The organism is Geobacillus lituanicus, assembly GCF_050994965.1.
Classification (GTDB): domain Bacteria; phylum Bacillota; class Bacilli; order Bacillales; family Anoxybacillaceae; genus Geobacillus; species Geobacillus stearothermophilus.
Map to the genome: position 1 here is coordinate 662,501 of NZ_CP194773.1, position 57,671 is coordinate 720,171.

At 53.3% G+C, this 57,671-nt stretch carries 48 protein-coding genes, 2 rRNA genes, 1 pseudogene, 2 CRISPR repeat arrays and 1 riboswitch (2 of these 54 running past the window's edge); of the genes and pseudogenes, 40 read left to right on the plus strand and 11 right to left on the minus strand.

Annotated elements, in window-relative coordinates; genetic code table 11:
- Together ACR1UW_RS03340 and rrf are read left to right on the plus strand one after the other, a co-directional pair.
- Window positions 1-2,244: ribosomal RNA gene (locus tag ACR1UW_RS03340) — 23S ribosomal RNA — on the plus strand; it begins 693 nt to the left of the window's first position.
- 105 nt (window positions 2,245-2,349) lie between these two features.
- Window positions 2,350-2,466: ribosomal RNA gene (gene rrf, locus ACR1UW_RS03345) — 5S ribosomal RNA — on the plus strand.
- 240 nt (window positions 2,467-2,706) lie between these two features.
- On the opposite strand, the gene ACR1UW_RS03350 is transcribed toward rrf, so the two are convergent.
- On the minus strand, window positions 2,707-3,150 hold the full coding sequence (locus ACR1UW_RS03350; RefSeq protein WP_050368117.1) for an Hsp20/alpha crystallin family protein: 444 nt from the start codon (window positions 3,148-3,150) through the stop codon (window positions 2,707-2,709).
- 147 nt (window positions 3,151-3,297) lie between these two features.
- Window positions 3,298-3,399: riboswitch (purine riboswitch) on the plus strand.
- 110 nt (window positions 3,400-3,509) lie between these two features.
- Between ACR1UW_RS03350 and purE the strand changes: the two genes are divergently transcribed.
- The 12 genes from purE to purD all read left to right on the plus strand — a co-directional run bounded on the left by purE (window position 3,510) and on the right by purD (window position 16,315).
- The gene (gene purE / locus ACR1UW_RS03355; protein ID WP_033009939.1) at window positions 3,510-3,998 is read left to right on the plus strand and encodes a 5-(carboxyamino)imidazole ribonucleotide mutase; all 489 of its coding nucleotides are present in this window, start codon (window positions 3,510-3,512) and stop codon (window positions 3,996-3,998) included.
- Window positions 3,982-5,139 (plus strand): 5-(carboxyamino)imidazole ribonucleotide synthase, encoded by a 1,158-nt coding sequence (gene purK / locus ACR1UW_RS03360; protein ID WP_050368118.1) that lies wholly within the window; start codon window positions 3,982-3,984, stop codon window positions 5,137-5,139. Before purE ends, purK begins: the two co-directional genes overlap by 17 nt.
- Window positions 5,136-6,431 carry an adenylosuccinate lyase gene (gene purB / locus ACR1UW_RS03365; RefSeq protein ID WP_033009942.1) on the plus strand — a complete coding sequence of 432 codons (1,296 nt, stop codon included), beginning with the start codon at window positions 5,136-5,138 and terminating at the stop codon, window positions 6,429-6,431. Before purK ends, purB begins: the two co-directional genes overlap by 4 nt.
- 75 nt (window positions 6,432-6,506) lie before the next feature.
- The gene (purC, locus tag ACR1UW_RS03370) at window positions 6,507-7,235 is read left to right on the plus strand and encodes a phosphoribosylaminoimidazolesuccinocarboxamide synthase (RefSeq protein WP_429877985.1); all 729 of its coding nucleotides are present in this window, start codon (window positions 6,507-6,509) and stop codon (window positions 7,233-7,235) included.
- Entirely contained in the window at window positions 7,223-7,477 is a 255-nt protein-coding gene (gene purS, locus ACR1UW_RS03375; protein ID WP_049624734.1) for a phosphoribosylformylglycinamidine synthase subunit PurS, read from the plus strand. Before purC ends, purS begins: the two co-directional genes overlap by 13 nt.
- Window positions 7,474-8,160 carry a phosphoribosylformylglycinamidine synthase subunit PurQ gene (gene purQ / locus ACR1UW_RS03380; RefSeq protein WP_160268566.1) on the plus strand — a complete coding sequence of 229 codons (687 nt, stop codon included), beginning with the start codon at window positions 7,474-7,476 and terminating at the stop codon, window positions 8,158-8,160. The genes purS and purQ overlap by 4 nt, the downstream gene beginning before the upstream one ends.
- Window positions 8,144-10,372, plus strand: coding sequence for a phosphoribosylformylglycinamidine synthase subunit PurL (purL, locus tag ACR1UW_RS03385; protein ID WP_050368120.1), 2,229 nt, complete (start codon window positions 8,144-8,146; stop codon window positions 10,370-10,372). Before purQ ends, purL begins: the two co-directional genes overlap by 17 nt.
- Window positions 10,348-11,760 (plus strand): amidophosphoribosyltransferase, encoded by a 1,413-nt coding sequence (purF, locus tag ACR1UW_RS03390; RefSeq protein WP_033009946.1) that lies wholly within the window; start codon window positions 10,348-10,350, stop codon window positions 11,758-11,760. Before purL ends, purF begins: the two co-directional genes overlap by 25 nt.
- Window positions 11,761-11,825: 65 nt before the next feature.
- A complete protein-coding gene (purM, locus tag ACR1UW_RS03395) occupies window positions 11,826-12,866 on the plus strand; it encodes a phosphoribosylformylglycinamidine cyclo-ligase (protein WP_050368121.1) in 1,041 nt (346 codons plus the stop codon).
- Window positions 12,863-13,495, plus strand: a complete 633-nt coding sequence (gene purN, locus ACR1UW_RS03400; RefSeq protein WP_049624731.1) for a phosphoribosylglycinamide formyltransferase — start codon at window positions 12,863-12,865, stop codon at window positions 13,493-13,495. Before purM ends, purN begins: the two co-directional genes overlap by 4 nt.
- A complete protein-coding gene (purH, locus tag ACR1UW_RS03405; protein WP_044744031.1) occupies window positions 13,458-14,996 on the plus strand; it encodes a bifunctional phosphoribosylaminoimidazolecarboxamide formyltransferase/IMP cyclohydrolase in 1,539 nt (512 codons plus the stop codon). The genes purN and purH overlap by 38 nt, the downstream gene beginning before the upstream one ends.
- Before the next feature lie 26 nt (window positions 14,997-15,022).
- Complete coding sequence (purD, locus tag ACR1UW_RS03410) at window positions 15,023-16,315, plus strand: phosphoribosylamine--glycine ligase (protein ID WP_050368122.1); 1,293 nt, start codon at window positions 15,023-15,025, stop codon at window positions 16,313-16,315.
- Here the strand turns inward: purD and ACR1UW_RS03415 are convergent.
- Together ACR1UW_RS03415 and ACR1UW_RS03420 are read right to left on the minus strand one after the other, a co-directional pair.
- Window positions 16,269-16,373, minus strand: a complete 105-nt coding sequence (locus ACR1UW_RS03415; RefSeq protein ID WP_325048220.1) for an EYxxD motif small membrane protein — start codon at window positions 16,371-16,373, stop codon at window positions 16,269-16,271. The two genes, purD and ACR1UW_RS03415, sit on opposite strands and share 47 nt — an antisense overlap.
- A gap of 294 nt (window positions 16,374-16,667) precedes the next feature.
- Window positions 16,668-16,913 (minus strand): YgaP family membrane protein, encoded by a 246-nt coding sequence (locus ACR1UW_RS03420; protein WP_033009953.1) that lies wholly within the window; start codon window positions 16,911-16,913, stop codon window positions 16,668-16,670.
- A gap of 94 nt (window positions 16,914-17,007) precedes the next feature.
- Between ACR1UW_RS03420 and ACR1UW_RS03425 the strand changes: the two genes are divergently transcribed.
- The 8 genes from ACR1UW_RS03425 to ACR1UW_RS03460 all read left to right on the plus strand — a co-directional run bounded on the left by ACR1UW_RS03425 (window position 17,008) and on the right by ACR1UW_RS03460 (window position 26,991).
- Window positions 17,008-18,753 carry an adenine deaminase C-terminal domain-containing protein gene (locus ACR1UW_RS03425; RefSeq protein WP_498934533.1) on the plus strand — a complete coding sequence of 582 codons (1,746 nt, stop codon included), beginning with the start codon at window positions 17,008-17,010 and terminating at the stop codon, window positions 18,751-18,753.
- Between the two features lie 27 nt (window positions 18,754-18,780).
- The gene (locus ACR1UW_RS03430) at window positions 18,781-19,797 is read left to right on the plus strand and encodes a DUF3048 domain-containing protein (protein WP_498934535.1); all 1,017 of its coding nucleotides are present in this window, start codon (window positions 18,781-18,783) and stop codon (window positions 19,795-19,797) included.
- A 102-nt stretch (window positions 19,798-19,899) separates the two neighbouring features.
- Window positions 19,900-20,226 (plus strand): YerC/YecD family TrpR-related protein, encoded by a 327-nt coding sequence (locus ACR1UW_RS03435; RefSeq protein WP_033009956.1) that lies wholly within the window; start codon window positions 19,900-19,902, stop codon window positions 20,224-20,226.
- Between the two features lie 99 nt (window positions 20,227-20,325).
- Window positions 20,326-21,027: a heptaprenylglyceryl phosphate synthase gene (pcrB, locus tag ACR1UW_RS03440; protein ID WP_033009957.1), complete on the plus strand. Its 702-nt coding sequence runs from the start codon at window positions 20,326-20,328 to the stop codon at window positions 21,025-21,027.
- Window positions 21,028-21,055: 28 nt separating this feature from the next.
- The gene (gene pcrA / locus ACR1UW_RS03445; protein WP_498934537.1) at window positions 21,056-23,230 is read left to right on the plus strand and encodes a DNA helicase PcrA; all 2,175 of its coding nucleotides are present in this window, start codon (window positions 21,056-21,058) and stop codon (window positions 23,228-23,230) included.
- Between the two features lie 21 nt (window positions 23,231-23,251).
- Entirely contained in the window at window positions 23,252-25,264 is a 2,013-nt protein-coding gene (gene ligA, locus ACR1UW_RS03450) for an NAD-dependent DNA ligase LigA (protein ID WP_033016671.1), read from the plus strand.
- Window positions 25,261-26,484: a CamS family sex pheromone protein gene (locus tag ACR1UW_RS03455; protein WP_487164411.1), complete on the plus strand. Its 1,224-nt coding sequence runs from the start codon at window positions 25,261-25,263 to the stop codon at window positions 26,482-26,484. Before ligA ends, ACR1UW_RS03455 begins: the two co-directional genes overlap by 4 nt.
- Window positions 26,485-26,724: 240 nt before the next feature.
- The gene (locus tag ACR1UW_RS03460) at window positions 26,725-26,991 is read left to right on the plus strand and encodes an LOG family protein (protein WP_445236771.1); all 267 of its coding nucleotides are present in this window, start codon (window positions 26,725-26,727) and stop codon (window positions 26,989-26,991) included.
- 119 nt (window positions 26,992-27,110) lie between these two features.
- Here ACR1UW_RS03460 and ACR1UW_RS03465 read toward each other — a convergent pair whose 3' ends face one another.
- Together ACR1UW_RS03465 and ACR1UW_RS03470 are read right to left on the minus strand one after the other, a co-directional pair.
- Window positions 27,111-27,887 (minus strand): VOC family protein, encoded by a 777-nt coding sequence (locus ACR1UW_RS03465; RefSeq protein ID WP_498934541.1) that lies wholly within the window; start codon window positions 27,885-27,887, stop codon window positions 27,111-27,113.
- A gap of 28 nt (window positions 27,888-27,915) precedes the next feature.
- Complete coding sequence (locus ACR1UW_RS03470) at window positions 27,916-28,506, minus strand: hypothetical protein (protein ID WP_498934543.1); 591 nt, start codon at window positions 28,504-28,506, stop codon at window positions 27,916-27,918.
- Between the two features lie 622 nt (window positions 28,507-29,128).
- On the opposite strand from ACR1UW_RS03470, the gene gatC reads away from it, so the two are divergent.
- From gatC to ACR1UW_RS03490, 4 genes are all read left to right on the plus strand, one after another.
- Entirely contained in the window at window positions 29,129-29,419 is a 291-nt protein-coding gene (gene gatC, locus ACR1UW_RS03475; RefSeq protein ID WP_014194780.1) for an Asp-tRNA(Asn)/Glu-tRNA(Gln) amidotransferase subunit GatC, read from the plus strand.
- 12 nt (window positions 29,420-29,431) lie between these two features.
- Window positions 29,432-30,889: an Asp-tRNA(Asn)/Glu-tRNA(Gln) amidotransferase subunit GatA gene (gatA, locus tag ACR1UW_RS03480; RefSeq protein WP_033016665.1), complete on the plus strand. Its 1,458-nt coding sequence runs from the start codon at window positions 29,432-29,434 to the stop codon at window positions 30,887-30,889.
- A gap of 13 nt (window positions 30,890-30,902) precedes the next feature.
- Window positions 30,903-32,333: an Asp-tRNA(Asn)/Glu-tRNA(Gln) amidotransferase subunit GatB gene (gene gatB / locus ACR1UW_RS03485; RefSeq protein WP_498934545.1), complete on the plus strand. Its 1,431-nt coding sequence runs from the start codon at window positions 30,903-30,905 to the stop codon at window positions 32,331-32,333.
- A 174-nt stretch (window positions 32,334-32,507) separates the two neighbouring features.
- Window positions 32,508-33,812 (plus strand): homocysteine synthase, encoded by a 1,305-nt coding sequence (locus tag ACR1UW_RS03490; RefSeq protein ID WP_498934547.1) that lies wholly within the window; start codon window positions 32,508-32,510, stop codon window positions 33,810-33,812.
- A 224-nt stretch (window positions 33,813-34,036) separates the two neighbouring features.
- On the opposite strand, the gene ACR1UW_RS03495 is transcribed toward ACR1UW_RS03490, so the two are convergent.
- The 4 genes and pseudogenes from ACR1UW_RS03495 to ACR1UW_RS03510 all read right to left on the minus strand — a co-directional run bounded on the left by ACR1UW_RS03495 (window position 34,037) and on the right by ACR1UW_RS03510 (window position 36,512).
- Window positions 34,037-34,666, minus strand: a complete 630-nt coding sequence (locus ACR1UW_RS03495) for an ABC transporter permease (protein ID WP_498934548.1) — start codon at window positions 34,664-34,666, stop codon at window positions 34,037-34,039.
- Between the two features lie 254 nt (window positions 34,667-34,920).
- Window positions 34,921-35,163: a CBS domain-containing protein gene (locus tag ACR1UW_RS03500; protein WP_338147131.1), complete on the minus strand. Its 243-nt coding sequence runs from the start codon at window positions 35,161-35,163 to the stop codon at window positions 34,921-34,923.
- A gap of 17 nt (window positions 35,164-35,180) precedes the next feature.
- Window positions 35,181-35,359, minus strand: a pseudogene (locus ACR1UW_RS03505) (glycine betaine ABC transporter substrate-binding protein); the annotation flags it as partial.
- Between the two features lie 463 nt (window positions 35,360-35,822).
- On the minus strand, window positions 35,823-36,512 hold the full coding sequence (locus ACR1UW_RS03510; RefSeq protein ID WP_498934550.1) for a hypothetical protein: 690 nt from the start codon (window positions 36,510-36,512) through the stop codon (window positions 35,823-35,825).
- A 144-nt stretch (window positions 36,513-36,656) separates the two neighbouring features.
- On the opposite strand from ACR1UW_RS03510, the gene ACR1UW_RS03515 reads away from it, so the two are divergent.
- The 5 genes from ACR1UW_RS03515 (at window position 36,657) to ACR1UW_RS03535 (ending at window position 45,725) form a co-directional block, all read left to right on the plus strand.
- The gene (locus ACR1UW_RS03515; protein WP_498934552.1) at window positions 36,657-38,147 is read left to right on the plus strand and encodes a TIGR02677 family protein; all 1,491 of its coding nucleotides are present in this window, start codon (window positions 36,657-36,659) and stop codon (window positions 38,145-38,147) included.
- 2 nt (window positions 38,148-38,149) lie between these two features.
- The gene (locus ACR1UW_RS03520; RefSeq protein ID WP_498934554.1) at window positions 38,150-39,346 is read left to right on the plus strand and encodes a TIGR02678 family protein; all 1,197 of its coding nucleotides are present in this window, start codon (window positions 38,150-38,152) and stop codon (window positions 39,344-39,346) included.
- On the plus strand, window positions 39,306-43,427 hold the full coding sequence (locus tag ACR1UW_RS03525; protein ID WP_498934556.1) for a TIGR02680 family protein: 4,122 nt from the start codon (window positions 39,306-39,308) through the stop codon (window positions 43,425-43,427). The genes ACR1UW_RS03520 and ACR1UW_RS03525 overlap by 41 nt, the downstream gene beginning before the upstream one ends.
- Window positions 43,424-44,644: a TIGR02679 family protein gene (locus ACR1UW_RS03530; RefSeq protein WP_498934558.1), complete on the plus strand. Its 1,221-nt coding sequence runs from the start codon at window positions 43,424-43,426 to the stop codon at window positions 44,642-44,644. The genes ACR1UW_RS03525 and ACR1UW_RS03530 overlap by 4 nt, the downstream gene beginning before the upstream one ends.
- A 142-nt stretch (window positions 44,645-44,786) precedes the next feature.
- The gene (locus ACR1UW_RS03535) at window positions 44,787-45,725 is read left to right on the plus strand and encodes an Rpn family recombination-promoting nuclease/putative transposase (protein ID WP_498934560.1); all 939 of its coding nucleotides are present in this window, start codon (window positions 44,787-44,789) and stop codon (window positions 45,723-45,725) included.
- A 202-nt stretch (window positions 45,726-45,927) separates the two neighbouring features.
- Window positions 45,928-47,225: a CRISPR direct-repeat array (repeat unit 30 nt; unit sequence GTTTTTATCGTACCTATGAGGGATTGAAAC).
- A 64-nt stretch (window positions 47,226-47,289) separates the two neighbouring features.
- On the opposite strand, the gene ACR1UW_RS03540 is transcribed toward ACR1UW_RS03535, so the two are convergent.
- The gene (locus ACR1UW_RS03540) at window positions 47,290-47,829 is read right to left on the minus strand and encodes an IS630 family transposase (RefSeq protein WP_289667792.1); all 540 of its coding nucleotides are present in this window, start codon (window positions 47,827-47,829) and stop codon (window positions 47,290-47,292) included.
- Complete coding sequence (locus tag ACR1UW_RS03545) at window positions 47,826-48,356, minus strand: IS630 family transposase (RefSeq protein ID WP_289667791.1); 531 nt, start codon at window positions 48,354-48,356, stop codon at window positions 47,826-47,828. Before ACR1UW_RS03545 ends, ACR1UW_RS03540 begins: the two co-directional genes overlap by 4 nt.
- 104 nt (window positions 48,357-48,460) lie before the next feature.
- Window positions 48,461-49,343: direct repeats of the CRISPR family, unit length 30 nt; unit sequence GTTTTTATCGTACCTATGAGGGATTGAAAC.
- 73 nt (window positions 49,344-49,416) lie between these two features.
- Here ACR1UW_RS03545 and ACR1UW_RS03550 point away from each other — a divergent pair.
- The 9 genes from ACR1UW_RS03550 to cas6 all read left to right on the plus strand — a co-directional run.
- Entirely contained in the window at window positions 49,417-49,626 is a 210-nt protein-coding gene (locus tag ACR1UW_RS03550) for a hypothetical protein (protein ID WP_025039279.1), read from the plus strand.
- 220 nt (window positions 49,627-49,846) lie between these two features.
- Window positions 49,847-51,562, plus strand: a complete 1,716-nt coding sequence (locus ACR1UW_RS03555) for a TIGR02556 family CRISPR-associated protein (protein WP_020279820.1) — start codon at window positions 49,847-49,849, stop codon at window positions 51,560-51,562.
- Between the two features lie 4 nt (window positions 51,563-51,566).
- Window positions 51,567-52,526 (plus strand): type I-B CRISPR-associated protein Cas7/Csh2, encoded by a 960-nt coding sequence (gene cas7b, locus ACR1UW_RS03560; RefSeq protein WP_020279821.1) that lies wholly within the window; start codon window positions 51,567-51,569, stop codon window positions 52,524-52,526.
- Window positions 52,527-52,538: 12 nt separating this feature from the next.
- The gene (gene cas5b / locus ACR1UW_RS03565) at window positions 52,539-53,282 is read left to right on the plus strand and encodes a type I-B CRISPR-associated protein Cas5b (protein ID WP_498934563.1); all 744 of its coding nucleotides are present in this window, start codon (window positions 52,539-52,541) and stop codon (window positions 53,280-53,282) included.
- A gap of 1 nt (window position 53,283) precedes the next feature.
- Window positions 53,284-55,614 (plus strand): CRISPR-associated helicase Cas3', encoded by a 2,331-nt coding sequence (gene cas3, locus ACR1UW_RS03570; RefSeq protein ID WP_498935245.1) that lies wholly within the window; start codon window positions 53,284-53,286, stop codon window positions 55,612-55,614.
- Window positions 55,615-55,623: 9 nt separating this feature from the next.
- Window positions 55,624-56,133 carry a CRISPR-associated protein Cas4 gene (gene cas4 / locus ACR1UW_RS03575; protein WP_328212149.1) on the plus strand — a complete coding sequence of 170 codons (510 nt, stop codon included), beginning with the start codon at window positions 55,624-55,626 and terminating at the stop codon, window positions 56,131-56,133.
- Between the two features lie 3 nt (window positions 56,134-56,136).
- On the plus strand, window positions 56,137-57,138 hold the full coding sequence (gene cas1b / locus ACR1UW_RS03580; protein WP_498934565.1) for a type I-B CRISPR-associated endonuclease Cas1b: 1,002 nt from the start codon (window positions 56,137-56,139) through the stop codon (window positions 57,136-57,138).
- A 10-nt stretch (window positions 57,139-57,148) separates the two neighbouring features.
- Window positions 57,149-57,412, plus strand: a complete 264-nt coding sequence (gene cas2, locus ACR1UW_RS03585; RefSeq protein ID WP_013522869.1) for a CRISPR-associated endonuclease Cas2 — start codon at window positions 57,149-57,151, stop codon at window positions 57,410-57,412.
- A 36-nt stretch (window positions 57,413-57,448) separates the two neighbouring features.
- Window positions 57,449-57,671: the 5' portion of a CRISPR-associated endoribonuclease Cas6 gene (gene cas6, locus ACR1UW_RS03590; RefSeq protein WP_498934566.1), read on the plus strand. The gene runs 524 nt beyond the window's last position; only the first 223 of its 747 coding nucleotides appear in the window; it begins with the start codon at window positions 57,449-57,451; the stop codon falls past the right edge of the window.

Genomic DNA, 57,671 nt, shown 5'->3' on the forward strand with positions numbered 1-57,671 from the left:
GGGCGAAAAGTACGTCGTCGTCGACCCGAAACCAGGTGATCTACCCATGTCCAGGGTGAAGGTAGGGTAACGCCTACTGGAGGCCCGAACCCACGCACGTTGAAAAGTGCGGGGATGAGGTGTGGGTAGGGGTGAAATGCCAATCGAACCTGGAGATAGCTGGTTCTCCCCGAAATAGCTTTAGGGCTAGCCTCAAGGGAAGAGTCTTGGAGGTAGAGCACTGATTGAGCTAGGGGCCCTCATCGGGTTACCGAACTCAGTCAAACTCCGAATGCCAATGACTTATCCTTGGGAGTCAGACTACGAGTGATAAGATCCGTAGTCGAGAGGGAAACAGCCCAGACCACCAGCTAAGGTCCCTAAGTGTACGTTCAGTGGAAAAGGATGTGGAGTTGCAAAGACAACCAGGATGTTGGCTTAGAAGCAGCCATCATTTAAAGAGTGCGTAATAGCTCACTGGTCGAGTGACTCTGCGCCGAAAATGTACCGGGGCTAAACGTACCACCGAAGCTGTGGGATGACCGCTGGTCATCGGTAGGGGAGCGTTCTAAGCGCGCCGAAGCGAGACCGGAAGGACTCGTGGAGCGCTTAGAAGTGAGAATGCCGGTGTGAGTAGCGAAAACAGAGGTGAGAATCCTCTGCACCGAAAGCCTAAGGGTTCCTGAGGAAGGTTCGTCCGCTCAGGGTTAGTCGGGACCTAAGCCGAGGCCGAAAGGCGTAGGTGATGGGCAACAGGTTGAGATTCCTGTACCACCTCCTCACCGTTTGAGCAATGGGGGGACGCAGGAAGGTAGGGCGAGCAGGCTGCTGGAATAGCCTGTCCAAGCGGTTAGGCTGCCAGATAGGCAAATCCGTCTGGCATAAAGGCTGAGCCGTGATGGCGAAGGGACCATCGGTCCCGAAGTCCCCGATCCTACACTGCCAAGAAAAGCCTCTAGCGAGGTGAAGAGGTGCCCGTACCGCAAACCGACACAGGTAGGCGAGGAGAGAATCCTAAGGTGCGCGGGAGAACTCTCGTTAAGGAACTCGGCAAAATGACCCCGTAACTTCGGGAGAAGGGGTGCTCTCTTGGGTGATGAGCCCGAGAGAGCCGCAGTGAAAAGGCCCAAGCGACTGTTTATCAAAAACACAGGTCTCTGCGAAGCCGAAAGGCGACGTATAGGGGCTGACACCTGCCCGGTGCTGGAAGGTTAAGGGGAGCGCTTAAGCCGCAAGGCTGAAGGTGCGAACCGAAGCCCCAGTAAACGGCGGCCGTAACTATAACGGTCCTAAGGTAGCGAAATTCCTTGTCGGGTAAGTTCCGACCCGCACGAAAGGTGTAACGACTTGGGCGCTGTCTCAACGAGAGACCCGGTGAAATCATACTACCTGTGAAGATGCAGGTTACCCGCGACAGGACGGAAAGACCCCGTGGAGCTTTACTGCAGCCTGATATGGAATTTTGGTATCGCTTGTACAGGATAGGTGGGAGCCTGGGAAGCCGGAGCGCCAGCTTCGGTGGAGGCGGCGGTGGGATACCACCCTGGCGGTATTGAAGTTCTAACCCGCACCCCTGATCGGGGTGGGAGACAGTGTCAGGCGGGCAGTTTGACTGGGGCGGTCGCCTCCCAAAAGGTAACGGAGGCGCCCAAAGGTTCCCTCAGAATGGTTGGAAATCATTCGGAGAGTGCAAAGGCACAAGGGAGCTTGACTGCGAGACGGACAGGTCGAGCAGGGACGAAAGTCGGGCTTAGTGATCCGGTGGTTCCGCATGGAAGGGCCATCGCTCAACGGATAAAAGCTACCCCGGGGATAACAGGCTGATCTCCCCCAAGAGTCCACATCGACGGGGAGGTTTGGCACCTCGATGTCGGCTCATCGCATCCTGGGGCTGTAGTCGGTCCCAAGGGTTGGGCTGTTCGCCCATTAAAGCGGTACGCGAGCTGGGTTCAGAACGTCGTGAGACAGTTCGGTCCCTATCCGTCGCGGGCGCAGGAAATTTGAGAGGAGCTGTCCTTAGTACGAGAGGACCGGGATGGACGCACCGCTGGTGTACCAGTTGTCCCGCCAGGGGCACCGCTGGGTAGCTATGTGCGGACGGGATAAGCGCTGAAAGCATCTAAGCGTGAAGCCCCCCTCAAGATGAGATTTCCCACCGCGTCAGGCGGGTAAGATCCCTCGAAGATGACGAGGTCGATAGGTCCGAGGTGGAAGCGTGGCGACACGTGGAGCTGACGGATACTAATCGATCGAGGGCTTGACCTATAAGCGGCTTCTTCCGACGGTTATCTAGTTTTGAAGGAATGACTTTCCTTCTTGACAACATTTATTTTTTAAGTATAATAAATGATGTCGAAACTGAATCGCTTGCCTAGTGGTGATAGCGGAGGGGAAACACCCGTTCCCATCCCGAACACGGAAGTTAAGCCCTCCAGCGCCGATGGTAGTTGGGGCCAGCGCCCCTGCAAGAGTAGGTCGCTGCTAGGCAGGCAAAAATGAGGGAGCTGTTTGGTTCTCTCATTTTTTTGCCTATTTCAAATGAGTCATTTTGAATGACGCCATTTTTAATCCTCTCCCCCAAAATGTAAAGCGTGATCATCGTTTCCTAGACCCCCTTTTTCATAAAAGCGATAGGAAACGGAAACTCCCGAAAGGGTGTCCTGCACGCCATGGGACACCCTCTTTTTTTATATGCGGCGGTTGACGGTCTGCTGCCTATTGGGACGATCATTCCCCTTTTTTAATCATAATTTTCTTTTTGGGTTCTTCGGGAATGAGGCGATGCAAGTGAATGAAGAGCAGGCCATGATGGTATGTCGCTTCAATGCGGTCCTCTTTGACCGGGAATGGCAGTGGAACGGTTTTTTCAAACCGGCCTTGGAAAATGCCTTCTTCTACTAATTCAAACCCTTTAAAGTTGAGATTGACTGTCGCCTTCACTTCCAGCGTTTTGTATGATACATACACTTCCGCGTCCTCGATTTTTTTCAGTCCGGGAAGGCTAATGACGATGAGCAGTTCGTTGTCTTTCTTGTATAGGTTCATGCCGGATGATGATTTGTTTGCCGACGGCAGCAACGGCTGAATGCTCCCCCAAAAATCGGTTTGGAAAAACTGCTGCCAATGCTTTGTCCAATCGGAAAACGGTGTGAACGGGTTTTGATCAGCCATGGCGTTTCCCTCCTCTGCTCCTTCATCATATGCCGCCCCGTCTGTTTGGTGATTGATAAAATACGAACATTTCCTTTTCAAAAATATTAAATGTTCGATTTTGCCTTGACACTTTGTTTCAAAACTTGTTAATATAAAAGTAGCTTCATAGTGTATCGCAATGTCCCTCATATAATTTTGGGAATATGGCCCAAAAGTCTCTACCCAATCACCGTAAATGATTGGACTATGAGGGAAAGGATCGGTTTTGGCTTTTTTTCGATCAGCAACTGTCAAAGCCCAGAACGATGCTTTCCCTCGCTTATAAGAGGGAATGTATGTTCTGGGCTTTATTGTTTTGCATTAAAGGGGTGGAACGTATGAGCCCGATCGTCGGGGTTGTGATGGGAAGCCATTCGGATTGGGAAACGATGCGGCATGCTTGCGCTGTTCTTGAGGAATTGGGGATTCCGTTTGAGAAAAAAGTCGTGTCGGCGCATCGGACGCCGGATGAGATGTTTCGGTATGCAGAAACGGCGGAGGAGAGGGGCATTAAAGTCATTATTGCTGGGGCCGGCGGTGCGGCTCATTTGCCGGGGATGATTGCGGCGAAAACGACGCTGCCGGTGATTGGGGTTCCTGTGCAGTCGAAGGCGTTGAACGGTTTGGATTCATTATTGTCGATCGTGCAAATGCCGGGTGGGGTGCCGGTGGCGACGGTGGCGATCGGCAAGGCGGGGGCGACGAACGCCGGGTTGCTCGCGGTGTCGATCGTTGGACTGTTTGAGCCGCGCTATATGGAGGCGCTCAAAGCGCGGCGGGAAGCGATTCGAAAACAAGTCGTGGAAAGCAGTGATCAGCTTGGCTAAGCGGTGGATTGTTCCCGGACAGACGATCGGCATTATCGGTGGGGGGCAGCTCGGGCGGATGATGGCTTTGGCGGCGCGTGAGATGGGGTTTCGCATCGCCGTGCTGGATCCGACGTCTGATTCCCCGTGCGGGCAAGTGGCCGATGTGGAAATCACCGCGCCGTACCATGATTTGGATGCGATAGCTGAACTGGCGCGCGTGAGCGATGTCATTACGTACGAATTTGAAAATATCGATGCGCAGGCGCTTGAGTGGCTGGAGGCAAACGCCTATGTCCCGCAAGGAAGCCGGCTGCTGGCGGTGACGCAAGACCGGGCGCTGGAGAAAGCGGCGATTGTCGAAGCCGGGTTGCCGGTGGCGCCGTATAGGGAAGTGGACGGATGGGATGAGTTGGAACAGGCCGTTGCCATGACCGGCTTTCCGTGCGTCTTGAAAACGCGGCGCGGCGGTTATGACGGCAAAGGGCAATATGTGCTGCGCGGCGAAGGCGATCTAGCCAAAGCGGCTGATTTGCTTGGACTTGGCCCATGCATTTTGGAAGGCTGGGTGCCGTTTGTGAAAGAAATGTCGGTCATTGTCGCCCGCAACCTCGATGGTGAGACGGCTGTTTTTCCAGTGGCGGAAAATATTCATGTCGAGAACATTTTGCATCAAACGATCGTTCCGGCCCGAATTCCGGAAAGCGTGCAAGAGCGGGCCATTCGCTACGCGGAAGTGTTGGCCGCATCGTTTTCGCTCGTTGGGACGCTGGCCGTTGAAATGTTTTTGACGGCGGACGGGGATATTTATATTAATGAGTTGGCCCCTAGACCGCACAACTCGGGTCATTATACAATCAATGCATGTGCGACGTCGCAGTTCGCCCAGCACATCCGCGCCGTCTGCAACTGGCCGCTCGGCTCGACGGAGTTGTTGAAGCCGGCGGTGATGGTCAATATTTTAGGCGAGCACGTCGAGCCGGTCATTCGGCATATCGGTGCGTTCGACGGGGGGACCTACGTCCATCTGTACGGCAAACACGAAGCGAAGCCGAAGCGGAAAATGGGGCATGTGACGGTGCTGGCAGACGATGTTGAGGAAGCGCTGAGGCGAATCGAGTCGTGGCAAATTTGGCAAGATCGGAGGCTGGAACGAAGATGATTGAACGCTACACGAGACCGGAAATGGGAGCCATTTGGACGGAGGAAAACCGCTTTAAGGCGTGGCTTGAGGTGGAGTTGCTTGCCTGCGAAGCGTGGGCCGAACTTGGCGTCATTCCGAAAGAGGACGTCCGCCGCTTGCGGGAAAACGCGTCGTTTGACATCCGCCGCATTAAGGAAATCGAAGAAGAAACGCGCCATGATGTCGTAGCGTTTACGCGGGCGGTTTCGGAGACCCTCGGCGAGGAACGGAAATGGGTGCATTATGGTCTCACGTCGACCGATGTCGTCGATACGGCGCTCGGCTACTTGTTAAAGCAGGCGAACGCGATTTTGCGGCGCGATTTGGAAAACTTCATTCAAGTATTGAAAGAGAAAGCGCGCGAACATAAATATACGGTCATGATGGGGCGCACGCACGGCGTCCATGCCGAACCGACGACGTTCGGGCTGAAGCTGGCGCTTTGGTATGCCGAAATGCTCCGGAATTTGGAGCGGTTTGAACAAGCAGCTAAGATGGTGGAAGTCGGGAAAATTTCCGGAGCGGTCGGCACGTATGCCAACATTGACCCGTTTGTCGAGCAATATGTGTGCGAGAAGCTCGGACTGACGCCAGCGCCGATTTCGACGCAGACGCTGCAGCGCGACCGCCACGCTTACTATATGGCGACGCTCGCGCTCATCGCGACATCGATTGAAAAGTTCGCCGTTGAGATTCGCGGCCTGCAAAAAAGCGAGGTTCGTGAAGTCGAGGAGTTTTTCGCGAAAGGGCAAAAAGGCTCATCAGCGATGCCGCATAAACGCAATCCGATCGGTTCGGAAAATATGACCGGCATGGCGCGCGTCATTCGCGGCTATATGGTGACAGCGTATGAAAATGTGCCGCTTTGGCATGAACGCGACATTTCCCATTCGTCGGCTGAGCGCATCATTTTGCCGGATGCGACGATCGCGTTGAACTATATGCTGAATCGGTTCGCGAACATTGTGAAAAACTTGTTGGTCTACCCGGAAAATATGAAGAAAAATATGGAGCGCACGTTCGGGCTCATTTACTCGCAACGCGTGTTGCTCGCTTTGATTGACAAAGGGATGACGCGCGAGGAAGCGTACGATTTGGTGCAGCCGAAAGCGATGGAAGCGTGGGAGCGACAAGTGCCGTTCCGCTCGCTGCTTGAGGCGGATGAGCGGATTACAAGCCGGCTTACCAAAGAGGAACTCGATGATTGCTTTGACTACCGCCATCATTTGAAACACGTCGATACGATTTTTGCCCGCTTAGGATTGGATTGAGCAGAAAACGGCTGGCTTTGGGCCGGCTGTCCGAGCGGAAAATTTTCAATCTTCTGGATAACGGAGGCGTTCATCATGCCGACAAAACAACAGCTGCTGTACGAAGGGAAAGCGAAAAAGATTTACGCGACCGATGCGCCGGGCGTGCTTTGGGTCGAGTACAAAGACAGCGCGACCGCATTTAACGGCGGGAAAAAGGCGACGATCGCCGGCAAGGGGCGGCTCAATAACGAGATTTCCAGCTTGTTGTTTTTGAAGCTGCGCGAAGCCGGCATCGCCAATCATTTTCTTGAAAAGCTGTCGCCGACCGAGCAGCTCGTCCAACAGGTGACGATCATTCCGCTTGAGGTGGTCGTGCGCAATGTTGTAGCGGGCAGCTTAGCGAAACGCATCGGCTTGGCGGAGGGAACGCCGCTTGAGACGCCGCTTGTCGAGTTTTACTACAAAAACGATGATCTTGGCGACCCGCTGCTCGTGGAAGACCATATTGCGATTTTAAAACTTGCCAGCCGCGAGGAGATTGACCAGTTGAAACGCGAAGCGCTCAAGGTGAACGACGTGCTGGGCGCCCATTTTGCGGAACGAAAGGTGAGATTAATTGATTTTAAGCTGGAGTTCGGCCGCACGGCGGACGGGTCGATTGTTTTAGCCGACGAGATTTCGCCCGATACGTGCCGGCTGTGGGACGCTGACACGAACGAGAAGCTCGATAAAGACGTGTTTCGCCGCGATCTCGGCAGCTTGACGGAGGCGTATGAAGTCATTTTACAACGATTAGGGGGAGAATCGGCATGTACAAGGTAAAAGTATATGTGACGCTGCGCGAAAGTGTGTTGGATCCGCAAGGGACCGCGGTGAAAGGGGCGCTGCACAGCTTGTCATATACGGAAGTGAAAGATGTACGAATCGGGAAGTTCATGGAGCTTGTGATGGAAGAGAGCGGCCGCGACATCAACGAGATCGTTCGCGAGATGTGCGAAAAGCTGCTCGCCAATCCGGTGATTGAAGATTACCGCTATGAAATTGAGGAGGCCGTCGCCCGATGAAGTTTGCCGTCGTTGTATTTCCGGGATCGAATTGCGACGTCGACATGTATCATGCGATCGCCGATGAGCTTGGCGAGGAAGTCGAGTACGTCTGGCATGATGAGGACAACTTGGACCGGTTTGACGCCGTTTTGCTTCCGGGCGGATTTTCGTACGGCGATTACTTGCGTTCCGGAGCGATCGCCCGCTTTTCGAAAGTAATGGCTGCCGTCAAACAGGCGGCTGATGCCGGAAAACCGGTGCTTGGCGTGTGCAACGGGTTTCAAATTTTGCTTGAAGCCGGCTTGCTTCCTGGGGCGATGCGCCGCAATCAAGGGTTGAAGTTCATCTGCCGGCCGGTGCAGCTTGTGGTGGAAAACAATGGGACGATGTTTACATCCGCCTACGAAAAAGGGGAAGTCATTACGATTCCGATCGCCCATGGCGAAGGGAATTATTATTGCGATGAACAGACGCTCGAGCGCTTAGTGGAAAACAAGCAAATCGTGTTCCGCTACTATGGGGAAAACCCGAACGGCAGCCTCATGGATATTGCCGGCATCGTCAATGAGCGGGGCAATGTGCTTGGCATGATGCCGCATCCGGAGCGGGCGGTCGACGCCTTGCTCGGCAGCGCGGACGGGCTGAAACTATTTCGATCGATCGTCAACTATTGGAGGGAGACGCATGTCGTTACTGCTTGAGCCGAGCGCGGCGATGATCAAAGAACAACAATTGTACCGCGAGATGGGATTGACGGATGACGAATTTGCGCGCATTGAGGCGATTTTAGGAAGGCTGCCGAACTACACGGAAACCGGCATTTTTTCGGTAATGTGGTCGGAGCACTGCAGCTATAAAAACTCGAAGCCGGTGCTGAAAAAATTCCCGACCGACGGCCCGCACGTGCTGCAGGGGCCGGGCGAAGGCGCCGGGATCGTCGACATCGGCGACGGGTTGGCGGTGGCGTTTAAAATCGAAAGCCACAATCACCCGTCGGCGATCGAGCCGTATCAAGGGGCGGCGACCGGGGTCGGCGGCATCATCCGCGACGTCTTTTCGATGGGGGCGCGGCCGATCGCGCTGCTCAATTCACTTCGGTTTGGCGAACTGACGTCGCCGCGCGTCAAATATTTGTTCGAGCAGGTCGTCGCCGGCATTGCCGGGTACGGCAACTGCGTCGGCATCCCGACGGTCGGCGGTGAAGTGCAGTTTGATCCGTCGTATGAAGGGAATCCGCTTGTCAACGCCATGTGCGTCGGGATCATCCGCCATGAGGATATTCAGCGCGGCATTGCGACGGGAGTCGGCAACACGGTCATGTACGTCGGGGCGAAAACGGGCCGCGACGGCATCCACGGGGCGACGTTTGCATCGGAAGAGTTGAGCGAACAGTCGGAAGCAAAGCGCCCGGCCGTGCAAGTCGGCGACCCGTTTATGGAAAAACTGCTGCTGGAGGCGTGTTTGGAAGCAGTCAAGTCGGATGCGTTAGTCGGCATTCAAGATATGGGGGCGGCAGGGCTCACGAGTTCATCCGCCGAAATGGCAAGCAAAGGCGGATTTGGCATTGAAATGAATTTGGATCTCGTCCCGCAGCGCGAGACCGGCATGACGCCGTATGAAATGATGCTGTCTGAATCGCAGGAGCGGATGCTGCTTGTCGTCAAGCAAGGGCGGGAAGACGAAATCGCTGCGATTTTTGCCAAGTATGGGTTGGAAGCAAAAGCGATCGGCAAAGTGACCGATGACAAAATGCTTCGTCTCTGGTTCCGCGGCGAGGTGGCGGCGGAAATTCCGGTGGACGCGCTGGCGAAAGACGCGCCGGTTTACCATAAGCCGTCGAAAGAGCCGGTTTACTACCGCGAATTTCAAGCGATGCCGCCGTATATTCCGCACATCGAAGACTACAACCAAACATTGCTCGGGCTTCTCGCCCAGCCGACGATTGCGAGCAAAGAATGGGTGTACGACCAATATGACTACATGGTGCGGACGAATACGGTCGTCGCCCCCGGATCGGACGCGGCCGTCGTGCGCATCCGCGGCACGAACAAGGCGCTTGCGCTCACCACGGATTGCAATTCGCGCTACTTGTACTTGGATCCGGAAGTGGGCGGGAAAATCGCCGTCGCCGAGGCGGCGCGCAACGTCGTTTGTTCGGGGGCGAAGCCGCTCGCGATTACGGACTGCCTTAACTTTGGCAGCCCGGAAAAGCCGGAGATTTTCTGGCAGCTCGAAAAAGCGGTCGACGGGATGAGCGAGGCGTGCCGGGCGCTCGGGACGCCGGTGGTGAGCGGCAACGTCTCGCTGTACAATGAAACGAACGGTGTGGCCGTCTACCCGACACCGGTCGTCGGCATGGTCGGGCTCATTGAGGACCTTTCGCATATTACCACCCAGCTATTTAAGCAAGTGGGCGACCTCATTTACGTGATCGGCGAGGCGAAGCCGGAGTTTGGCGGCAGCGAGCTGCAAAAATGGCTGGAAGGCCGCATTTTCGGAAAAGCACCGGAGATTGACTTAGAGGTGGAGGCAAGACGCCAGCGCCAGCTGCTGGCGGCGATCCGCGCTGGGGTCGTGGCGTCGGCGCATGATGTGGCGGAAGGTGGGTTGGCGGTCGCGTTGGCGGAGTGCCTGATGGGGGCTTTAGGGCTTGGCGCCAAGGTGACGGTCGGTGGCGACCTCGTCAGTGAACTGTTCGGCGAAACGCAATCGCGCTTTGTTGTTTCAGTGAAAAAAGAACATCAGGAAGCGTTTGAACAGCTCGTGGAAGCGAAGCGAATCGGCGAAGTGACAGGCGACGGCATCTTGACAGTGAACGGGGAACAGGGGGAAACGGTCATCCGCCTTTCGGTTGACGAGATGCGAAACGTCTGGAAAGGGGCTATTCCATGCTTGCTGAAATCAAAGGATTGAACGAGGAGTGCGGCATTTTCGGCATTTGGGGGCATGAAGACGCCGCCCGGCTCACATATTACGGGCTTCACAGCCTGCAACACCGTGGGCAGGAAGGGGCCGGCATCGTGGCGGCGCATAACGGGAGCTTATCCGGTCATAAAGGGCTGGGGCTGGTGACGGACGTGTTTCAAAGCGGCACGCTCGATGCACTCAAAGGGGCGGCGGCCATCGGTCATGTCCGCTATTCGACGGCGGGCGGGGGCGGCTATGAAAACGTGCAGCCGCTCTTGTTCCGCTCGCAAACCGGATCGATGGCGCTCGCCCATAACGGCAACTTGACGAACGCCATCGAGTTGAAGCTCGCGCTTGAAGGACAAGGAAGCATTTTTCAGACGACATCGGATACGGAAGTGTTCGCCCATCTCATCCGCCGCAGCCAAGCGCCGACGTTTGTCGGGCAAATGAAAGAGGCGCTCAGCCAGATCGAAGGGGCGTTTGCGTTTTTGCTGCTGACGGAAGAAGCGCTCTATGTGGCGCTTGACCCGCACGGCTTCCGGCCGCTGTCGCTCGGTCGGCTCGGCTCGGCGTATGTCGTGGCGTCGGAAACGTGCGCGTTCGACGTCATCGGCGCCACATACGAGCGGGAAGTGGCGCCTGGGGAATTGCTCATCATCAGTCATGAAGGGGTGCGTTCGGAACGGTTTGCTCCTAGGCAGCCGCGGTCGATTTGCAGCATGGAATACATTTACTTCGCCCGCCCGGACAGCCATGTCGACGGCATCAACGTCCATACGGCCCGCAAAAACTTAGGGAAACGGCTGGCGCTTGAGGCGCCGGCAGAGGCCGACATCGTCACCGGCGTGCCGGACTCGAGCATTTCGGTCGCCATCGGCTATGCGGAAGCGAGCGGCATCCCCTATGAATTAGGGCTCATCAAAAACCGTTACGTCGGCCGGACGTTCATCCAGCCGTCACAAGCGCTTCGTGAGCAAGGCGTGAAAATGAAGCTGTCACCGGTGCGCGGGGTTGTGGCCGGCAAGCGGGTCGTGATGGTCGACGATTCGATCGTGCGCGGGACGACAAGCCGGCGCATCGTCACGATGCTCCGTGAAGCGGGGGCCGTGGAAGTGCATGTGCGCATCAGCGCCCCGCCGATCACCCATCCTTGTTTTTACGGCATTGATACGTCATCAAGGGAAGAATTGATCGCGGCGAAATATTCGGTCGAAGAGATTCGCCGCTTGATCGGTGCGGATTCACTGGCGTTTCTCAGCCAGGAAGGGATGCTTGAGGCGATCGGGCGCCCGGACGTCTCGCCAGAGCGCGGGCAATGTTTGGCATGTTTCACTGGCCAATACCCAACCCGCATCGGCCGGGCTGTCCGACCGTGCTTGACGGTGAAATAACATCGCGATGGAGAACGCGATTCGGTGTGAAGTTGGCTGCATGGCGGCCAAAGGGAGGATGGAATGTGGCAAACGCATATAAAGAAGCAGGGGTTGACATTGAGGCGGGTTACCAAGCGGTCGCTCTCATGAAACAGCACGTACAAAAAACGATGCGCCCGGAAGTGCTGGGTGGGATCGGCGGCTTTGGCGGTTTGTTCGATATATCGGCGCTTGGCTATCGCCAGCCGGTGCTTGTCTCCGGCACGGATGGCGTCGGCACGAAGCTGAAAGTGGCGTTTTTGCTTGACCGACATGATACAATCGGCATCGACTGCGTCGCGATGTGTGTCAACGATATTCTTGTCCAAGGAGCGGAACCGCTCTTTTTCCTTGACTATATCGCCTGCGGCAAGGCGGTGCCGGAAAAAATCGCCGCCATCGTCAAAGGAGTGGCCGACGGCTGCGTCGAAGCCGGCTGCGCCTTGATCGGCGGGGAAACGGCGGAAATGCCGGGAATGTATGAGGAAAATGAGTATGATTTGGCAGGGTTTGCGGTCGGCATTGCGGAAAAAGAACGATTGGTGACCGGGCAAACGATTCAAGCGGGCGATGTGCTGATCGGACTGCCTTCAAGCGGTCTCCACAGCAACGGCTACTCGCTCGTGCGCCGCATCGTGTTTGACCAAGCGAAGTTGGACGTTGACCGCATTTACGAGCCGCTTGCGGTTCCGCTCGGCGAGGAGTTATTGAAGCCGACACGCATTTATGCGAAACCGTTGCGTTCTTTGCTGCAGACGTTTACGATCAAAGGGATGGCTCATATTACCGGCGGCGGATTTATCGAAAACATTCCGCGCATGCTGCCTTCCGGGCTGGGTGCGCGCATTGAGCGCGGCTCATGGCCGGGGCTGCCGATTTTTGATTTGTTGCGCCAAAACGGCGGGCTTGAGGAAGAAGAGATGTTTTCCGTCTTTAATATGGGCATCGGCCTTGTGATGGCGGTCAGCCCGGAGGCGGCGGACTCGGTTGTCGATGCGCTGGCCCAGCAAGGGGAGGCCGCATACATGATCGGCGAAGTCGTCGAAGGGGAAGGCGTGTCGTTTGCCGGAGGGAACGGCGCATGAAACGGTTGGCGATCTTTGCGTCCGGGAGCGGCACGAACTTTCAAGCGATCGTCGACGCAGCCAAGCGCGGTGAGGTGCCCGCGGAAGTAGCGCTTTTGGTGTGCGACCGCCCGGGGGCGAAAGTCATTGAACGGGCGGCGCGTGAAAACGTGCCGGCGTTCGTGTTTTCGCCGAAAGAGTATCCATCGAAGGCGGCGTTTGAAAGCGAAATTTTGCGCGAGCTGAAGGAGCGGCGCATCGACTGGATTGCGCTCGCCGGCTATATGCGTTTGATCGGGCCGACGTTGCTTTCCGTCTATGAAGGGAAAATCGTCAACATTCATCCGTCGCTGCTGCCGGCGTTTCCGGGCAAAGATGCGATCGGCCAAGCGTATCGGGCGGGCGTTTTGGAAACAGGCGTCACCGTCCATTATGTTGATGAAGGGATGGACACCGGGCCGGTCATCGCCCAGTGCGCCGTCCCGATCGTGCCCGGTGAGCCGATCGAGGTGCTTGAGGCGCGCATCCATCAAGTTGAACATGAGCTGTATCCAGCGGTGTTGCGCATGCTGCTAGGGGAGAAGGAACAACAGGAAGAAAGGATCGAGAATGATGGCAGTGAAACGAGCATTGATCAGCGTGTCCAATAAAGAAGGGATCATTCCGTTTGCAAAGCAGTTGGCGGAACTTGGCGTCGACATCATTTCGACCGGCGGGACGAAACGGGCGCTTGAAGAGGCCGGCGTTCCGGTCATTTCGATCTCCGATGTCACCGGGTTTCCGGAAATTTTGGACGGGCGCGTCAAAACGCTGCATCCAGCCATCCATGGCGGCATTTTGGCGGTGCGCAGCGATGAGCGCCACCAAGCGGCGCTTAAAGAGCACGGCATCCGCCCGATCGATTTGGTCGTCGTCAACTTGTACCCGTTCCAGCAAACGATCGCCAAACCGGACGTGACGCTGGCCGAGGCGATTGAAAACATCGATATCGGCGGCCCGACGATGGTGCGGGCGGCGGCGAAAAACTATGCCGATGTCGCGATTGTCGTTGACCCGGCCGACTATCCAATGGTGATCGAAGAGCTGAAAACAACCGGTTCGATCCAAGCAAAGACGCGGCAGCAGCTGGCGGCGAAAGCGTTCCGCCATACGGCGGCGTATGATGCGATGATCGCCGAATATTTGACCGGTCTCACCGGCGAAGAGTATCCGGAAACGCTCACCGTCACCTACACGAAAAAACAGTCGTTGCGCTATGGCGAAAATCCGCATCAATCGGCGGCGTTTTACGCCAAACCGCTCGGCGCGGCGTTCTCGATTGCCAAAGCGGCACAGCTGCACGGAAAAGAGCTGTCGTACAACAACATCAACGACGCCAATGCGGCCATCAACCTCATTCGCGAATTTCAAGAGCCAGCCGCAGCGGCGATCAAACATATGAACCCGTGCGGCGTCGGGGTCGGTGCCACGCTTCTTGAGGCATTTACGAAAGCGTACGAGGCCGATCCGGTCTCGATTTTCGGCGGCATTGTCGCCGTCAACCGGGAAGTGGACAAAGAAACAGCCGAACGGATGCACGACATCTTTTTGGAAATCGTCATCGCCCCATCGTTCAGCGACGAGGCGCTCGCCATTTTGACGAAAAAGAAAAACATCCGCTTGTTGACGCTTGATTTTGCCGCGCCGGACGTTAAGGAAAAAACGCTCGTTTCCGTCAATGGCGGCTTGCTTGTGCAAGAGGCCGATAAGTATACGCTTGAAGACGCCGAATGGAACGTCGTCACGAAACGCGAGCCGACCGAGGCGGAGCGCGAACAGCTTCGATTTGCTTGGAAGGTTGTCAAACATGTGAAATCGAATGCGATTGTACTCGCCAAAAATGGGATGACGGTCGGCGTGGGCGCCGGGCAAATGAATCGAGTCGGCGCGGCCAACATTGCCATTGAACAAGCCGGGGAACAGGCGGTTGGCGCTGTGTTGGCGTCCGATGCGTTCTTCCCAATGGACGACACGGTTGAAGCAGCAGCAAAAGCCGGCATTACCGCGATCATTCAGCCGGGCGGCTCGATTCGCGACGCCGACTCGATTCGCAAAGCGGATGAGTACGGCATGGCCATGGTGTTTACCGGTGTGCGCCATTTCAAACATTAAACGGCGGCAAAAAGGAGAGGAAGACAATGAACGTTCTGGTAGTCGGACGCGGCGGGCGCGAGCATGCCATCGCCTGGAAAGCGGCGCAAAGCCCGCTTGTGGACAAGCTGTACGCGGCGCCAGGCAACCCGGGCATCGGGGAAGTGGCGGAGCTCGTCGACATTGATGAGCTCGATATCGACGCGCTTGTGCAGTTTGCCAAGCAACGCGCAATCGGTTTGACGATCGTCGGGCCGGAAGCGCCGCTGGCTGCCGGCATCGTCGATCGGTTTCTGGCTGAGGGGCTTCGCATTTTCGGCCCAACTCAAGCGGCAGCGCTCATCGAAGGAAGCAAGGCGTTTGCGAAGGAGCTGATGAAGAAATACGGCATCCCAACGGCGGATCATGCGACCTTTGCGTCGTATGAAGAGGCGAAAGCGTACATTGAACAAAAAGGCGCGCCGATCGTCGTGAAAGCGGACGGATTGGCTGCCGGAAAAGGCGTGACCGTCGCCCAAACGGTGGAAGAAGCGCTGGCCGCCGCGAAGGCAGCGCTTGTCGATGGCCAGTTTGGCACAGCCGGCTGCCAAGTCGTGATCGAGGAGTATTTGGAAGGCGAAGAATTTTCGTTTATGGCGTTTGTCAACGGCGAGAAAGTGTATCCACTTGCCATCGCCCAAGACCATAAGCGGGCGTATGACGGGGATGAAGGTCCGAACACCGGTGGGATGGGAGCGTATTCGCCAGTGCCGCAAATCTCAGCGGAGACGGTGGAAACAGCGATGGAAACGATTTTGCGCCCGGCCGCCAAAGCGTTAGTGGCTGAAGGCCGGCCGTTTACCGGCGTGCTGTATGCTGGGCTGATCGAAACGGCAACCGGGCCGAAAGTGATCGAATTCAACGCCCGTTTTGGCGATCCCGAGGCGCAAGTCGTGCTGCCGCGGCTGAAAACCGATTTGGTTGAAGCGATCCTCGCGGTGATGGAAGGAAAAGAGTTGGCGCTTGAGTGGACGGACGAAGCGGTGCTCGGCGTCGTGCTGGCTGCCAAAGGCTACCCGGGCGCCTATGAGCGCGGAGCGGCCATTCGGGGGGTGGATCGGCTTGATTCCGATGTGCTGCTATTCCATGCCGGGACGAAGCAAGAAGACGGTGCACTGTACACGAACGGCGGCCGCGTTCTTCTGGCAGCAGCGAAAGGGAGTACACTCGTTGAGGCGAAGGAAAAAGTGTATGAACAGTTGACGCGAATCGAGAGCGACGGGCTGTTTTACCGCCGCGACATCGGCCGGCGCGCTATCGAACGCGCCTCCGCCGCATATACACGTATGAAAGAGCGATAATTCCCCCGATTAACGCGGCCAATACGAACGACATATCGGTCATATATTCCAGCAACATGGTCAATCACTCCTTTGGGTGGAAGGTGTCCCGAATCTGGGACACCTTTTTGGCGTGATAATGGAACAATTCGGGCGGGGTCGAAGCCAACTTTCCTGAGAAGTCCGGGCGGCTCAAGACGCAAGTTCCAAGTAAATGGACGACAAGGCCGAAGCCAGTTCCCCGCAAAGTGGATGCCTCCGAACTTGACGAGACGCGGTCGCAGCATCTTCGTCCGCCGGCGCAACACACGCCAGCACGACAGGAAACAGGTGCCATATGCAACCTTGTTCCAAGTTGACCGCATGATGTTCGTTACGTTGGATTGACAACGGCTTCTTTTTGTTCTTCAAGCAGCTGCTGGCGCTGCATGTTGTCAAACAAGGCCGTCAGCGGGCAAAAACGGGTAATCCCTTCACCGACTTTCATGGCCCCAAGCAAAGCGGCGAACAAGTACGATGTGCACCATGGCCGCCGGGCCAGGCGGGCGGTCGCCCACGCGACGACAGTCAAACCGAGCGTAATGCGAATGAGCGCATTCACAATGCCGATATTTGCCATTGGCTTGCCCCTCCTCATCTTTTTATTGTGAAAATCGCTTTCGTACGTTAAAATGATTATATGGAATGATTAGGAAACAAGGGACGGGGTGTCAATGGGCGAACAACGTTACCGCTGGAAAGGCAGCGAACTGCGTGAACAAGCAGCAGTGATTGAAGGCAAACAATCACCAACGAAAGTATTGGTGAATGCGACGTATTTGCACTCGTATTTTCGTGAATGGATAAAAGGAAATATATGGATTCATGGCGACCGCATCGTGTATGCCGGAGAGCGTCTTCCCGACCGGGTCGACGAGGCATGCGAAGTCGTCGACTGCCGCGGGTATGTGCTCGTTCCCGGCTACATCGAGCCGCATGTCCATCCATTTCAATTATATAATCCCCATTCCTTTGCCCGTTATGCAGCGGCGCGCGGGACGACGACGCTAGTGAACGATAACTTGTTTTTCCTTTTGCATCTGAATGATGACGAGGCGCTTTTGTTTTTGCAACAAATGAATACGCTTCCAACTTCGATGTATTGGTGGTGCCGGTTTGATGGCCAAACGGAGCTGGAGCGCGAGGATGAGCAATTGTCCAACGTACGGATCAAACGATGGCTTGACCAGGAAACGGTCCTCCAAGGCGGCGAGCTGACATCATGGCCGAGACTCGTCAGCGGCGATGACATCGTTTTGTATTGGATGCAAGAGGCGAAACAGCGGCGTCGCAAAATCGAAGGGCATTTTCCGGGAGCGTCGGAAAAAACGCTTGTTAAAATGGCGCTGTTTGGCGTGGATGGCGACCATGAGGCCATGACGGGAAAAGAGGTGCGAACCCGTCTTTGGCACGGTTATACGGTCACGCTCCGCCATTCTTCGATTCGTCCGGACTTGCCGGTGCTGCTTGAGGAAATGAAAGCGCTCGGCATTCGGCATTACGACAAATGTTTGTTGACAACCGACGGTTCGCCGCCGTCCTTTTACGAAGGCGGGGTGATCGATTGGCTCATTCGCATCGCCATTGAGCATGGCGTTCCGGTGATCGATGCGTACGCGATGGCGACGATCAACGCCGCCCGCCATTACGGCATCGAGCATCTTCACGGCAGCATTGCCACCGGCCGCATCGCCCATATCAACTTCCTGCGTTCGGCCCACGATCCGACTCCGGTGCAAGTGCTCGCCAAAGGCGAATGGGTGAAGCGCGACGGAGAAGCGCCGATCCCATGGACGGCGCCCGCATGGGAACAGTTCGGCATCCGGCCGCTGTCGCTGTTATGGGAACTCGGGTGGGATGATTTGCAGTTTTCGATGCCGATGGGATTGCGAATGGAAAATGCCGTTATTTTAAAACCGTATTCCGTCTCGATCGACACATCGCGCGACCGGCTAGGGCATGATCATGATGAAAGCTTTTTGGTGCTGCTTGACCGGAATGGACGCTGGCACGTCAACACGATGCTCAAAGGCTTTTCATCAGCGCTCGGCGGGTTGGCGAGCTCGTACTCGAATACGGGCGATTTGGTTTTAATCGGCAAACATAAGGAAGATATGTTGCTCGCTTTCCGACGGATGAAGGAAATCGGCGGCGGCTTGGTGCTTGCCGAAAATGGCGAAATCGTATTTGAACTTCCGCTTCCGCTTGGCGGCATGATGTCCGCGCTGGAGATGGAGTCATTGATCGACAAGGAAAAAGAGTTCGTCCGTCTGTTGCGGGAGAGGGGATACCGCTTTGAAGACCCTGTGTATTCGCTGCTCTTTTTGCAGTCGACCCATTTGCCGTATGTGCGCATCACCCAGAGCGGCATTTACGATGTCATGCACAAAACGGTACTCTTTCCTTCGATAATGCGGTAAAATAAAAAAGAAAGGGTTGTGTGTCCATTGAAACATTGGCTGTTCGTCATCAGCTGCGCGGCATTGTTGTTAGGGGGCTGCACGACCAAAAGCGAGCCGAAGCAGGCTGAACCAGCCAAACCGGCTCCTCGGCAGGAGCAGCCGCCCAAGCCTCCGGCGGAGGAAAAACAAACGTTCCCGCTGACCGGGCTGCCGGCGAAAGGGGACGTTCATCAGCGGGTTGTCGGCGTGATGGTCAACAACCATCCGAAGGCGCGCCCACAGTCGGGATTAAGCAAGGCGGACATCGTGTATGAGGTGCTCGCTGAGGGGGATATCACCCGCTTTTTGGCGCTTTACCAAAGCGAACAGCCGGAACGAGTCGGGCCGGTGCGGAGTGCGCGTGATTATTATATTGATTTGAGCGAGGGCTACAATGCCATTTATGTTTGCCATGGATGGAGCCCGGAAGCGAAAGCGCGGCTCGAGCAGGGGGAAACCGATTATTTGAACGGGCTCTTTTATGACGGAACGCTGTTTAAGCGCGTTTCCTTCCGCAAGGCACCGCACAACTCGTACATTACGTTTGCCAACATTGAAAAAGGGGCGGAACAAAACGGGTATGCTTGGACGGACGATGTCGCTCCGCTGCCGTTTCGCGCGGACAAACCGAGCGGGGAAAAGGTAGGGACGGTCCGCATCGCCTATTCGCACCGCTCGTACGCCCAAGTGGAATACCGCTATGCTCCGGAACGGCATGGGTATTACCGATACAGCGGCGGCGAGCAGACGGTCGATTACGATACGCGCGACCCGGTTGTGGCGCAAAACGTGATGATCATCGCCGCCCGCCATCAAGTGATCGACAGCCATGGGCGGCGCGACGTTGACCTCACGTCCGGCGGCCAAGGCTATTTGCTGCAAAACGGCATCATCCAGCCGATTGAATGGAAAAACGTTGACGGCCGGCTGCTGCCATACCGCGATGGGGCGCCGGTCGGGTTCGTGCCAGGCAAAACGTGGATCAATATCGTTCCGGAACTGGCGATCGTGCAATGGCGGTGACCCGAAAACGGCCGCCGGCGGGTTTTCCAAACCATAAACATAAAGAGGAGAGCGCCAACAGTCCACCAAATCGTTTTTCGCCAAAGCAAGGAGGAGACAAACATGCAAATCGACAAGCTGCGCGGCAGAGAGCTTGATCAACTGTTTAAAGCCATCTTGTCGCTGCGCGATTTGGAAGAGTGTTACCGTTTTTTCGATGATTTATGCACCGTCAACGAAATTCAGGCGCTTGCCCAACGTCTGGAAGTCGCCCGCATGTTGCGGGAAGGGTATACGTACCATAAAATTGAAACGGAAACCGGAGCGAGCACGGCGACCATTTCGCGCGTCAAACGCTGCCTCAACTATGGAAACGATGCCTATGCCATGGCGCTTGACCGCATTAAAGAGGAACAACCGCAAGAAGAGAATGAAGCGGTGACAGACTAAGCAGGCAAGGAGATTCCTTCCATTCGCAAAGGAACTCCTTTTCTTTTTGCGGATTTGTTATAATGAAACAATGGAGAACGGAGTGGAAGGGGTATTGTCATGGAAGAGATTCGCGCCTGGCGCCATGTGTTTAAGCTCGACCCGAACAAACCGATCGATGATGAGCGCCTTGAGCGCCTTTGCGAGTCGGGGACGGATGCCGTCATCGTCGGCGGAACGGACGGGGTGACGCTCGATGGTGTGCTCGATTTATTGGCCCGCATCCGCCGGTTTTCGGTGCCATGCGCGCTTGAAGTCACAAATCTTGAGGCCTTGACGCCGGGGTTTGATGCGTATTTCATTCCGATCGTGTTAAACAGCCGCCATGTCGACTGGGTGGTGGGCCGCCATCATGAGGCGGTGAAACAATATGGCGAGATCATGAATTGGGATGAGATTTTTGCCGAGGGGTATTGCATTTTAAATCCGGAATGCAAGGCGGCAAAGCTTACCGAAGCCGACGCCGGCCTGAGCGAAGACGATGTGGTGGCCTACGCCCGCCTCGCTCAACATTTGTACAAGCTGCCGATCTTTTATCTTGAATATAGCGGCATATACGGCGACCCCGCCTTGGTGGAAAAAGTGAAACAGGCGCTCGGCGAGACGCAGCTGTTTTATGGCGGCGGCATCACCGCACCGGAGCAAGCGGCTGAGATGGCGCGCCGGGCGGATACTGTTGTTGTCGGCAACGCCGTTTACGAATCGTTTGAACAGGCGCTGCTGACCGTGGACGCCGTAAAGCGGGCGAATGAGGCGAAATAGAACATATGGTGTATTGGTGGTGAAAACAATGAACTTTTTATCGGAACAGCTGCTCGCCCATTTAAACAAAGAGCAACAAGAAGCCGTCAGGACGACGGAAGGCCCGCTGCTCATTATGGCGGGGGCGGGAAGCGGGAAAACGCGGGTGTTGACGCACCGCATCGCCTATTTGATGGCGGAAAAGCATGTGGCGCCGTGGAACATTTTGGCCATTACGTTTACGAACAAGGCGGCGCGCGAAATGCGGGAACGTGTGCAGTCGCTCTTAGGTGGGGCGGCGGAAGACGTCTGGATTTCGACGTTCCACTCGATGTGCGTCCGCATTTTGCGCCGCGACATTGACCGCATCGGCATCAACCGCAATTTTTCCATCCTTGATCCGACGGACCAGCTTTCGGTCATGAAAACGATTTTAAAAGAAAAAAACATAGACCCGAAAAAATTTGAGCCGCGGACGATTTTAGGCACGATCAGCGCGGCGAAAAACGAGCTGTTGCCTCCGGAGCAATTCGCGAAGCGGGCCTCGACGTATTACGAAAAAGTCGTCAGCGATGTGTATCAAGAATACCAACAGCGCCTGCTTCGCAATCATTCGCTCGATTTTGACGATTTGATCATGACGACGATCCAACTGTTTGACCGCGTGCCGGATGTGCTTCACTATTACCAATATAAGTTTCAGTACATCCATATTGATGAGTACCAGGATACGAACCGCGCTCAATATACGCTGGTCAAAAAGCTGGCGGAACGCTTTCAAAACATTTGCGCCGTCGGCGACGCCGACCAATCGATTTATCGGTGGCGCGGGGCGGACATCCAAAACATTTTGTCGTTCGAGCGCGACTATCCGAACGCAAAAGTCATTTTGCTTGAGCAAAACTACCGCTCGACGAAGCGCATTTTGCAAGCGGCGAACGAAGTCATCGAGCATAACGTCAACCGGAAGCCGAAACGGCTTTGGACGGAAAACCCGGAAGGAAAGCCGATTCTTTATTATGAGGCGATGAACGAAGCGGACGAAGCGCAGTTTGTCGCTGGACGCATCCGCGAGGCAGTGGAGCGCGGCGAACGCCGCTACCGTGATTTTGCTGTCTTGTACCGGACGAACGCCCAGTCGCGTGTCATGGAGGAAATGTTGCTGAAAGCGAACATTCCGTATCAAATTGTCGGCGGCTTAAAGTTCTATGACCGGAAAGAAATTAAAGACATTCTCGCCTATTTGCGCGTCATCGCCAATCCGGACGATGATTTAAGCTTGCTTCGCATCATTAACGTGCCAAAACGCGGCATTGGCGCCTCGACGATCGACAAACTCGTCCGCTATGCAGCCGAGCATGAGCTGTCCTTGTTTGAGGTGCTCGGCGAGCTAGAGATGATCGGGCTTGGCGCCAAAGCGGCCGGGGCGCTCGCCGCGTTCCGCAGCCAGCTCGAGCAATGGACGCAGCTGCAAGAATACGTCTCCGTCACCGAACTCGTCGAAGAAGTGCTCGACAAATCGGGCTACCGCGAGATGCTCAAGGCGGAGCGGACGATTGAAGCACAAAGCCGGCTCGAGAACTTGGATGAGTTTTTGTCGGTGACGAAGCATTTTGAAAATGTGAGCGACGATAAATCGCTCATCGCCTTTTTAACCGAATTGGCGCTCATTTCCGATTTGGACGAGCTGAACGGGACGGAACAGGCCGCTGAAGGAGATGCCGTCATGTTGATGACGTTGCATGCCGCCAAAGGGCTCGAGTTTCCGGTCGTCTTTTTGATCGGCATGGAAGAAGGCATTTTCCCGCACAACCGCTCTCTCGAGGATGACGATGAGATGGAAGAAGAACGGCGGCTGGCGTACGTCGGCATCACCCGCGCGGAGGAAGAACTTGTGCTGACGAGCGCACAAATGCGGACGCTGTTTGGCAACATCCAAATGAACCCGCCGTCGCGCTTTTTGAATGAAATTCCGGCGCATTTGCTTGAGACAGCCTCGCGCCGCCAAGCGGGCGCCTCCCGCCCGGCCGTTTCGCGCCCGCAGGCAAGCGGCGCCGTGGGATCGTGGAAAGTCGGCGATCGGGCGAACCACCGGAAATGGGGCATCGGCACCGTCGTCAGCGTCCGCGGCGGCGGCGACGACCAAGAGCTCGACATCGCCTTCCCGAGCCCGATCGGCATTAAACGACTGCTTGCCAAATTTGCGCCGATTGAGAAAGTGTAGGAAAGGAGAACAGGTGAACGTATGGACCGCCAACAAGCCGAACGGCGCGCGGCCGAGCTGCGCGAACTGTTGAACCGCTACGGGTACGAATATTATGTGCTTGACCGCCCGTCTGTTCCAGATGCCGAGTATGACCGGTTGATGCAAGAGCTCATCGCCATTGAGGAACAATATCCGGAGCTCAAAACGAGCGATTCGCCGACCCAGCGCATCGGCGGTCCGCCCCTTGAGGCGTTTCGCAAAGTGGCGCATCGCGTTCCGATGATGAGCTTGGCGAACGCGTTTGGCGAAGGAGACTTGCGCGATTTTGACCGCCGCGTCCGTCAGGAAGTCGGGGAAGCGGCGTACGTATGCGAGCTGAAAATCGACGGCCTCGCCGTCTCGGTCCGCTATGAAGACGGCTATTTCGTCCAAGGGGCGACGCGCGGCGACGGGACGACGGGTGAAGACATTACGGAAAATTTGAAAACGATCCGCTCGCTGCCTCTCCGTCTGAAAGAACCGGTGTCGCTTGAAGCGCGCGGCGAGGCGTTTATGCCGAAAGCGTCGTTTTTGCGCTTGAATGAGGAGCGAAAAGCCCGCGGCGAGGAGCTGTTTGCCAACCCGCGCAACGCCGCGGCTGGCTCGCTCCGCCAGCTCGACCCGAAAGTGGCGGCCTCGCGCCAGCTGGATTTGTTTGTATATGGCTTAGCCGACGCCGAGGCGCTTGGCATCGCTTCACACAGCGAAGCGCTTGATTATTTGCAGGCGCTCGGGTTTAAAGTAAACCCAGAGCGACGGCGCTGCGCCAATATCGATGAGGTGATCGCCTTTGTCAGCGAGTGGCACGACAAGCGGCCGCAGCTGCCGTATGAGATTGACGGCATCGTTATTAAGGTGGACTCATTCGCCCAGCAACGGGCGCTTGGCGCGACGGCGAAAAGCCCGCGCTGGGCGATTGCCTACAAGTTCCCAGCCGAGGAAGTGGTGACGACGTTAATCGGCATTGAGGTGAACGTCGGCCGCACGGGTGTCGTCACGCCGACGGCGATTTTAGAGCCGGTGCGCGTCGCCGGCACGACAGTGCAGCGCGCCACCCTTCACAATGAAGATTTTATACGGGAAAAAGACATTCGCATCGGCGATGCGGTCATCATTAAAAAAGCGGGCGACATCATCCCGGAAGTGGTCGGCGTCGTCGTTGACCGGCGCGATGGGGATGAAACGCCGTTTGCGATGCCGACGCACTGCCCGGAATGCGAAAGCGAGCTCGTCCGTCTCGAGGGGGAAGTGGCGCTCCGCTGCTTGAACCCGAACTGCCCGGCCCAGCTGCGCGAGCGGCTCATCCATTTTGCCTCAAGGGCGGCGATGAACATCGAGGGTTTGGGCGAAAAAGTCGTCACCCAGCTGTTTAACGCCGGCCTTGTCCGCGATGTCGCCGATTTGTACTGCCTGACGAAGGAACAGCTTGTCGGGTTGGAACGGATGGGGGAAAAGTCGGCGGCCAACTTGCTTGCGGCGATTGAGGCGTCGAAGCAAAACTCGCTTGAACGGCTGCTGTTTGGCCTTGGCATTCGCTACGTCGGAGCGAAAGCCGCCCAACTTTTGGCTGAGCATTTTGAAACGATGGAGCGGCTCGAACGGGCGACGAAAGAGGAGTTGATGGCCGTCCCCGAAATCGGAGAGAAAATGGCGGATGCGATCACGGCGTTCTTCGCCCAACCCGAAGCAACTGAGCTGCTCCAGGAGCTGCGCGCTTACGGTGTCAATATGGCTTACAAAGGGCCGAAGCGGTCGGCTGAAGCGCCTGCTGACTCTGCCTTCGCCGGCAAAACGGTCGTCTTGACCGGCAAGCTCGCGTCGATGTCGCGCAATGAAGCAAAAGAACAAATTGAGCGGCTTGGCGGGCGCGTCACCGGCAGCGTCAGCCGCAGCACCGACCTTGTCATCGCCGGCGAGGATGCCGGATCGAAGCTGGAGAAAGCCCAGCAGCTTGGCATTGAGATTTGGGACGAATCACGATTTTTGCAAGAGATCAACAGGGGGAAACGATGAAACAAATCTCACTACTGCGCAGTTTCGTTGCTTGTCGTTGGACGAATCGGGCCCGAAAACGGTTGGCCGTTATCGGGCTCGCTTCGATTTGTTTGTTGTCTGCGTGTGCGCCGAAGTTTGACAAAGGTGAGGAAGTCGTGCAAGACAAAGGAAGCAAAGAGCAAGAAGCGGTCATCCCGAAATACAACATTTCTGATTCGTATTACCGCGTTGTCTTGCCTTTTAAGCCGTCCGGGGCGCGCGGGCGGGTCGTCAACGACGTCAACACCCGGCTTGATGTCGATGAATTTGAAACCGGGCTGATGCGCTTGGCATCTGAGCAATTTTCCCCGGATGAATATTTGTTGCAGGAAGGGCAATATTTGGACAGCGAAACGATCGGGCGCTGGCTCGCCCGCAAGCGGACGGAAAGCCAGCTGAAGGCAGAGAAAATGAAACCGGAAGACAACATCGGCTTAAACCCGCCGATCAGCGACAAAGGAACGAATGAGCAAAAAAACAAACAAAGCCCGATTTACCTGGCCAGCATTTTGGAGCACGACTACTTAGTGAAAGTCGATAACGACAAGGTGAAGCTTGGTGGCGTCGCCATCGGCCTGGCGTTGAATTCCGTCCACTACTACTCAACCGAGCAAGGGTATCCACGCGAAGTGAAAATCAAAGACGATGTCATCGAACGGGAAGGAAAGCGGATCGCCGCCGAGGTGTTGAAGCGGCTGCGAAATATTAAAGGGCTCGGCAACGTGCCGATCACGATTGCCTTGTACAAACAGGCGCCGCGCTCGTCCGTGATTCCGGGCCACTTTTTCGCGGTCACCCATGTTGACGACGGAAGCGCCACGATCGATGATTGGGAAGCGGTGAACGAGGAATATTATTTATTCCCGTCCGATGAGGCGGAAAAGAACCATCGCGATGACTGGATCAAATTCAATAATTTTAAATCAGACGTTGAAGACTTTTTCCCGAACTACACCGGCATCGTCGGCAGAGGATTGTACGTCAACGACCAGCTTCAGAAGTTAACGATCAACATTACGATGCCGTTTTACGGCAAAGCGGAAGTGATCGGCTTTACCCAATACGTGACCGGCTTGGTGATGGAAAAATTCCCGGACTACATTACCGTTAATGTCTACATCGCCTCAGCCGGTCAGCCGGAAAGCCTCATCGTGCGCCAGGCGAAAGCAGACGAGCCGTTTGTGCATATTTATCAATAAGGTCGGCATCATCGCGTTATTTGGGATACGGCGAACGGAGTGATCCGAACATTTGATTCTCCAAAAATGAAGGAAGCGGAAAGGGCTGCAGCAGCGGCCCTTTTTTGCGTGAAAAGGCCGTCCGAACGATGGTGGAAAGAACAGGGAGAGCATTGTATAATGACGGTAGGAAAATGAGCGCAGCACTCGAAAACGGATGCAAAACGAGCAACAGGTTATGGCAGGAGGCGGGTGTGAGACTTGAAGGCGATTTGCGTGTTTTGCGGATCAAGCAATGGAAACGATGGGAGATATAAGGAAGCGGCGAAAGCGCTCGGAACGTTTTTAGCCCGAAGCGGCATTACGCTCATTTACGGCGGAGGGACACGGGGCTTGATGGGAGAGGTTGCTGAGGCGGCGCTGCGTCATCAAGGGCGCGTGGTTGGGATCATTCCGCTGAAAGTTTTGGAGAAACATACGGGTGGGACACGGTTGGACTCCCCCTTTGCCATCTATGGTTTGCGATAATCAAGAAGCGGTTACTCCATCTTATTCAGCGGCAAAGGGGAGTATGTGGGAATGCATTCGCCAAGGGCTGGCACGGCGCCTAGCGCGAGGGGGCGCAGCATGTGGCAATACAATGGCCGTCAAGAGCCAGATATGATGTACGTGGCGCCCTCGATTTCGATGCGGCGCGGTTTCTGCACGCCCACAAGCCGGCACGAAAACGGGCGCGTCGATGGATGACGGCGGTCAGCCTCATAGAACCGAATCGCAATGCCGCCGACAGCGAGCTCCGCGTATGCTCCCGCTTCATCGCGCCCGACATCGGGTTCGGGCAAGTCAAACAGCCGGCGGTAGCCGTTGACCGTCCGCTGGAGATCGAGGGTGTAGAGGCTAATTGACGACAGCGAAACAGAGCCAATCGGGTGTCTCATGAGCGGCGCCAGCTCGTTCATGCGTACGTCATCACGGTCGCCCCATTGAATGAAAAACGGATAGCGAAACGCGCCGTCTGTGTCGTCTTCGATAAACAGCATCGACCATGTGAGCTGCTTGCCGTCATCGCGCTCGCGGCTGCCGGGGAGCGGACCGACTGGGGCGAATCCTTTGCTTTTCAGCTGCGCCGCCACCGCTTCGATGTCGTTCGTGCGAAAGGCAAACTGGGAGAAGCCGCTTCCTTCTTGGCGGTCGGCGACAAGCTGAGTGATGAGCGGGTTTCCGCACGTTCTCGCCGTCTGTATATCGGCAATGCCGATCCACTCGATGTAGCGCAAATGCTCCACGTAACATAAGGCGTTGTACGTTCCCCATGATGGATGACGGCCGCCGTGGATGGCCACAAGCCCCCATTGTTCAAACGCCATTTTCACTTGCTCCGGTCGTTCGACGAGATGGACGAGATGGTCAAACGCGACATGCATGGCAGCGGCCTCCTCTTAGATGAATCGATCAGCGGAACAGCATTTCTTTCAGCTTGTAAATGATTCGTTCGTTGTCGACGGTGCGGTGGGCGATAAAATTCAAGTCCAGCTTGATGTCTTCGATTTGGGCAGCCAATTGTTCGTAACGGGAGTCCATTTTTTGTTCGAGGCGGTCCACCGTTTGTTTCAATGAGGAAAATTCCCGGTGAAGCTGGTGGACGTCAGCGGCGAGAGCTTCCAGTTTGGCGTCTGTTTCGTCTTGGCGGTGGAGGAGAGCAGCCACGATGCCGTTTAATTCCGTTTGCCCAGCGCGAAGCGAATCTTGTTCTTGACGCAGACGCTGTTGTTCCAGGCGGATTTCCTGCTGTTCTTTTCGAATCTCTTGTTGTTCTTTTCGAATCTCTTGTTGTTCTTTTCGAATCTCTTGTTGTTCTTTTCGGATTTCTTGCTGTTCTCTCCGAATTTCTTGTTGCTCTTTTCGAATTTCTTCTTGTTCTTGGCGAATGGCGATTTGTTCCCGCTCGAGCCGCTCTTGGCCCTCTACGAGCTTTTGCAGCGTGCCATCCATGGCGCTTAGGCGGTCGAGCACTTGGGCGAGCAAAGCGTCACTCATCGTCATGATTCCCCCTTTTTCGTCCGTTACAGCCATTATAGTACATATGTTCGGGATTGTCAATCAAGAAAATTTGAACATCCATGGCGGACAAACTCCTTCACATTCCTTGTTTGTCAAGGATTTATTCCATATCGGTGCAAAAAAATCCTCCCGATTTTTGTCAGGAGGGTTCTCCCATGGAAGCGAATACTTTTGGCAATGCGATGAAGATTACGTAATCTGCATATGTCCATGGATGATTTTGATTTGGCAGCGACATGCAATTTCCCTCCTTGTGCTTTCATTTTATCGTATTTCTTTGAATAAAAAAAGGCGTCACGAGCGATTCCTTCCTGTGTCTAAAATAGGAGCTCGTCCTTTTCCTCCCATCAACCGTTTACTCATGCGTGTGCCATCCCATCGTGCGCTGTTCAGGAAAACGAAATATTCCTACATCAAACATCAAATCCCCCCGGTTTCACGCCTGCCTTCGCTATTGGGAGGTGTTATGGAACGTTGTATTCATTTGCATCGTGAATATATAGATTGATTCTCGCCCAGAACACGTGGCAACGGTTGCTTCATTGGATAAAAGTTTGGTATCATCATGGTATTGTGATAGGTCGAACTCGTTGGAGGTGAAACTATGTCGCGAATTTCTATTGACCAAGTGAAACATGTCGCCGATTTGGCGCGGTTGGCGATTACCGATGAAGAGGCGGAAATGTTTACGAAACAGCTCGATGCGATCATTACGTTTGCCGAGCAGTTGAATGAATTGGATACGGAGAACGTTCCGCCGACTTCGCACGTGCTTGATATGAGAAATGTGATGCGCGAGGATATTCCAGAACCGGGGCTGCCGCGCGAGGAAGTGTTGAAAAACGCGCCGGATCAGCAAGACGGCCAGTTCCGTGTGCCGGCCATTTTAGAGTAAGGAGGGGGATTTATGTCGCTTTTTGACCATTCCGTATCAGAATTACATACGTTGCTGCAGAAAAAAGAAGTGTCGATTTCCGATTTAGTCGACGAATCGTACCGACGCATCGGCGAAGTGGAAGAAAAAGTGCAAGCGTTTTTAACATTAAATGAAGAACAGGCGCGGGCGAAAGCGAAGGAGCTCGATGACCAGCTCGCCAAAGGCGAAGAAACGAACCCGCTGTTCGGCTTGCCGATCGGCATTAAAGACAACATCGTCACAAAAGGATTGCGCACGACATGCGCCAGCAAAATTTTATACAACTTTGACCCGATTTACGACGCGACCGTTATGGAGCGGCTGAACGCTGCGGGCGCCATTACGATCGGGAAGCTGAATATGGACGAGTTCGCCATGGGTTCGTCGACAGAAAACTCTGGCTTTCAGCTGACGCGCAACCCATGGGACTTAGAGCGCGTTCCGGGCGGCTCGAGCGGCGGTTCGGCGGCGGCGGTGGCGGCAGGGGAAGTGCCGTTTGCTTTAGGTTCGGATACGGGCGGTTCGATCCGCCAGCCGGCGGCGTTTTGCGGGGTTGTTGGTTTGAAGCCGACATACGGCCGCGTCTCGCGCTTCGGGCTTGTCGCGTTTGCGTCGTCGCTGGACCAAATCGGTCCGATTACGCGCACGGTCGAAGACAACGCCTACTTATTGCAGGCGATTGCAGGCGTCGATCCGATGGATTCGACATCGGCAAACGTGCCGGTGCCGAACTATGTGGAGGCGTTGACCGGGGACATCAAAGGATTGAAAATCGCCGTGCCGAACGAATATTTAGGGGAAGGCGTCGACGAAGGCGTGCGCCAGTCGGTGCTGGCGGCGCTTGCCGTGCTTGAGAAGCTCGGTGCAACGTGGGAAGAAGTGTCGCTGCCGCATTCGAAATATGCCTTGGCGACGTACTACTTGCTCGCTTCGTCGGAAGCCTCGGCGAACCTCGCCCGCTTTGACGGCGTCCGCTACGGCTACCGGACGGACAACGCGAAAAACTTGATCGATATGTATAAACTCACACGGAGCGAAGGATTCGGGGCGGAGGTCAAGCGCCGCATTATGCTCGGGACGTTCGCGTTAAGCTCGGGCTATTACGATGCGTATTACAAAAAAGCGCAAAAAGTGCGGACGTTGATCAAGCGCGACTTCGAAAACGTATTTGAACGATATGACGTCATCATCGGCCCGACAACGCCGACGCCGGCGTTTAAAATCGGCGAGAAAACGAGTGATCCGCTGACGATGTACGCAAACGACATTTTAACGATTCCGGTCAACCTGGCGGGCGTGCCGGCCATTTCCGTGCCGTGCGGCTTTGTCGACGGCTTGCCGGTCGGCTTGCAAATCATCGGCAAGCACTTTGATGAAAGCACGGTCTATCGCGTCGCCCACGCCTTTGAACAGGCGACTGACTACCATAAGCAAAAACCGGTGTTGTAAGGGGGGTTAGGTGATGAACTTTGAAACGGTCATCGGACTTGAGGTGCACGTCGAGCTGAAAACGAAATCGAAAATTTTCTCCAGCAGCCCGAACGCGTTCGGAGCGCCCCCAAACACGCAAACGAACGTCATTGACTTAGGGTATCCGGGCGTGCTGCCGGTGTTGAACCGGCAGGCGGTCGAGTTTGCGATGAAAGCAGCGATGGCGTTAAACTGCGAAATCGCGACCGAGACGAAATTCGACCGCAAAAACTATTTTTATCCGGACAACCCGAAAGCGTACCAAATTTCGCAATACGACCAGCCGCTTGGCAAAAACGGCTGGATCGAAATCGAAGTGAACGGGAAAAAGAAAAAAATCGGCATCACCCGCATTCACTTGGAAGAGGACGCGGGCAAATTGACGCATACAGGCGACGGCTATTCGCTCGTGGATTTTAACCGCCAAGGGACGCCGCTCATTGAGATCGTCTCGGAGCCAGACATCCGCTCGCCGGAAGAGGCGTACGCCTACTTGGAAAAATTAAAAGCGATCATCCAATACACGGGCGTCTCCGACTGCAAAATGGAAGAAGGATCGCTCCGCTGCGACGCCAACATTTCGCTCCGGCCGATCGGATCGGACCAATTCGGTACGAAAACGGAGTTGAAAAACTTAAACTCGTTCAACTTCGTCCGCATGGGGCTCGAGTACGAAGCGAAGCGGCAGGAGAAAATTTTGCTCTCGGGCGGCGTCATCCGTCAAGAAACGCGGCGCTTTGACGAAGCGACAAAAACGACCATCCTCATGCGCGTCAAAGAAGGCTCGGAAGACTACCGCTACTTCCCGGAGCCGGACTTGGTCATGCTTTATATTGACGACGAATGGAAAGAGCGCGTCCGCGCCTCGATTCCGGAGCTGCCGGACGCCCGCCAGAAGCGGTATGTCGAAGAGTGGGGCCTGCCGGAATACGACGCCAAAGTGCTGACATTGACCAAAGAAATGGCCGACTTCTTCGAAGCAACGGTCGCCAACGGCGCTGATCCAAAACTGGCGTCGAACTGGCTCATGGTCGAAGTGTCCGGGTACTTAAACGCCGAACAAAAAGAGCTGCATGACATCGCCTTGACGCCAGAAAGCCTAGCAAGCATGATCAAACTCATCCAAAACGGCACGATTTCGTCGAAAATCGCGAAAAAAGTGTTCAAAGAGCTTGTTGAAAAAGGCGGCGACCCGGAGAAAATCGTCAAAGAAAAAGGGCTCGTGCAAATTTCCGACGAAGGAGCGTTGCGCAAAATTGTGCTCGAAGTGCTTGACGCCAACCCGCAGTCGGTGGAAGACTATAAAAACGGCAAAGACCGCGCGCTCGGTTTCCTTGTCGGCCAAGTGATGAAAGCAACAAAAGGGCAAGCGAATCCGCCGCTTGTCAATAAGCTGTTAATAGAGGAAATTGGAAAACGTTGATGAAACAAATAGGAGTCCTGCCCACCGGCAGGCTCTGTTTTCAATAAAAATTTTTTCACTATTAAAAAAATACAATTGACAAACGTTGTGATCGAATGATAGATTTTCTATAAAAAACCAATTGATTTAGTAGGATATGAAATCTCGAAGGGTCAAAGAGGGGGAGAGGAAACGATGAGCCATGAACAAACTTTCCGCCCGGAAACGCTTGCCATCCACGCCGGGCAAAAACCGGATGCGGAAACGGGCGCGCGGGCGGTGCCGATTTACCAAACAAGCTCATATGTGTTCCGCGACAGCGAGCACGCAGCCAATTTATTTGGCTTGAAAGAGGAAGGGTTTATTTATACGCGCATTATGAACCCAACGAACGATGTGCTTGAAAAACGGATCGCGGCGCTTGAAGGCGGCATTGGGGCGCTTGCGCTCTCATCAGGGCAGGCGGCGGTGTTTTATTCGATCATCAACATCGCCTCGGCGGGCGATGAAATCGTGTCGTCGTCGTCCATTTACGGCGGCACGTACAACTTGTTCGCCCATACGCTGCGCAAGTTCGGCATTACGGTGAAGTTTGTCGATCCGTCCGATCCGGAAAACTTTGAGCGGGCGATCACCGACAAAACGAAAGCGTTGTTTGCGGAAACGATCGGCAACCCGAAAAACGATGTGCTTGACATTGAAGCGGTCGCCGACATCGCCCATCGCCACGCCATTCCGCTCATTGTCGACAACACGGTGGCCAGTCCATACTTATTGCGGCCGATTGAATTCGGCGCCGACATCGTCGTCCACTCAGCGACGAAGTTTATCGGTGGGCACGGCAATTCGATCGGCGGCGTGATTGTCGACAGCGGCAAGTTTGACTGGAAAGGGAGCGGCAAGTTTCCGGAGTTCACCGAACCTGATCCGAGTTATCATGGTTTGGTGTATGTGGATGCCGTCGGCGAAGCGGCGTACATCACGAAAGCGCGCATCCAGCTGTTGCGCGACTTAGGGGCAGCGCTGTCGCCGTTTAATGCGTTTTTGCTTTTGCAAGGATTAGAGACGCTTCATTTACGGATGCAGCGTCATAGCGAAAATGCGCTCGCTGTTGCTAAGTTTTTGGAAGAGGAAGAAGCCGTCGAATCGGTCAATTATCCGGGGCTTCCAAGCCATCCGTCACATGAACTCGCGAAAAAGTATTTGCCAAACGGGCAAGGTGCGATCGTCACGTTTGAAATCAAAGGCGGCGTCGAAGCCGGGAAAAAACTGATCGACTCGGTCAAGCTGTTCTCCCATTTGGCCAACATCGGCGATTCGAAATCGCTCATCATCCACCCGGCCAGCACAACGCACGAGCAGCTGAGCCCGGACGAACAGCTGTCCGCCGGCGTCACCCCGGGCCTTGTGCGTCTGTCCGTCGGCACGGAAGCGATCGACGACATTTTGGACGACTTGCGCCAAGCCATTCGTCAAAGCCAGACGGTGGGGGTGAAATAGTTAGGAAGGACGAAGTCACCCGGCGAGCGGGTGGCTTTCAAAGTGCGGGGAGTTCTATACGGAAAACGCTTGACGATGGTTCTTTATTCGAATATGCGTTCCCTATTCGCATGATCTGAGGGAGAGACTCATTAGTATTGACGCCAGCCTGTTCCGGCCGTTCCGAGGTGGAAGGGCAGGGACGCGGTGTTCGAATTCTTGTTGGGGTGGCGCCAAAGGGCTGATTACAGCCCCTTGGGCGTCACTTTCTTTTCCACTTTGCGCAGCAGCCAGTCAAACACAATCGCCAACATGGCGGCTGGGATGGCGCCGGCTAAAATTAAGTTTTTGTCGGCGATGCGCAGACCGCGGTCGATCAAGTCGCCAAGCCCGCCGGCGCCGATAAACGTCGCTAAGGCGGCGACGCCGATCGTCAGCACCGTCGCGGTGCGCACGCCGGCCATAATGACGGGAAGCGAGAGGGGAAGCTCGACCATCCATAAAATTTGCCGCGATGTCATCCCCATCCCTCGTCCGGCGTCAACGAGCGTCGGGTCAACGCCGAGAATGCCCGTGTACGTGTTACGCAAAATCGGCAATAGGGCATAAAGCGTCAAGGCGATAATCGCCGGCAGTTTGCCGATGCCGAAAATCGGCAGCATAAACCCAAGCAACGCCAAGCTCGGAATCGTTTGGATGATGTCGGCAATGCCGATAATCGGCTCGGCGAGTTTGCGATACCGCGTCAACACCACACCGAGCGGCACGGCTATGACGATCGCAATGCTCATAGCGATGGCGGATAAGAGCACATGTTCTTGAAAGGCGATCCAAATATCATTCTTTCGTTCGATAAACGTCTGCAATAATTCCATCGTATCCCTCCTTGGCGGAAAAGCGGCAGCGGGTGGCTGTCGCTTGGTCATGGGCTGAGACCGAAAACTTGAAAAGGTTTTGGTTCACTAGCGGAACGAATCCCATCGGCAAGCCCGCTTGGAGCGGCCTTGTCTTTTCAAAATGAGACGTGTGATTCAGGCGGGACGACGGCCGCGGCAACGTTTCTGGCTAGATGACAAGAAACGGGGCGGCATCGTTTTTTCAAGCCCCCATTCGCCCGTCTTCGTTGGCATTAGGCATGTTGCTGGAACGTCCACTCCGCGAGTGCGCGCATCATGCTCGAGCGCGTGATCCCGCCGACGAGCCGGTCGCCGTCCAACACCGGAATGATGCGCACATCCGGGTCTTGGAACAGGGCGGCGACGTTGGTGACGTCCGCTTCTTTCGACAACGTCGTCACATCGTAGTCGGCGATGTCGGCGACTAATAAATGTTCTTCTTGGTAGCGCTGTTCGATTTGTTTTAAGGTGACGATGCCGAGAAAGACCTGCTTTTTATCCGGGCATCCGTCGTGTAGGCGGTGATGACGTCAATCTCTCCATTTTTCGCCGCTTCGTATTGCAAGTCTGGGTCGATCGTCACTTTTTTCTTGAACTGAAACCCGTACGTATCAACAAGCCCGTCATAGCCGTCGCTTCGCTCAAAAACTCGGCGTCTGACCCAAAGGTAAGCTTTTTCAGCTGATATCATACAAATGAACGGGGATAAAAAAAGCAGCAAAAAGACGCGGAGGGAGGTGAAAAAGCGTCACAAACAAAGGATACCGTAATTTGGGTGCGGCTGGCAAATTTGGTATCGGCCGATATGTTTGTCTCTCGCTTGCTCTCGCGGCGATGAGCGTTCTCTCCTCCTTGATCCTGAAAAATGCTCGGGAATGCTTGCGAATCCTCCTAGATGCTCCGAATTCGAGATGTTTGCATAAGCCTCGTGTTCATCCATCGATGCGCCAGCCAGGCATGACCCGCGCCGTTCATCGAGAGTGCGGGGTTATGCTACCACTTGCCGCGAGAAGGCCGGCGCCTTGGCAAATGGTCAAGGTGAAGGCTAATCGATAAACACTCGAACAAAAAAGGCAGCTCACGGCTGCCTAGTGAAAAGGGAATAGGTGTTGAACATTTCTCTGTGGGGAACGTGTTACGCATAAACAAGGCGATGAAGGGCGCTTTCCGTTTTGAAGACGCGGGCGTTTAAAACAGAGAGTCCCGCTTCATGTTCGGCGAGGGCAGGCAGCACTTTGTCTTCAAGGATGGATGTGATACGGGTGAGGTCGCCTTTCATATGATGAAGGTCGTGCGCCATCGCCTCGTATTTGGCGGTCAGCACTTCTTGCCCATGGCGGAGCGCTTCAACGATCGCCTTCGTTTCGCTTGTGCGCTCATCCAGCAAGTCGATTTGTTGCGCAAGCGTGGTCGTCTGCTCGTTCAGTTGAGCGACTTGGTGTTCGACAGTGCCCATGCGTTCGTTGAGTTGGGCGACTTGGTGTTCGACAGTGCCCATGCGTTCGTTGAGTTGGGCGACTTGGTGTTCGACGGTGCCCATGCGTTCGTTCAGTTGGGCGACTTGGTGTTCGAGGTTGCTTGTCCGCTCGTTCAGCTGAGTGAATTGTTGCTCAAGGGCGCTCGTCCGCTCATTGAGCTGGGCCATTTGCGCTTCGAGAGCGCCCGTTCGTTCATTAAGGTTGGCCGCCAGCACTTCAAGGGCACCCGTTCTTTCATTGAGCTGGGCCACTTGCCCCTCCAAGGCGCCAACCCGTTGCTCGAGCGATTCGACCGCCGCGCGCGTCGCTTTCACTTCATGCAAAATTTCCCGCAGCAACGCTTCCATTCGTTTCACCTCCTTTTCCCCTCTATTTTACAAAAAACGCGCGCCGATGGCGAGAAAAAATAGGAAAACGGTTTTTGCTAGAAAAAGAGCGGAGAAAATCGTTACAATAAACATAGGAAAAAATCGAAGCAAAGGTGGACGGAAATGGATGCCACATGGCTCAAACCCATTGTCGAAACCAAATATTTATCGACCGAAAACGCGCACCGCTACCGGGCGATTTTGCGCTATTTCTACATTCAGCACGAGCGGATGCGCCAATATTTGTTTCCAGAAGAAGTGTACGCTTTTTTAAAGCAGCACGAGGAGTTTGCCGATTACACAGAAGATGACTTGCAGCAAGACCTCGACCAGCTCGTGAAATGGAACAACTTGATCGCCCGTCAAGAGACGTCCCACGTGCGGACGATTGAAGAGTTTAAGAAAAAGCGGTTTCGCTACCAATGCAGCCCGTACACGGTGGAGATCGAGCGGATGATCCGCACGCTTGAGCAGCTTGGGGATTCGTTCGGAGGATCGCTTGAGAAAACGCGGTTTGACCGCTTGTATGCTTCCCTTTCCCGCATCGAGGCGATCATCGCCTCCGGGTTTCAGGAACAGAGAGATGAAATGTACCAAGTATGGGAAGAGACGTTCGATTATTTCAAGAAAATCATCCAAAATTCCGCAGACTATATGGCCTATTTACATAGCGAAAACGTGGAAGAGCGGATGACGTCCGAGTCGTTTCTCGTCTATAAAGAGCAGTTTACGGCGTACTTGCGCGATTTTATCGTCGCCTTGCAAAAAACGTCGATGCAGATTGAACAATTGCTTGAAGATCTGCCGGAAGAAGGGGTTCGGCAGTTCATCGGGCATGTCGTCGACTATGAGCGGTCGATCCCGCGCTTTGCCGATTCACTGCCGCCGCGCGCTGTGCAGATTGAAGAAAAATGGGAGACGTGGCGCAGCTTGTGTGAATGGTTTTTAGGCCGCAACGGGCGCGAGAGCGAGCTTTCGTTTTTGCAATACCAGACAAATGAGGCGATTCGCCGTCTGACGCGCGTCGTGCAGCGGCTTGGCGAGCGGCATCATCATTTTCGCAGCCGCAAAGGCGACTACTTGCATTTGGCGCGCTGGTTTTCCCGCCTTGAATCGATTGAAGAGGCGCACTGCCTGTCAGCGGTCGTATTCGGCTGCTTCCATACGAAACATCTCGTCGCTGATGCGGAGGCGACCGACAACATATACCGCGACGTATGGGACGAGCCGCCAGCCGAGTGGGTGACGAAGCCGCGCGTCCGCCATTACGGGGAAAAGAAAAAGCCGCAGGCGATTGAAGACAAAGAACGGGAGAAAGAAGAAGCGCGCCTTCGCTATTTGGAAGAAAAAGAGCGCGAGGAAGCGGCGCTCAGACAGCTTGTGACCGATGGAAAAATCGTGCTGGCTGACCTTCCCGAGGTGACTCCATATGTACGAAAAACGCTGCTCGGTTGGATCGCCAAGGCGATGGGGCGCGAGGGGCAAGCAATGAAGACGGAAAACGGGTGGGTGGTCAAAGTGGTGAACAAAGAGGGGACGATTTGCCTTCGCGCAGAAGATGGGGAACTCGTGATGCCGAACTACGAAATTCATGTGCTTTCGGGAGGTGAGTGAGGATGGAAACGGCGTTTGACGACAAGGCGAAAGAAGCGCTCGCCGCGCTGTTTGAGCAGTTTTGGATCATTCGCGACCAAGAGCCGGATTTGTACCAGCTCGTCCGCGAGCGTGAACATGTGTTGAAACGGTATGTGGAGGAGAAGTTTGGGTATCGACTCATCGTCCACCGCTATTTCGCCAAGCTCGAGAAAATTCCCGCCGATCCCGAGCCGTGGATGGGCATCGAGTCGTTTCAAGATCCGCTCGATTATGCGCTGTTTTGCTGCTTGATGGCGTATTTGGAAGGCAAGGCGGTGGAAGAAAAGTTTTTGCTTTCTGACGTATGCGAAGAAATTCGCGCCATGTACCCGGGGGATCTACCAGTCGATTGGACGAACTACGCGCATCGGCGCGCGCTCATCCGCGTGTTGAAAACGGCGGAACAAATCGGTCTTGTCCGCCGGATGGACGGGGAGATTGAAGCGTTCGCCCAGCATGTGGAGGAAGAAGCGCTGTACGAAGTGCCGGTGCTCGCCCGCTATTTTATGCGTACGCATCCGAAAGATTTGTTGCAATATGAATCGATCGACGAATTGCTCGCCGAGGAGTGGAAAGCCTCGCCGCAAGATTATCGGCGCCATCGCCTGTATCGGAAGCTGTTTTTATCCCCGGCGGTGCATCGGACGGAAGGGGACGAGCAAGATTTTTACTACTTGCGCAACTTCCGCCATCGGCTGCGCGATGACATCGAAGCGCATACGCCGTTTCGGTACGAGTTGTACAAAAACGCCGCCATGTTGACGTTGCCTGAGCGGCAGGCGCCGTACACGACATTTCCCGACCAGAAAGGAACGTCGGAGATCATCCTTCATTTTGCCGCCTTGGTGCGCGAGCGGCTTGGGGAATATCCGCCGGATGAATACGGCCGCATCCGGTTGACGTCTGAACAATTTTCCGCCTGGCTTGCCGATTGCCGCCGCCGTTACGGGGCGGGGTGGGGGAAAACGTACCGCGACATGTCGGCTGCCGAGCTTGTCCGCGAAGTGCTTGCGGCGCTCAACGAATGGCGCATGGCTGATATAGAGCGCGACACCGGAATGATCGTCCTTTATCCCCTCCTCGGACGGGTGTCGGGACGGTATCCAGATGATTTTGACGCGAAAGAGGGAGGAGAACATGGCGAATCCATGGGTGCTTCATCGTGCGGGGCTGATTAATTTTTGGTATTACGACGAGCAGTATTTTCATTTCGCTGACGGCAAGCTGCTGTTGCGGGGAAGCAACGGGGCGGGCAAGTCGGTGACGATGCAAAGCTTGATCCCGGTGCTTTTAGACGGCAAGAAGACGCCCGATCGCCTCGATCCGTTCGGTTCACGGGCGCGGCGCATGGAAGACTACTTGCTTGGGGAAAAAGACGTCGTCAATCGCGATGAGCGGACGGGGTATTTGTTTTTGGAATACAAACGAAAAGCATCCGACCAATACGTCACAACGGGCATCGGCCTGCGGGCAAAGCGGCAAAAAAGCCTCGACTTTTGGGGGTTTGTCATGTTCGACAACCGCCGCATCGGCTATGACCTTCAGTTGTATAAACAAGAAAAAACAGGTGAAAAAATCCCGCTGACGAAACGCGAGCTCGCCGCATTGCTCGGTGCGGGCGGGACGGTCGTCGAGACGCAAAAAGAGTATATGGAGCTCGTCAATAAGCATGTGTTTCGCTTTGAATCGCTCGAGGCGTTTCAAGAATTGATCGAACTGCTCATTCAACTGCGCAGCCCGAAGCTGTCGAAAGACTTTAAGCCGACGGTGATTTATGAGATTTTGGAAAGCTCGCTACCTCCGTTGACCGATGACGAGCTCCGCCATCTATCGGACACGATCGAAAACATGGACCAAGCCAAGCAGCAGCTTGAGCAGCTCGAACGCGACGAACGGGCGTTGAAGCGCCTTTGCGATCAATACCGCCTGTACAACGAATATATGATTGCCGAAAAGGCGGCAGAATACGTAAAAGCGGTCAAGCAGGCCGAACAGCTCGCCGCCGAGCAACAACGCCTTCACGATGAAGAAGAAAAGACGCGAAAGGCGCTTGATGAGCTTGAGGAGTCCATCACCCACCTCGGCCGCGAAGAAGACGTGCTGCGAGCGCGCGAAATCGACTTGGCCGGCCATGAAGTGTTCCAGCAGGCGGAAAAGTATGAACAGCTGAAAGCCGAACGGCAGCGCCTAGAGGAACGGCGGGAGCGGCACGAGCAGACGATTGCGGAAAAAGAACGACAGGAACGTCAGCACCGCCGCCGCCTCGATGAAGCGGAAGCGCGGCTGGATGACCTTGAACGGAAACTTGAAGACGAGTTGGCGCAGCTGCGAGCGGATGCGGAAGAAGGAGCCTTTTCTTTGCATGAAACGAACGAAGACGATTTTCACCGCCATCGCCAAAAGCAACAAGAGTTTTCGTTTGCCGCTTGGAAACAGGAAGCTGACCGCCATATCGAGCAGCTCGAGGAGTTGGCGCGTCTTTGGCGCAGGCATGACGAGGTGAAACGACGCTATGAAGAAGCGAGCGGCGAAGCGGGCGAAAGGCGGCGGGAAATGGACGAATGGCGCCATCAGCAGCGGAAATGGGAAGAGCTGTTCGAAGAGGAGAAAGAGCGGTTTGAACAAGCCGTGCTTGCCTGGGTCGAGCAGGGAGGAATCGACGTTTCCGAAACGGACATTCAGGCGTTTTTGCAACAAACAGGCGCGCTTTATGAACAGTATTCGCTCGATGATTTGAAGCGCCCATTCGTGCAAGCGTATTACGATGCCGTCGGCAAGAAAAAGGATGAGAAATGGCGGCTCGAGCATGACATCCGTCTGTTGGAAGAAAAACGGGCAGATCGCGAGGCCGAACTGCGTCAATGGCGGGAACAACGCGACCCCGAGCCTGAACGGGATGAACAAACCACTGCCACCCGGTTGGCGTTGGAGGAGAAAGGCATTCCGTTTGTCCCGCTTTATGCCGCGGTCGAATTTGTCGACGATGTGCCTGACGATGTGCGCGAGCGGATCGAATCGGCGCTTTCGCACGCGGGGCTGCTTGACGCCCTCATTACTGCTCGCGAGATCGACGTCGCCTGCGACCGTGTGCTCATTCCGAAACCGGTCCATATGGCGCACACGCTTGCTGATTATTTGCGCCCAGATGCCAATGCCCCTGTGTCAATGGAGCGGATTGACGAAGTGCTCCGAAGCATCGTCATCACCGATGCCGACCAAGAAGGCGGCATGACGATCGATGAAACGGGGCGCTATTCGCTCGGCCTTGTCCGCGGCCATGCGCCGCGGAGATCGAAGGCGATGTTCATTGGCCGTGCAGCGCGCGAACGGTGGCGGCTTGAAAACATCGCGGCGCTGGAAGCCGAGATCGCCGCGATGGGGCAAGAGATCGACCGTCTGCGCGGGGCGCATCAGGCGGTGGAAGCGGCCATCCAAGCGCTCGCCGACTGGTTTGTGTCCTTCCCATCGGACCGCGATGTGCGCACCGCGTTTGAGGAAGGGCAAGAAGCCCGCCGCCAAGCCGAAAGCAAAGAACGGGAATGGAAGCGGCAAGAAGAAAAAGCCGCCCTCCTCGCGCGCGAATGGAAACAAATCAAACAACAGCTCCACGACGAGTCGGCCGAGCTCGATTTGGCCTTTACTTTAGACGGCTGTGAACAAGCCCAGCTCGCCATGAAATCGTACGTCCGCCATTTGCACGAACTCGAAGTGCTTTACCGCGAAACGCGCCATACCGAGGCGATGATCGCCCAACAGCGCGAGCGGCTCACGGCGCTGGAAACGGAGATCGACGAAGCGAAAGGCGAACGAAATCGGCTTCGGGATGAAACCGAGCGGCTCGCCTTGCGAATCGCGGAGATGGAGCGGACGCTCGCACAAATGGGGGCGGATGACATTCGCGCCGAAATCGCCCGCATTCAAGAACGGTTGGCGTTTTTGCGCCAAGAAATTCCGCGCCTTGTCAACGAACGGGCGCGGACGGAACAGCGGCTCATGCGCTTAGTCGAAGAGCGGGAAAAAGGGGCGCAGCGGGAAGCGTTCGCCCGCGAGCTCGCCGCGATGTGGGAAAAGTCGTTTGCCCGTGAAGCGGCGCTTGGGCTTGTGGATCTTGATCGTTCCCGCTCCCTCCTGGAGCAGGCGAAAGAAGCGAAACAACGGTACGAAGCAGTGTTAAAAGAGACGCGTTCCTCGCTTTTGGCGCGGCTGAACACCGTCTTTTTCCAAGAGTCGTCCAACTTGACCGAATACCGGGCGTCCTTCGAGCCGCTGGAAGAACAAACGAAGCCCGAATGGACCGCCGTTGCCCCAGACGATGAGATGGCCATGAAAGCCGCGGACTGGCGGGAGAAACAAGAACGGCACGTCATTTACCTCGACTACAAAGGCGAGCGCGCCACGCCGTTTGCGGTGCTGGCGGAAGTGGAGCGCGACATCGCCTTGCAGCACGAGTATATGAAAGAACAAGACCGCGAGCTGTATGAGGACGTCATTTTAAAATCAGTCGGCCGCATTTTGCGCAGCCGCATCCAGCGCGCCGAACGGTGGGTGAATGAGATGAATAAACTGATGGGCGGCCTCGACACATCATCAGGGCTTGTGCTGTCCATTCAATGGAAGCCGAAAACGGCGGAGACGGAAGCGGAGCTGGATACGAAAGAGTTGGTCCGTCTGTTGCGGATCGATTCGCGGCTGCTTAGAGAGGAAGATTTACAGCGAGTGACGAACCATTTCCGCTCGAAAATCGCCCGCGCCCGCGAATTGCTTGAAGAGCGCGGCCAAGGCAACACACTCCATCAAATCATTAAAGAAGTGCTCGACTATCGGAAATGGTTTTCCTTCACTTTGTACTATGAAAAAACAAACGAGCCGAAACGCGAGCTGACGAACCACCGTTTTTACCAATTCAGCGGCGGGGAAAAGGCGATGGCGATGTACATTCCCCTTTTCGCCGCGGCGTATTCGCGCTACCAAGAAGCGGGCGATGATGCCCCGTACATCATTTCGCTCGACGAGGCGTTCGCCGGCGTCGATGAAAACAACATCCGCAACCTGTTCGGACTTGTCGAACAGCTCGGCTTTAACTACATCATGAACTCGCAGGCGCTTTGGGGCGACTACGACACCGTGCCCGCGTTGTCCATTTGCGAACTCGTCCGTCCGCGCAATGCGTCGTTTGTGACCGTCATTCATTACCGTTGGAACGGGCGTGTCAAACAGCTGATGGTCAATGATAAAGAATGGGAGACGATCGAGACGTGAGCACGGCCAAGGAGGCGGCTGCCTTTTTCCGCTCTGAACCGGGCTTCCGCCGTCTGTTTATCGAGATGAAGCACAAGTACGAGTCGCTCGGCCGCGTCGGCGGCGCGGTGTCTTTAGAGGCGTTCACCGATGAAGAGCGGGAGGCGGTGGCCGCCTTTTTCGGCAAAGACGTCTCCCGCGTCTCCCTTATCGCGTTTGAAAAACAGCTCGGACAGACGAGGTTTGCGGGCGTTGGACTTGTCGAGCTGCTTGAACAGTACTTCGGCGCCCCGCTTGTCTCAAACAAAGAACGGCGCCAGGCGGAGGAAGAGGAACGGGATCGTTTTTTTGCGCGTCTGACCGAGGAGCATCATTGGGTTGAGTCGGTCCGCCCTCAGCGCTTCGTCCAAACGGCGTACGAAACCGACCGCCGCAGCCTGGAGGAGGCCATCCGCCTTGTCAGCGCCGCTTTGGGCCGCCTCCCGCTCCCGTCATACATGCGCCTCCCGCTCTTTGCCCAGCAAGTGGCGGGCGACCCGCACGCGTTCGATTTGTCCACGCTACCGGGGAGATTGTTGCTTTCGGCGTTGCAAGCGACCGTGCCTGGGGACTGGGACATGGCATCTGTAGAGAGCGTCAACGAGTTGCTCCAGTCCGTCGGCTTGCTCCGTGAGGATATCCTGAACTTTGTCACATGCGCCAACATCCTCGCTGAAACCGAGGGCGGCCCGCATCCTGTTTTCTCCGCTGCCTGGGAGGCGAACACGGCGCTGAACATGCCGCTTAGAGATGTGCTGTCGCTTGTCCGCGCCCGCCCTGCCCATGGGGGGACGGTGTACATCGTCGAAAACGCGGGCGTCTTTTCGACGTTGCTTGACACCCGCGCCCCGCTTGTCAGCACGAACGGGCAAATGAATTTGGCGACGATGAAGCTGCTCGATTTGCTCGCGGCCTCTGGCGCCAAGCTGTATTATTCCGGCGACTTCGATCCGGAAGGATTGGCCATGGCAGAGCGGCTGCTTGAACGGTATGGACAGGCCGTCACGCTCTGGCGCTTTTCCTTGGACGATTATGCGGCCGCCAACCCAGTCGTTGAACTCACACCCGAGCGCCTCGCCAAACTCGCATCCGTCACATCGGAACCATTGCGGCCGGTGAAAGAAGCCATCGGGCGAAAGAAAAAAGCCGGGTATCAAGAGGCGATCATTGGGAGGTTGACAGGGGATATCAACGGGTAGTCCATTCACGAGCTAGAGGAAGGACAAGGGAAGGAGCCCAAAGCGATCGGGCCTCCTTCCTAAAAAGTTACATTCATGAGAAGGAATTGCGTCGCGTAGAGCGAATACATATCGTGAATTCCATGTCGCAAGGAGGGAAAACGTGGCCAAACAGCGAATCGATCACGACCGGTTGTTCAAAGAGCTGCTGTCGACGTTTTTCGAAGAGTTTTTGCTTCTTTTCTTTCCCAACGTGTACGAGCACATCGACGTTCACCGCCTTACTTTCCTCACAGAAGAACTGTTTACCGACGTGACGGCCGGAGAGAAGCACCGCGTCGATTTGTTGGTGGAAACGAAGATGAAAGGGGAAGATGGGCTCGTCATTGTTCATGTCGAACACCAAAGCTACGCACAGCGGACCTTCCCCGAGCGAATGTTCCTCTACTTCAGCCGCTTGTTTCAAAAATACCGCCGCCGTATTGTTCCGATCGCCATCTTCAGCTATGATGAACACCACGATGAACCTTCCTCATTGGTCGTCCAGTTTCCGTTCTTGACCGTTCTCGATTTTCGTTACTTGACGGTGGAGCTGCGCAAACTGCCGTGGCGCGCGTACATCCGCCATGACAATCCCGTCGCCGCTGCCTTGTTAAGCAAAATGGGGTATAATGAAGAAGAAAAGGTCGAAGTGAAAAAAGAGTTTTTGCGCATGCTCGTCCGCCTTGAGCTCGATGAGGCGAAACAGCGGCTGTTGTTCGGTTTTTTTGAAACGTATTTGCGGTTGTCCGAAGAGGAGGAAGCCAAACTGCGAAACGAGGTGAGCCAAATGGAGACGAAGGAGGCGAAGCAAGTGATGGAGCTCATCGTCTCGTACGAACAGCGGGGAATGGAAAAGGGAATCGAGAAGGGAATCGAGAAGGGAATCGAGAAGGGAATCGAACAAGGGATCAAACAAGGCATTAAACAAGGGCGCCAAAAAGGGATTGAGGAAGGGAAGCTCGACGTGGTGAGGAGAATGCTGGCGAAAGGGTATGATGTCGCCACGATCCACGAACTGACCGGGCTGCCGGTTGAGAAGATCGAACGGGTGAAGGGGTAAGCAGAGCAGACTCTTCGCCGTCGAGCCTCACATTGTCGTCGACCCCCAATCGTGCAAAAATCCCGGGGGATCGACGACAATGTTCTTTTGCGCCAAAAATCCTACAGCCATAACGGCTGAACGATATTGACAGAATATTTGAAACGTGATATTCTGAAAACAGCCAAAAGGGGAAAAGCTTGATTTTATGCGCATGGTTTGGGTTTTTATCGTACCTATGAGGGATTGAAACCCCGATCCTAACCTCATCATTTTCTCGGGGCGTGGAGTTTTTATCGTACCTATGAGGGATTGAAACAGTGTTTAAAGGCGGTTTCTATATCGCGTTCACAATCGTTTTTATCGTACCTATGAGGGATTGAAACAATGTGGAGAAGCGGATGGGGTATACGGACCGAAAACCGGTTTTTATCGTACCTATGAGGGATTGAAACTCGATATGATAAGCTGTCTGAACCTGCTATGCGTTCGTTTTTATCGTACCTATGAGGGATTGAAACCCTGCATAAATCATGTGTTCCGTTAGACGAGGTGGATTTGTTTTTATCGTACCTATGAGGGATTGAAACATCCTCTTGATTCTGTATTCTTGACCGTTGTATTCAATGTTTTTATCGTACCTATGAGGGATTGAAACTTCCCTGCGGGACATTTTTCTGCTCCCGGATGATCGTTTTTATCGTACCTATGAGGGATTGAAACCCAATTGTTGACCATACATATTCGCAGTGAGATGAAGTTTTTATCGTACCTATGAGGGATTGAAACTTTTTCGTCAGACAAAAATAAAGCAACGAGGCACGTTTTTATCGTACCTATGAGGGATTGAAACAAACGAAACTCATGACAACGTGATGACAATGTTACGAGGGTTTTTATCGTACCTATGAGGGATTGAAACTAAGCATGAGACGCGGCCGATGACGGATTGGCGCGAGTTTTTATCGTACCTATGAGGGATTGAAACGTGTAATCACTCGCGCGAGCGCGTCGAGTGATTCGCACGTTTTTATCGTACCTATGAGGGATTGAAACATGATATTTAATACGGTTGTCTTTCTTTATTTTGTCAGTTTTTATCGTACCTATGAGGGATTGAAACCAATATGAGTACTTGCCGGAATTGACAAGGACGGAGACAGTTTTTATCGTACCTATGAGGGATTGAAACTATTAAAAATCTTCTGCCTTGGTGATCCCCTGCCCGTTTTTATCGTACCTATGAGGGATTGAAACGGCATGACGATCTCCGCGCTCGGTTCCTATGTGATCGGGTTTTTATCGTACCTATGAGGGATTGAAACTGGATGCATCTTCAGAAATATTACCTACTTTTTCAGTTTTTATCGTACCTATGAGGGATTGAAACGATCGTGCAAAACGCCATGTGACGTTTCAGCATCGAGTTTTTATCGTACCTATGAGGGATTGAAACGGTGCGGCAGTTGTCACGAAGGAAATGCTTGCTCGTTTTTATCGTACCTATGAGGGATTGAAACGAGGATAGCATGATCAATCTTGCAAACTATGTATATACATGCAACATGAAGAGTTAACTTCTCAGTCATCCTGCACACCCTAAGCGCTGCAGCACTTCCTCCGGACGTTCGTGGATGTAGTTGACAAACCGAGTAATGGCTTGAATGATATCGTTGCGATCCTTGTGAAATACATTGGCAATCACCGTATCTTTCAGCCATTTCCATAAGCGTTCGATCGGGTTCAGTTGCGGAGAATACGGAGGAAGGTAAATAAAGTGAAAACACTGTCCTTCTTCCCGCAAAAACTCCTTGACCATTTTGGCATGGTGAATGCGGGCGTTATCCAACACCAAGACCATGAGACGGTCCGGATAGCGCTCTTTGAGCATTCTCAAGAAATCCAAGAACGTCGCAGCATTGGCGGCAGTTGTTTGATGAAGCACCGTTTCACCATCATGGACGTTGACCGCGCCAAACAGCGATACGTGGGCATGATGGCCAAACGTCGGCACTTGTTTTTGGCGGCCGACTTCCGACCATGTGGACCGCAAGACATGGTAAGAGCGGATATGGGTTTCATCGATGTACAGAAGAACAGCATCTTCTGTCTCCTTGGTGATCAAGTTTTTTTTATCAGATCCATTTGTTTTTCAAATTGCTTTTGCTCATCCGGATTTCCTTTCGCCAGTGTGTACGTCGGTCGTGTCCACGACAGCCCTTTGCGGTGCAGGAGTTTTCGCAACGCTTCGCGGGAAATGGAAACACCGAATTGCTTTGCGACATAGGATTGCAGGAGTTTGGTGTTCCACGCCGAAGCGACGTCCCAGCCCAGTTCCGCGGGAGTGGTGGTCAATACAAGCTGTTTGATCTTTTCTTGCTGTTCTTCCGTGAGAAACGGCTCCCGCCCGGGGGCGAAATCCCGATGAAGCAGGAGTTCAAGGCCGCCTTCGTTGAACAGCGACACATAATGGGAAACAGTTTGTCGGCACACGTTGACCATGGAGGCCACCTCTTTGCCCAAATAGCCTTCCATGACCAGGCGAACCGCCATCACCCGTTGGCGAAGAAGGGTGTTTTTGATTTTCCGTTCCTGTTTGCGAAGGGTCCGAGGTGTCCATCCGTGATCGTTGGTGATTTTGAGACGTTTCATGCAGAGTTCCGCTCCTTTTCCATGTTTTTCATTAGGAGCAGTATAACCAGAGTGGGCACCGCTTATGCGAAGGTTAACTTTTCAATGAGCATATATATAGAAGAGTTTTTATCGTACCTATGAGGGATTGAAACATATTGACCGGGCTTGCAATGTCTACTGATCCGATTTTAGTTTTTATCGTACCTATGAGGGATTGAAACAATCAATTGAAGTATCAATAGCAGCTGCCAGATATGTTTTTATCGTACCTATGAGGGATTGAAACATGTCATCCAAACCGCTTCTTTCGGCCGATCGCGAGTTTTTATCGTACCTATGAGGGATTGAAACTCTTTGTGTGCCATCACATATTGCATGACAGCTTGTTTTTATCGTACCTATGAGGGATTGAAACCTCAATTAGAGGGCGAACTCGAACAGCTCAACAGTGTTTTTATCGTACCTATGAGGGATTGAAACAAGCGCTAGAGCAAAAAGGATTAATCACAATAATAGTTTTTATCGTACCTATGAGGGATTGAAACAGAGGCGAGCGTCACCAAATCAATTGGCTCGCCGTTCGTTTTTATCGTACCTATGAGGGATTGAAACACGATACGATGGAAAGCACAAGCGGCTGGGTCAATGGTTTTTATCGTACCTATGAGGGATTGAAACCTTACAATAAGCCGTAATTTTTACAGCCATTTCTCTGTTTTTATCGTACCTATGAGGGATTGAAACTTTCTTCGGTAAGCGGGATTCCTTTCTCTTTCCAAGTTTTTATCGTACCTATGAGGGATTGAAACACCGAGCAGTAAGGTCTCCCCAGCAACTCAGCCAACGTTTTTATCGTACCTATGAGGGATTGAAACCACTCCAGCGCTCCTACGGGCTTTTCCCCGCTCCCGTTTTTATCGTACCTATGAGGGATTGAAACATTGATAAAGGAATGGATCGGCAAGATTGCATCCAGTTTTTATCGTACCTATGAGGGATTGAAACCAAGTAGTTTCAGAATACACTACTCTAAAACCGGTACTCATATTGTTCCAACAATAAAGAAAGGTGAGGAATGATGAAGCTGTGGGAATATGTCGGTAAAAGGGTAAGAATTATATACAAAGACGGAGATGTGCTAGAGGGATTTGTCCGTGATTACTGCGATGGAGAGGATAGTGAGGATGGGATTGACAGCTTGGTAATTACAAACCAAGAGGCAAAAGAACTGGGGATTGTTTATGGGGTTCTAGAAAACGAAATAAAATCTATTGAAATTATTGGTTAAAAGCGCTGAATCACATTTAGGTGGTTGAGTTTTTATCGTACCTATAAGGGATGAAACCTGCGCCAACGTCATAAAACGTTCGGCGTTTTTTTATGAGAGTTACATGTTTTGCGGTAGCATCGTAATTCTGAATTTTATAAAAACAGTCTCGATTTTTATACCATTTTTTTGTCTATATGGTATAATTAGATTAGTCCAAACGATGCGGAGGGGTGATAGATTGATCGAAGCAATCGCCCGAATCGGAAAGATGGTGCTCGAGAAGCAAGGAGAAGTGTCGGTCATTGATCAGCTGGTTGAGAATCCAGGTTATCCTTCTTGTGTGCTCATTTCATTGCGTGTGGATGGTGAGGGAAACGCTGTCTGGGAAGGATGCGAGGTTGAGGAATGCGGAAGTGATTATAAGAAATATTTGTTTCGTTCCGGATCAACGCGCGGAATCAATTATTCTCCGACAGCGAGAATTACGACGATCGAAAATACATATGATCAAAAAGTTCTCGGATGGTTTCGCAAAGTGAATCGGGTGATGGATGACCCGTTTCTCCGTTCTATCGAGCATGTGCTTGTGCAGCAACAAGAAGCGATTTTGCACGAAATGAAAGACAAGCTTTCGCTTTCTGGCGAACGTGCCATCGTCTCATTGAAAATCAATGGTGCTTATTTGTACGGTTGGACGCCATTTCAGGACGCTTTTTTGTATTTGGTGAATGAAAAAGATATGGAATTGGCAGCCCGCCATCAAGTGTGCGCGATTTGCGGAGAACGCAAGGAAACGGTGATTGGTAAGTTATCCGTCTTTCGTTTTTATACGTTGGACAAACCGGGGTTTATTACCGGGGGGTTCGATGAGGCAAAGGCATGGCGAAATTATCCTGTCTGTTTGTCCTGCAAATCCCATATTGAGGAAGGAAGAAAATTTATTGAATCGTATTTGCAGTATCGGTTTTATGGGTTTTCTTATTTGGCGATTCCCAAGCTGCTGATTCCTGCCGGTCGTGATGTATTGGATGAGCTGTTGGAGTATTTGGTGAATGGGAAAAAGGATATCCGCATCCATCAAGACCAAGCGGAATCGTTTATGACTACGGAAGAAGATTTGCTTGGAACGTTGCAGGATTATGACAATTCTCTTTCGCTGCAGTTGTTGTTTTTGCAGAGAATTCAAAGTGCGGAGCGGATTTTGTTGCTGATTGAGGATGTATTGCCGTCGCGAATCAGCGAACTGTTCCGAGCGAAAAAGGCGACGGAAACATTGTTGTACAGGGAAGGTAATCATCCCTTCCATTTTGGCTTTATTCGCACGTTTTTTCCTATCGGTGTCTATGATAAATATTTTTTGCAAGTGGTGGAATGCGTATTTCAAAAGAAAGCGTTGCCGCTTTCGTTTTTTGCTTCTTTTTTTATGGAGCAGTTGCGGGCTGATTTTCACGATTATGAAACCGGTGATGGGTTCTTTGCCGCTAAGACGCGTCAAGCCATTGCGGTCATGGTTTTCTTGGAGCAGGCTGGAGTATTGATAAGGAAAGGGGATCGGGTGGTGGAAGGAAAATTTGCCCGTTTGTTCGAAGCATATGGAGGACAACTGGATTCAAAGGAGAAACAAGCGGTTTTTCTGCTTGGGGCATTGACGCAAATGCTGCTGGACATCCAGCAGAAACAACGCGGCAGCAAGCCATTCTTGCAACAACTCATGGGGCTCAAAATGGATCAGCGGGCCATCAAAGGGCTGCTTCCGAAAGTGATTGGAAAGCTGGAAGAATATGAGTCTTACTACGGCGGGCATCGCCAGCTCGCTGAAGAAATTTCCCGTTTATTTTTGTCCTCTTCCCCAAGGTGGAAATTGTCGGTGGATGAACTGAATTTTTATTTTGCATGTGGGATGAACCTAACATCGCAAGTCAAAGAAATCATCTGGAGTAAGGAGGAACAGTAATATTATGGTGAAACAGCGTTCAGAACTGCTCTTTTTGTACGATGTGCAGTGGGCGAATCCGAATGGCGATCCGTTGGATGGCAATAAGCCGCGCATTGATGAGGAAACAGGGAAAAACATCGTCACCGATGTGCGCTTAAAACGGACGATTCGCGACTACTTGTATGAGTATCGCGGGCAAGAAATTTTCGTCCGTGAAATTGCGCAAGATGATGAGTATATTCAAGATGCGAAGGCAAGAGCGGAAGATTTTTTGGTTCGAGACGGGGGGAAATTAGAAAAATCAAAATTAACCTTAAGTGAAATGAAAAAAATCATCAATGATGAGGTGTTGCGTCAATGCATTGATGTAAGGCTGTTCGGCGTCACTTTGCCGATTGAAAAAAGCTCAAGGGAAAAAGGATCGATTACTCACACAGGGCCTGTCCAGTTTAAAATGGGGCAGTCGCTCCATCGTGTCAAGCTGGAATATATCAAAGGAACCGGCGCGTTTGCCTCGGGCGGGCAAATGACGCAGAAGACGTTTCGTGAAGAATATGTGCTTCCGTATTCTCTTATTGCGTTCTATGGGGTGGTCAATGAGACCGCGGCCCGTTCGACGAGACTGACAGAAGAAGATGTAGAGCTGCTGGTTGAAGCGATGTGGGAGGGGACGAAAAATTTAATTTCCCGCTCGAAAGTCGGCCATGTCCCAAGGCTGCTTTTGCGTGTCGTTTATCAAGAGCCTCACTTCCATATCGGCGAACTGGATCAATACATTTCCCTGCATACGGAAAAGGCGGAAGAGGAAATTCGCGATGTCCGAGATTATGTGCTGGATGTATCTCCGCTCATTAAGGTATTGGTTAGGGAAAAGGAAAAGATTGCGAAGATTGAGCTGCGGCAAGATGAAAGGCTTGTGTGCAGCGAACAGCTCGCTGACCGATTGCGTCAAGAAGGCATTGTTGTGGATATTCGATCATAAGGAATGAGCGCGATGAATGTGCTTGTATTTGATATTCGGGCCGATTTCGGGCATTTTCGCCAGCTGTACTCGACTTCTTCTCCGCTCACATATTCTTTCATTCCGCCGACCGCGCTTTTTGGATTGCTCGGTGCGATCACAGGTGTGGGAAAAGAGGAAAACGAGTATTTGCGAGTGTTCAACCATGAGACAACCAATGTGGCCATACGCCTCATGGGGCCAGTGCGGAAGACAAGAGTGGGCATCAACTATGTGAACACGAAAGGGAACATATGGGTGCCGAAACAGCGGCGTGAAGGAGCGCGGACGCAAATTCGCGTGGAATTTTTGCGTTTTCCACACTTCCGTTGTTATGTTTCTCTCAAGGACGAGGAACGATTTTCGCAGCTTGTGGATCTTGTTCGCCAGCATAAAAGCGTATACACACCATGCCTTGGTTTGAGCGAATGTTTGGCAGATGTCCAGTTTGTCGCGATCGAAGAGTTTCGCTTCGTTGAAGTGGATGGAGAGGATCACGTGCCGATTTGTTCGGTGATCCCTGGAAACAAAATACAAGCGCTGCAAGTAGAACCGGGCAAAGAGTATCGCAAAGAGCGAGTGGCTTGGAAGATGAATGTGGAACGGGTTGTTTCCCAGTACGAAGAGGTGGTGTTTGAGGCGGGAGGACAGCCCATTCTCGCCTCGGTCCCTCACTATTGGGAAAATGAACAGAGGGAACGGATCGTCTTTTTCTATTCCGATGGAAAGGGAGAGTAAGATGTATTCCCATCCCCATTATTTATTGTCCGAACATATGCGAGGGGTGGAGCAGCTTTCCTCCCTCTTTTTGTCTGAGAAATCCGTGCGCTTGGCAGAACCGATGCTGTTGAGGCAAATGAACCGCTGGATTGCGCTTTTCCATGATCTGGGCAAAAGCCATGCCTTCTTCCAGCAATACATTCAATCGCCTGATGCGTTTCAAGGTTCACCAGCGCTCAAAAGCCATGCTCTTTTATCGGCAGTCTTATTAGCGGTGTTCCTGAAAGAGAAGGGGATTGACGAGTTTTGGCGGCTGTTGGCTTTTCTTGTCGTGAAACGTCATCATGGAAATTTAGATGATTGGCTGGAAGAGTTAAAACGGATGGGCGAGGAGACGAAGGCTTTGCTCAAGCGTCAAGTCGAAGCGGTCGATTATTCAGTGTTGGCGGAACAAATGGCGCTTGCTGGCTTTGAAAAAGAGGAAAATTGGACGAAAGAAACGTGGATGGCATGGGTGGATGAGTTTTTTACCGAGGCTCGGTCATTGCGCCGTTTCATCATGTCGTGGAATCGAAGAAACGAATCCCTTGTTCCGTATGTGCAAGCGTTGTTTCTTTTTTCTCTGTTAATTGACGCGGACAAGTCGGAAGCGGGGATTGTGCAGAAGCAGCCATGGTCATTTTCTAAGCGTAAAGATGTCCCTGTGGATCTCATTTTGCGCTACAAACAGCAGCAATCATGGCATCAAACAGGGCTCAACCAGCTAAGGGAACAGGCGTTTCAAGAGGTAGACAGGGCGCCGATTGATCTACGTCAACATTTTTACCGTCTGAATTTGCCCACGGGGATGGGCAAAACGCTGGCGAGTCTGCACTTCGCTTTGCGTCTGCGAGAAAAAATTGAACAGGAGCAGGGAGTCAAACCACGCATCATCTATAGCCTTCCATTTCTTAGTGTCATTGACCAGACAGCCAATGTGCTCAGAGAAGTGTTTTCTGTCAATGGAGTTGAGGAAGATCGCCAATTGTGGCTCGCGCACCATCATCTCGCTGACATTCGTTATACGACCAAACAAGATGATGAACGATATGATGTCGATTATGAAGCTGCCAAACTATTGATCGAAGGTTGGCATTCGGAATTGATTGTGACGACTTTTGTTCAATTGTTTGAAACCATCTTTTCCAACCGTAATGCCTCCTTACGCAAGTTTCATCGGTTGGCCAACTCGATTGTTCTCATTGATGAAGTGCAGGCTGTTCCTCACCGATACTGGTTGGCCATTCGTCAGTTGTTTGCGGTCATGGCAGAAGAACTTGGTTGTTATTTTCTTTTCAGTTCGGCCACCGATCCGAAATGGTTTCCGGAGGCGGTTTCGCTCGTGGATGAGCAGGTGTATTTTCAACCACTTTCCCGTGTGACGTTGTATCCCCACATCGATGAGTCTTGGACAATCGAGGAGTTTGCTCGCCGAATACAATGGGAAGAGGGAAAAACCTATTTATTCATTCTCAATACGATTGAAAGTGGGAAAGCGTTCTACCATGCACTTCTCGAGGAGGGGGTCGACGAGACAGAGATCACATTTCTATCTACTCATATTCCTCCAAAAGAGCGCCTTCGCCGAATTATGGCAGTGAAACGTGGAGAGTATCGAATTGTCGTCAGCACCCAGCTGATTGAGGCGGGCGTAGATGTTGACTTTGACGTAGTCTATCGTGACATAGCACCGCTTGATTCCATTCAACAAGCTGCCGGGCGGTGCAATCGCCATGGACGGCGTAAAGGAGAAGTTCATGTGGTGCGCTTGACAGACAACAGGCGGTTATATGCAAGTTATATTTATGATGCCATACGACTCGATATTACACAAAAATTGCTAAAGGGGAAGAGGGAAGTAGAAGAGGGGCAGTTTTTACAACTGATTACATCCTATTTCGAAACATTGGCGGCTCGGATGAGCAATGCCGAATCGGAGCGGTTGTTAAAAGGGATGATGACGCTGTATTTCGATGGCGAGGAAACGATTGATCGAATTCCTGTGTCTCATTTTCGTTTGATTGAGGGAGATGGAGAAAAAATCAATGTCTTTATTGAATTGGATGAAGAGGCTGCTGATGTGTTTCGTGAATATGAGGAGATTTTGCGCCTTGGTGACCGTTGGGAACGTCGGAAACGATTCGCCGCTCTAAAAAGTAGATTTTCCCAATACGTGATTGCCATTCCTGTGAAAGTGGATCATCGGCCGCCGATTGTCCACGGTATCGGGTATGTGGGGAGAGATTCATTGAACGATTTTTACGATGAGACGCTTGGTTATCGGACAAAAAGCGAAGGATTGATTTGGTAGGTGGGTTCAATGGAGTATGAAATGCCTGTCACCGGCACGGATATTTGGTACTACTACATTTGTCCGCGTGAAGTATGGTTGATGAAACATCAAATTGCCCCCGATCAAGAAGACGAAGCATTGGAAATCGGACGATTTCTTTCTGAAACTTATTATGCCAGGGATAAAAAAGAGCTATCGATCGGCCATATTGTCATCGACCGCATTCGTCAGGAAAATGGCGAACTGGTTATTGGAGAAGTCAAAAAATCGTCCAGTTATTCTAAAAGCGCCCGAATGCAGCTGCTGTACTATTTAGATACATTAAGGCAGGCAGGGATTGAGGCAAAGGGAGAATTGTTGTTTCCGAAAGAGCGGAAGAAAGAGCAAGTCGAATGGACAGAAGAAGCGCGAAGTGAGTTGGAACGCGCCATTACAGACATCCGTCGCATCGCGAGAATGCCTGTGCCGCCACCGCCAAAAAAGATCTCATTCTGTGGTAAATGTGCCTACCGTGAATATTGTTGGGCGGAGGAATAAACCATGAAGAAAACGCTGTATATTTTCCAAAATGGCGAACTGCGCCGCAAAGACAATAGTCTCTATTTCGAAACGGAAGAGCGCAAGCGGTATATTCCTGTTGAAAACACGAATGACATTTATATTTTTGGCGAGGTGGACGTTTCGAAGCGATTTTTGGAGTTTGCCGCACAAAAGGAAATCATCGTTCATTACTTTAACCATTACGGGTATTACGTTGGTTCTTTTTATCCACGGGAACACTTGAATTCAGGTCATGTCGTATTGAAGCAGGCGGAACATTATCTTGATCCTCGAAAACGGTTGGAACTTGCCCGTCTGTTTGTCCAAGGCTCCATTCGTCAAATGGAGCGGGTGCTAAAATATTACCGCCCTCGTCTTTCCGAACCAGAGGAATTGGAAAAGGCGCTGCAATCGATTGAACAAGAAGAGGCGAAGCTTGATCAGGCGGAAACGGTGGAGCAGTTAATGGCGGCAGAAGGTCATATTCGCGAGGCATACTATGCATCGTTTGATTCCATCATTCGCCATCCGGACTTTGTGTTCGAGAAACGGACAAAGCGTCCTCCACATAACCGTTTAAATGCGCTGATCAGCTTTGGAAATTCGATTGTGTATACAATGTGCCTCAGTGAGATTTATAAGACATATCTAGACCCGCGCATCGGGTTTTTGCACAGTACGAACTTTCGCCGTTTTTCCTTGAACTTGGACATCGCGGAAATTTTCAAGCCGATCATTGTAGATCGCTTGATCTTTGCATTAGTGAATAAGAAAATGCTGTCCAGTAAACATTTTGAGAAGTTGACAAACGGCATTATGCTGAATGAAGAAGGAAGAAAACTGTTCGTCAGTGAACTCGAGAAAAAAATGCAGACAACAGTCCAGCATCGTCATCTTGGCAAGTCTGTATCCTATCGCCGTCTGATTCGACTTGAACTGTATAAAATTCAAAAGCACATTCTTGGCGAAAAAACGTACGAGCCATATGCGGCTCGCTGGTAGGTGGGATCGTTTGTTTGTGATTCTTGTGTATGATTTCAATGAAAAGCGTGTAGCCAAGGCGTTGAAGATTGCCCGCAAATATCTCCACTGGGTGCAAAACTCTGTATTCGAAGGGGAAATTACGTCAGCCAATTACGAAAAGTTAAAGATGGAATTGCGCCAACTTATGGATCCCGATGAGGATTCAGTTATTTTTTACACGTTTCGCACCCAAAAGTATTCGAAAAGAGAAGAAATGGGGCTGAAAAAAGGTGGAGATGAATTCATTCTATAAGTCAAATGGTATACACTAAGGAAGGCAGGAAAAAACATGAGATTGACAGTGACCATGAGCGGACGGCAAGGGACGGTTTCCTTGCCGTTGCATTATCAGCATTTGTTGCAAGGGATGTTGTATCGTTCGTTAGAAAATGAGCAGTTAGCTGCATTTTTGCATGACAAAGGATTCCGTCACGGGAAACGGTCATTTAAACTCTTCACGTTTAGCCGTTTATTTGGAACGCACCAAGTGGATCGGGGAAAAAAAGCGATTC

Excerpts from the sequence above, each read along its gene's own strand:
- ACR1UW_RS03350 (WP_050368117.1), bottom strand. The coding sequence starts at position 3,150 with ATGGCTGATCAAAACCCGTTCACACCGTTTTCCGATTGGACAAAGCAT.
- purE (WP_033009939.1), top strand. The coding sequence starts at position 3,510 with ATGAGCCCGATCGTCGGGGTTGTGATGGGAAGCCATTCGGATTGGGAA.
- purB (WP_033009942.1), top strand. The coding sequence starts at position 5,136 with ATGATTGAACGCTACACGAGACCGGAAATGGGAGCCATTTGGACGGAG.
- purC (WP_429877985.1), top strand. The coding sequence starts at position 6,507 with ATGCCGACAAAACAACAGCTGCTGTACGAAGGGAAAGCGAAAAAGATT.
- purS (WP_049624734.1), top strand. The coding sequence starts at position 7,223 with ATGTACAAGGTAAAAGTATATGTGACGCTGCGCGAAAGTGTGTTGGAT.
- purQ (WP_160268566.1), top strand. The coding sequence starts at position 7,474 with ATGAAGTTTGCCGTCGTTGTATTTCCGGGATCGAATTGCGACGTCGAC.
- purL (WP_050368120.1), top strand. The coding sequence starts at position 8,144 with ATGTCGTTACTGCTTGAGCCGAGCGCGGCGATGATCAAAGAACAACAA.
- purF (WP_033009946.1), top strand. The coding sequence starts at position 10,348 with ATGCTTGCTGAAATCAAAGGATTGAACGAGGAGTGCGGCATTTTCGGC.
- purN (WP_049624731.1), top strand. The coding sequence starts at position 12,863 with ATGAAACGGTTGGCGATCTTTGCGTCCGGGAGCGGCACGAACTTTCAA.
- purH (WP_044744031.1), top strand. The coding sequence starts at position 13,458 with ATGGCAGTGAAACGAGCATTGATCAGCGTGTCCAATAAAGAAGGGATC.
- purD (WP_050368122.1), top strand. The coding sequence starts at position 15,023 with ATGAACGTTCTGGTAGTCGGACGCGGCGGGCGCGAGCATGCCATCGCC.
- ACR1UW_RS03415 (WP_325048220.1), bottom strand. The coding sequence starts at position 16,373 with ATGTTGCTGGAATATATGACCGATATGTCGTTCGTATTGGCCGCGTTA.
- ACR1UW_RS03420 (WP_033009953.1), bottom strand. The coding sequence starts at position 16,913 with ATGGCAAATATCGGCATTGTGAATGCGCTCATTCGCATTACGCTCGGT.
- ACR1UW_RS03425 (WP_498934533.1), top strand. The coding sequence starts at position 17,008 with ATGGGCGAACAACGTTACCGCTGGAAAGGCAGCGAACTGCGTGAACAA.
- ACR1UW_RS03435 (WP_033009956.1), top strand. The coding sequence starts at position 19,900 with ATGCAAATCGACAAGCTGCGCGGCAGAGAGCTTGATCAACTGTTTAAA.
- pcrB (WP_033009957.1), top strand. The coding sequence starts at position 20,326 with ATGGAAGAGATTCGCGCCTGGCGCCATGTGTTTAAGCTCGACCCGAAC.
- pcrA (WP_498934537.1), top strand. The coding sequence starts at position 21,056 with ATGAACTTTTTATCGGAACAGCTGCTCGCCCATTTAAACAAAGAGCAA.
- ligA (WP_033016671.1), top strand. The coding sequence starts at position 23,252 with ATGGACCGCCAACAAGCCGAACGGCGCGCGGCCGAGCTGCGCGAACTG.
- ACR1UW_RS03455 (WP_487164411.1), top strand. The coding sequence starts at position 25,261 with ATGAAACAAATCTCACTACTGCGCAGTTTCGTTGCTTGTCGTTGGACG.
- ACR1UW_RS03465 (WP_498934541.1), bottom strand. The coding sequence starts at position 27,887 with ATGCATGTCGCGTTTGACCATCTCGTCCATCTCGTCGAACGACCGGAG.
- ACR1UW_RS03470 (WP_498934543.1), bottom strand. The coding sequence starts at position 28,506 with ATGACGATGAGTGACGCTTTGCTCGCCCAAGTGCTCGACCGCCTAAGC.
- gatC (WP_014194780.1), top strand. The coding sequence starts at position 29,129 with ATGTCGCGAATTTCTATTGACCAAGTGAAACATGTCGCCGATTTGGCG.
- gatA (WP_033016665.1), top strand. The coding sequence starts at position 29,432 with ATGTCGCTTTTTGACCATTCCGTATCAGAATTACATACGTTGCTGCAG.
- gatB (WP_498934545.1), top strand. The coding sequence starts at position 30,903 with ATGAACTTTGAAACGGTCATCGGACTTGAGGTGCACGTCGAGCTGAAA.
- ACR1UW_RS03490 (WP_498934547.1), top strand. The coding sequence starts at position 32,508 with ATGAGCCATGAACAAACTTTCCGCCCGGAAACGCTTGCCATCCACGCC.
- ACR1UW_RS03495 (WP_498934548.1), bottom strand. The coding sequence starts at position 34,666 with ATGGAATTATTGCAGACGTTTATCGAACGAAAGAATGATATTTGGATC.
- ACR1UW_RS03510 (WP_498934550.1), bottom strand. The coding sequence starts at position 36,512 with ATGGAAGCGTTGCTGCGGGAAATTTTGCATGAAGTGAAAGCGACGCGC.
- ACR1UW_RS03515 (WP_498934552.1), top strand. The coding sequence starts at position 36,657 with ATGGATGCCACATGGCTCAAACCCATTGTCGAAACCAAATATTTATCG.
- ACR1UW_RS03520 (WP_498934554.1), top strand. The coding sequence starts at position 38,150 with ATGGAAACGGCGTTTGACGACAAGGCGAAAGAAGCGCTCGCCGCGCTG.
- ACR1UW_RS03525 (WP_498934556.1), top strand. The coding sequence starts at position 39,306 with ATGGCGAATCCATGGGTGCTTCATCGTGCGGGGCTGATTAATTTTTGG.
- ACR1UW_RS03545 (WP_289667791.1), bottom strand. The coding sequence starts at position 48,356 with ATGAAACGTCTCAAAATCACCAACGATCACGGATGGACACCTCGGACC.
- ACR1UW_RS03550 (WP_025039279.1), top strand. The coding sequence starts at position 49,417 with ATGAAGCTGTGGGAATATGTCGGTAAAAGGGTAAGAATTATATACAAA.
- cas7b (WP_020279821.1), top strand. The coding sequence starts at position 51,567 with ATGGTGAAACAGCGTTCAGAACTGCTCTTTTTGTACGATGTGCAGTGG.
- cas5b (WP_498934563.1), top strand. The coding sequence starts at position 52,539 with ATGAATGTGCTTGTATTTGATATTCGGGCCGATTTCGGGCATTTTCGC.
- cas3 (WP_498935245.1), top strand. The coding sequence starts at position 53,284 with ATGTATTCCCATCCCCATTATTTATTGTCCGAACATATGCGAGGGGTG.
- cas4 (WP_328212149.1), top strand. The coding sequence starts at position 55,624 with ATGGAGTATGAAATGCCTGTCACCGGCACGGATATTTGGTACTACTAC.
- cas1b (WP_498934565.1), top strand. The coding sequence starts at position 56,137 with ATGAAGAAAACGCTGTATATTTTCCAAAATGGCGAACTGCGCCGCAAA.